Below are 57,671 nucleotides of genomic sequence, written 5' to 3'. Positions count from 1 at the left end.
CGTGAATTCTACACCCGATGCGGTGGCCGTATTACCTACCAACGTTCCGCTGGAGACCGGCTTGCTGTCGGCAGTGATGGGGGCGGCGTACAAGTCGAACGCGCTGGCACTGGTGAATTTCAGCACCGCCGAGCCACCCGGAAAGCTGGCATGGTAAGCGGCCGGATCGGTAATTTTGGTGCTGGTCGCCTGGACGGTGCTCGGGTTGCCCGGTCCACGGGAAACGTTGAACGTGTCCGGCTTGGCTTCCAGTTTGAACGTACGTCCGGCCAACGCTGCGCTGGGGTCATTGACGTTCAGGGTCAGGTCGACACCGCGAAAGCTCACGCTCTGGTTCGTGCCGCTGGTGATGACGCCGCCCTGAGTGGCTTCACTCGTCACGTCGCTGCCGCCTGCGTCAGTGATCTTCAACTGAGTGCCACTGGTAAATTCCACCAGGTACGGCTCGCCGCTGCGAAATTTGTTGTTGTACGACACGTTCGACGACACTTGCCCATCAGACAGGGTCACAAGACCGTCATTCATCGACCCGGTAACCTGGGTGCGGCTGGTGTTGATTGCTTGCTGGAACACTTCCCAACCGGTGCTGTTGGTGGCCATCAACATGCTGTCACCGATCGGCAGGTTCAGGGTCACCTGGTCGCCGTTATAGCTGTAGGTACCGTCGGAGTTGCGTGTAAACGGAGCGGTATCGCCCTTGGAGCCGGCGAAGATGTATTTGCCGTTTTCATCCTGGCTGTTCATCAGGCTCAACAGCTGCTCTTCGATCTGGCCCAGTTCCGAGGCGTTGGCCTGACGGTCGCCATCAGTGTAACCGGCGTTGTTGGCACCGATGGCCAACTCTTTGGCGCGCTGCAAAACGTTGCCGATGCTGGTCATCACCGCTTCGGTCGTACCCAAGGTCGCCTTGATCGTGCTGGTGTTGGCCTTGTACTGATCCAGCATCGAAGCCTGCTGACCCAATTGCAGTAAGCGCGAAGCACCGACCGGATCATCAGCCGCGGTGTTGACGCGAATCAGGCTGCTGGCCTCTTCGCTGCTCTTGACCACATTCGCGAAATTCTTCTGATAGTTCGCAGCCGAGGACTCGTAAAACTGGGCGGTAGAAATGCGCATGGGCTACGACTCCTTAAATACTGTTGATCAGTGTGCTGAAGATTGTCTGCGCAGCCTTGATGATCTGCGAAGAGGCGGTGTAGTACTGCTGGTACTTGACCAGGTTGCCGGTTTCCTCATCAAGGTCGACACCCGAAAGCGAGTCGCGGGCCCCTTTGGCGTTCGCCAGAATGGCTTCGGTCGCGGCGCTGTCGAGCTTGCCCTGGGCGGCCTTGGAGCCAACGCCTTCGACCAGTTTGCCGTAGGCGTCATTCAGGGAAATACCTTTGCTGGCAGAGCCGGTGTCCACGGTCTGTGCAGTCTGCAAACCAGCCAGTGTTGTACCGTTACGGTTATCCAGACTGCCCGGTTGGCTGAGCGAGACGTTGATCGCCGTGCCATTGCCCGGCGAGCCGGCCACGGTCATGTCGAAGCTGACGGTGTATTGCGTGGCGGGTGCAGGCGGGATCGGCGCCCCACTGGCGTCCTTGAGAGGAACTGTCAGGCTCAGGGTGTTGTTCTCGCCTGGCTTGATGGTGCCACTGCTGATAACCCCGCCCTTGGCATCCAGAAACTGGTAGTCCTGGCTGGTGCCGTCGGCGGACACCGCACCGAATACAACCTTGGTAGGCGTGGAGTTTTTCAGGCCGTTCTGCATCGCGGTGGCAGTAACCGCGTCGTAGATGTCGAACTTCGTCGTCAGGGTCGGCTGGCCGCTGGCTGGAATCGTCAGCGTGCCATTGCCGCCTGCAGCAATGGCCGCACCCAACGGTGCCGCGATGGCCAGACGTTTGGAGTCGGTCATCTCGGTCTTGATGTTGGTGGCCGCGTTACGGGTCGGGGTGATCTTGAAGGTATCGCCGGCAGCCGCGGTGCCACCGCTCAGCTTCAAGGAAAAACCGTCGATCACCAGCGCGGGGGTGGTCGTAGTGCTGTAGCTGCCGCCCACAAACGTATTGTCTGGCAAACGCTGCACGGTGTAGTCGGTGGCGCTGGTGAACGTGACCTTGTAATCGTTGATGGTCAGCTTGCCGGTGTCTTCGATGCTGACATCGAAGTTGCCCGAACCCACGCTGTTATTGCCGGAGGCGATGCTGCGCTGAGCCATCTGTGCGGCACTGTTGATGCTGTTGAACAGGTTCGAACCGAAGTCACCGTTCTTGTCGATGCCCTGGGCTTGAATGCTGTTCATCTGATCGGCGACGACCAGGGCGACGCGACCCAACTCGTTCATGGCCGGGTCGAGCACAGTGCTGCGATAACGCAGCAAACCGCCGATTTCGCCACCGGTCATGATCGACGTGATTTCGATGGTGCTCGAACCACGATTGAGTTGCAGCGCCAAGCGGTTCGGGTCGTCATTGCCCGGCACGACTTCCAGTTTGTTGACGGTGTTGCCCATCACCAGCGGCTGGCCACTGCCCAAATAGATATCGATGTTACCTTCGCGTTCGACGATCTGCGCGCCGGTAAAGGTCGAGAGCTGGCGCACGGTTTCGTTGCGGGCGTCGAGCAGCTCGTTCGGCATGCCGCCGGAGCTGGAAATCTCTGAGATTCTCTGGTTCAACTGCGCCACGGTAGCGGCCAGCTTATTGACCTGATCGGCCATGTTCGTCAGGTTGCCGTTGATGTTCGCGTTCTGCACGTTCAACTGGCTGGACACCGAATTGAAACGGTTGCTCAAGGCCTGGGCATCGCTGATCAGCAACTGGCGTGAAGCATCGTCACCCGGCTTGGCGTTGACGTTCTGGACCGAGGCGAAGAACTTGGTCAGTGCGCCGTTCAGACCGGTGCCGCTGTCGGACAACAGTTTGTCCAGCGGCGTGACCTGCCCCAGGTACGCGGCCGAATCACTATTGAGCGACGTGGTGGTCTGCAGTTGCGCATCAAGGTAGCTGTTGTACACCCGACGAACATCGGCCAGGGTCGTGCCGGTACCGATGTAGACATTGCCGAACTGCTGCGAGGCTTTGGTGCCCTGCACGGTCTGCTGACGCGAGTAACCCGCGGTATCGACGTTGGCGATGTTGTTACCCGTCGTCATCAACGACGATTGGCTGGCTGACAGCCCCGACATCCCGATGTTGAGCAAACTCATGGTTCAGACCTTATAGCTTATGCCTATAGAGGCGTGGTGGTAGCGCCCGCCGCAGCGTAGTTCTGGTAACTCGTCATCTGCTTGGCTATCTGCGAAATCTTGCTCGCGTAGTTCGGGTCGGTTGCGTAACCGGCCTTTTGCAACTCGCGTACAAACTGTTCTGGGTTATCGGCCGACTTCACAACATCTTGATAGCGATTGTTGGTTTGCAGCAGCGTCACAAGGTCATGGAAGCTGTCCTTGTAAGACTCATAGGAACGGAACTGAGCCGTCTCCTTGATCATCTCGCCATTCCTGAATTCGCTGGTGATTGCCCGCGCCGATTGGCCTTTCCAACTGCTGCCGGTCTTGATGCCGAACAGGTTGTGGCTGCTGCTGCCATCCTGGGCACGCATGACCGATTTACCCCAACCGGTTTCCAGCGCGGCCTGCGCCACCAGGTAACGCGGGTCGACACCAATGCGTTCGGCGGCCTCTTTGGCCATCGGCAGCATGGTGTTGACGAATTCGTCGGCGGAGCTGAAGGCTTTCTTCGCTGGCGCCAAGGGAATTTGTGCGACGGCACGCCCATGAATCTGCAAACCCGGATTCGAAGCCGCTTGCGCATTCGCCAGCCAATCACCATTGAACAACGGCCCCGAACCGGTGGACGCCAAGCGCTCCGGCAATGCAGTCGTGTTGACCGTCGCGGCTATCGTCGTGGTGGCGCTCGTCGTGGCGGAAGGCACGAGACCGGCCAACAAACGATCAGCCAGTTTTGGCGGCAGTGCCAGACGCCGCTGATTGATCAGCGCCATGTCATTGCGATGGGCGCCCTCGCCCGCGTTGGCAGGCGACCTCACCGAGCGCGAAGCCCACAACGGACGCTCGCCATTGAGGCGCGACAGCGGCCCGTGGGTGGCGACCGTACCGGCGGCAATCGGTGTTTGCACGGCGGCTTTGGCGGCCGCTTGCTTGGCGGCTGACGCGGCAGCGGCCTCACCCGGAGCCAGCGGTTTGTTCTTCGACATTTGACGCATCAGCACGTCAGCCAGACCAATACCCCCCCCCTCGCGGGACATGGAAACGGCCAACTGCTGGTCGTACATTTCCTGGTACTGCTTGGCTGCCGGCGTGTTGAGCGGATTGTCCTGGCCCAGCGCGTCGGTGGCCGAGCGCATGGACTTGAGCATTTCACCGAGGAACAGCGACTCGAATTCCTGCGCAACCTTGCGCATGTTCGCGTCACTGTCCTTGTCGCCGACCTTGAGTTGGTTCAGTCGATTGAGGTCCGAATAGGAACCCGAATCGTTGCTGCTGACCCCCAATCCGCCTTTGCGCATATCCATGGTCGCCGTCCTCAGATCACGATCAGATCGGCTTGCAACGCGCCGGCCTGTTTCAGTGCTTCGAGGATCGCCATCAAGTCACCCGGCGCCGCGCCGACCTGGTTCACCGCTCGCACGATTTCGTCGAGGGTGGTGCCCGGGCCGAACTTGAACATCGGCTTGGCTTCCTGCTGGGCGTTGACCCGCGAGCGCGGCACGACCGCCGTCTGCCCATTGGACAGAGGGCCGGGCTGACTGACGATCGGGTCTTCGGTGATGGTCACGGTCAAGCTGCCGTGAGTCACGGCGGCCGGGGAAACCTTGACGTTCTGGCCGATCACGATGGTGCCAGTACGGGAGTTGATGATGACTTTCGCCACCGCCTGACCCGGGTCGACTTCAAGATTCTCGATGATCGACAAATAGTCGACACGCTGACTCGGATCGAGCGGCGCACTGACACGAATCGAACCGCCGTCGAGGGCCTGGGCAACGCCAGGGCCGAGCATGTCGTTGATCTTGTCGACGATGCGCTTGGCGGTGGTGAAGTCCGAACGATTGAGGTTCAGGGTCAGGCTGTTGCCCTGGTTGAAACCGCTCGGCACCGAACGCTCAACCGACGCACCGCCCGGGATGCGACCGGCCGACGGAACGTTAACAGTGATCTTGGAGCCGTCACGGCCCTCGGCATCAAAACCGCCGACCACCAGGTTGCCCTGGGCGATCGCATAGACATTGCCGTCGATGCCCTTGAGCGGCGCCATCAGCAAGGTGCCGCCGCGCAGGCTCTTGGAGTTACCGATGGACGATACGGTGATGTCGACCTGTTGACCTGGCTTGGCGAACGCCGGCAAATCAGCACTGATCGACACCGCCGCGACGTTTTTCAACTGCACGTTGCCCGAACCTGGCGGCACCTTGATGCCGAACTGCGAGAGCATGTTGTTGAACGTCTGCAGGGTGAACGGGGTTTGCGTCGTCTGGTCGCCGGTACCGTTAAGTCCGACCACCAGGCCGTAGCCGATCAATTGGTTGGAACGCACACCGGAAATACTGGCGATGTCCTTCAGCCGCTCGGCTTGAGCGTTGAAGGCTGCGGACAGCAACAGGGCGGCCACCATCAGGTGTTTGAAGTTCAACGTAGCCACCTAGAAAGGGAACAGCGGGCTGAGGAAGAAACGGTCGAACCAGCCTGGCTGACTCGCATCGGCAAACGCACCGGTGCCCGAATAGGTGATGCGCGCATCGGCGACACGGGTCGACGACACGGTGTTGTCGGTGGCGATGTCATCGGCACGAACGAGCCCGGCAATCCGCACCAGTTCATCACCGGTGTTGAGGGTCAGCCACTTCTCGCCACGCACGGCGATGATGCCGTTGGGCAACACATCAGCGACGGTCACGGTGATTGAGCCGGTCAGGCTGTTGCTTTGGCCGGACTTGCTGTCACCCTTGGTTGCGCGGTCACCTTCGTAACCGACGTCCAGACTCAGGCTACCGCTGCCCACTGGATCACTGGTGCTCAGGCCACCACCGAAAAACGAGCTCAGGCCGATGCCGGTTTTGCTGTTCTTGGCCATCTGCGAATTGGCGTTCTTGCTGGCCTGGGTGCGCTCGTTCAGGGTGATGGTGATGATGTCACCGACCCGGAACGCCTTACGGTCGCCGTACAGGTTCTGTTCGAAACCGGCCTGGTAGATCGAGCCGTTATTGGCCGCAGCCGGCAGCGGCGTGCGCGGCAACACCGGGGCGTAGTAAGGGTCATTGGGCTTGGGCGCCGGACCGACGCAGCCCGAAAGCACGGCGATCCCACTCAGTGCCAGAACAGATACGAAGCGATTCATGACCCTACCTCACGGTGTTGCAGGCGACCTGATGGCCGCCTCATAGACTTGATTACAGATTCTGCGTTACGAACGAGAGCATCTGGTCGGCGGTGGAGATCACCTTGGAGTTCATCTCGTAAGCGCGCTGAGTGGTGATCATGTTGACCATCTCTTCAACGGTGCTGACGTTCGAGGTTTCCAGGGTGTTCTGCAGCGTGGTGCCGAAACCGGCCAGGCCCGGGGTGCCGACTTGCGGCGCGCCGCTGGCAGCGGTTTCCAGGAACAGGTTGTTGCCCACAGCCTGCAGACCGGCCGGGTTGATGAAGTCGGCGGTTTGCAGGTTGCCGATCACCTGGGAGGCCGGGTTGCCGGCAACGGTGATGGACACGGTGCCGTCGCGACCGACCGTGAAGGTCTGGGCATCGTTCGGGATGACGATCGCGGGTTCCAGGGCGAAGCCGCTGGCGTTCACGATTTGACCGTTGGAGTCCAGGTGGAACGTACCGTCACGGGTGTAGGAAGTCGTGCCGTCCGGCTGCAGAATCTGGAAAAAACCGCGACCGTCGATGGCCATGTCCAACGGTTGTTCGGTTGTTTGCAGGCTACCGGCGGTGAAGTTTTTCTGGGTGCCGACAATGCGCACACCGGTACCCAATTGCAGACCCGACGGCAATTCACTGTCCTGGGTCGACTGGGCGCCTGGCTGGCGTTTGATCTGGTAGAGCAAGTCCTGGAACTCAGCGCGATCACGTTTGAAACCCGTGGTCGACACGTTGGCCAGGTTGTTGGAAATGGTCGTCAGGTTGGTGTCCTGGGCGGACAGACCTGTTTTGGCAACCCATAGAGCCGGAAGCATTCGATTCTCCTCGTGCGCCTGTTTTACGGCGCGACGTTCTGATAATTAGCTGATCTGCAAGACCCGAGCCATGGCCTGGTCGTCTTCTTTGGCGGTGTTCATCATCTTGATGTGCAGTTCGAACTGCTTGGCCAGGGCCAGTACCGACGTCATCTCTTCCACGGCATTGACGTTGCTCGATTCAAGGAAACCAGAAACCAGTTTGACGCCAGCATCGGCTTGCGCCGGCTTGCCGTCCTTGGTGTGAATCGAACCGTCCAGGCCTTTGGTCATGTTCTTGAAGTCCGGGTTGACCAGTTTGATGCGGTCGACTTCCGCCATCACGCGAGGACCTTCGCCCATCGCACGAATGCTGATGGTGCCGTCCTCGCCCACTTCGATCTGCTGCTCGGGCGGCACGGCAATCGGCCCGCCATTGCCCATCACCGGCATACCGTTGCCGGCCCGCAGCACGCCCAGGGCGTCGACGTTCAGGCTGCCGGTGCGCACGTAGCTTTCGCCACCGTCAGGGTTCTGCACGGCGATCCAGCCGTTGCCTTGCACCGCGACATCGAGGTCGCGACCGGTTTCCACCAATGCGCCAGGGGAGAAATCGGTGGCCGGACGTTCGGACAGGGCAAACGCACGCGCCGGAAAGCTGTCACCGAACACCGGCATCGAACGCGCCTGTTCCAGGTCTTTCTGGAAGCCGTTGGTGGAGATGTTCGCCAGGTTGTTGGCATGAGCCTTCTGCGCCAGTGCATTCTGGCTGGCGCCGGTCATTGCCACATAAAGGTACTTATCCACACTCTTTCCTCTGCATGCCGGACGTTTGCCGTCCACTGCTGTACTGATGAGCCTTAAGCAATTTGCAGACCAACTTTTTTCTGGCGGCGCAGGGCCCGGCAAACAAAGGACTTGAGGAATTCTGGCGGGATTGGAGGATTGTGTCGAAGACGAAAAACCGGCGGNATTTGCAGACCAACTTTTTTCTGGCGGCGCAGGGCCCGGCAAACAAAGGACTTGAGGAATTCTGGCGGGATTGGAGGATTGTGTCGAAGACGAAAAACCGGCGGTGTTATGCCGGTAAGTGGCAAGGAGCGGCCTTTGATCGCTCCCACGCTCTGCATCACCAGCGCCAGGTAAGAACCGAGAGAGAGGGGGGGGGGGGGGCGCTTGTTCACACCTCAATCACCTCGCGCGGCCGGAATGTCGATGACTGGACGACTGTGACTACAACTGGTGGTACCCGTTGCAGACCAAGGATGCTTTCTTCGTCACGCGCGTTTCGACTACCCAGCCACTAACGCGCAAACATTGTTCGCCAAGGAGTACCGCACACAAATACAACACCAACTTATCGGCACGGAGGGAGTTGGCCGATTTTTTGCTGGAGTACCCACACATCAAGAGCCAGCTGTCGGTTTCATGGCGCTGCAGCCGCCGATATTGACCGCGATGCAACGCCACGTCACAGGTACTCCCGAGCCGTGTGCCATTTTTCAGTCACCCCGAGCAGCGTACCCATGGCTAATCCCATTACCGTTACCAGCCCGCTACTACCTCCTCTGGAAGAGTTTACGCCTTACCTACAGCGGATCTGGGACAGTAAGCGCCTGACCAATGGGGGCCCCTTCCACGAACAACTGGAACAGGAGCTGGCTGAATACCTCGGCGTCCAGCATATTTCGCTGTTTTCCAACGGCACCCTGGCATTGGTGACAGCCCTCCAGGCGCTGCGCATTACTGGCGAAGTCATCACTACACCCTACTCATTCGTGGCCACCTCTCACTCGCTGCTGTGGAACAATCTCAAGCCTGTGTTCGTGGACATCGATCCGGTCACCAAGAACCTCGATCCACGACGTATCGCCGAAGCCATCACCCCGGCTACTACGGCGATCCTTCCAGTTCATTGCTACGGCATTCCCTGTAATGTCGAGGGCATCCAGGCCGTCGCCGACACCTATGGACTTAAAGTTATCTATGACGCAGCACATGCCTTCGGTGTCCGACACAACGGCGAGAGCATTCTCAACAACGGCGACCTATCGATTCTCAGCTTCCACGCCACCAAGGTATTCAATACCTTCGAAGGCGGCGCCATCATCTGCCCTGATGAAAAGATCAAACGGCGCATCGATTACTTGAAGAATTTCGGTTTTGCCGATGAAGTCACGGTCATGGCTCCCGGTATCAACGGGAAGATGAACGAGCTGCAGGCAGCATTCGGCGTACTGCAGTTGCGCCACATTGACGAGGCCCTCAGACGTCGACAAAAGGTGTTTGAGTATTATCGGAGCGCTCTGGAAGGCATAGAGGGTATCAGCCTCCTGGAGCAACCGCAGGGGCTGGACTGGAACTATGCCTATTGTCCGATCCTGGTCGATGGTGAGCGCTTTGGGGTGAGCCGGGACGAGCTGTACGACCGCTACCGTGCAGAAAACATACACGTGCGCCGGTACTTCTACCCGCTGATATGCGAATTTCCGATGTACCGCGGCCTTCCCAGTTCGGATCTCTCTCAGCTGGGTAATGCCTACGAAGTGTCCCGCCAGATACTGTGCCTGCCGATCTATCCGGATCTAGATGCGAAGACCCAGGCGCAGATCATCGAGGTGCTGCTCAAGGCCCGGGCGGCATGAGCCTGGCCCGCACCTCGAATGTCAGCTCCCCGGCAGCTGACCAGCAATACCGGATTGCACTCATGCAACCTTACTTCCTGCCCTATCTGGGTTATTTCCAGTTGATCGCCGCAGTCGACTTTTTTGTCATTTATGACAATGTGCAGTTCATCAAGGGCGGCTGGATCGAACGCAACCGCTATCTGCTGGGACAGGAGCCGAAGTGGTTTCGGGTGCCGCTGACCAAAGGCAGTCACACTCAGCAGATCATGGAAAAGCGTATTGCCGAGACATTCGCCCCTGGCGATATCCTCAACAAGCTGAGCTTCGCCTATCGCCACGCGCCCCACGCTCCGCGCATGCTGGCATGGCTGGAAGCGCTGCTGGTCGAGCCTGCTAAGAGCATTGCCGAACTCAACGAGCGGATACTACGGGCATGCTGCTGCCTGATCGGGCTGCAAACGCCGATCATCCGTTCCAGCGATCTGCCGATTTCCGCTGACAGCAAAGCCCAGGACCGGGTACTCGAAGTGGTTCAGGCCATCGCTGGCACCCACTACCTCAACCCCTTCAATGGCGGTCATCTCTACCAGTCCGAAGCATTCCAACAGGCCGGTTTCACCCTTGAGTTGCTCAAGGCCAACTTACCCGACTACCGACAGGGATCGAGTGAACAACCCTTCGTGCCCGGCCTGTCGATTCTCGACGCTTTGATGTACAACGACGCGCAGACCGTGGGGGCTTGGGCAAAACATGGAGAGATTGTCCGTGCCTGAAGCCATCGGCGGTTATTTCGAACTGGAGCTGCGCAAAGGGCAACATCCTTACCCGCAGGCCGTTGCCTTCAACTCGGCCCGCTCAGCCTTCAAGGCTCTGGTGTTGGCGCGCAACCTGCGCCGGGTTCATCTGCCTGTCTACATCTGCGATGTCATGCATGACGTGCTTCAAGGATCCGGCATCAAGGTGTTGCGATATGGACTGTCCGAACAGCTCGAACTGCCGGACTTCCCAGCCCTGGAAGCCGATGAGGCTCTGCTGTTCGTCAATTACTTCGGACTCAAGGCCGACTACATCAGCGAAGTGCTCGCTGCCCGCTACGGCAAGCAACTGATCGTCGACAATTCCCAAGCGCTGTTTTCTCAGCCGCAGTCGGGGATTGCAACACTTTATTCACCACGCAAGTTCGTCGGCGTTGCCGATGGTGGCTGGCTGGCCAATGCTCCTGCTGATCTGCCGCAAGCTGGGAGCAGCCGCTCCCAGGCGCGTTTCGGCGCGCTGCTGGGGCGCCTTGAAGACCCCCCCCAGCATCACTATGCGGCGTTCCAGGCATTGGAGCAGGCGCTGAAGAACGACGGCATCAAGGCCATGGCCGCCAGTACCGCCCGCCTGCTCGACAGCATCGATTACCACGAAATAGCCAGGCGGAGGATGGACAACCTGGCGCAACTGCGCCAACGCCTGGACCACCGCAACCGCTTCGCTGCCTGGCCCGCACAACCTGTTGCCGCATTGTGTTACCCGCTGCTGGTCAAGTCCGCCGAGACAGCGACCCGGTTACGCACTCAACTGCTGGACCAACACATCTATGTGCCCAGCTACTGGCGCGAAGTGCTAAGTAGCCCAACATCGCCGCCCATCGAAAGGGACTGGGCACAGTGCTTGCTGCCGCTGCCGATCGACCAGCGATACAACGTCGATGACATGAATCGTCTTGCCGACGCCATCCTTCAGAACACGGGGAAATCATGAGCATTCTAGGTCAACGCGTCTTGCTCAGGGCACTGGAGCTTGAGGACATGCCGCTGCTGCATCAATGGTCCAACGACGAAGCTCTCTGGAGCCTGCTGGGCGGCTGGCATTTCCCTACCTCACGGGAAGCGCAACGGGAATGGCTACTGGGCCTCAAGAACGACCCGTTCAACCAGCGCTTCGGTATCGAGGTCCAGGGCCATGGCCTGATCGGCACGGCGAACCTGATCGGCATCGACTGGAAAAACCGCACCGCCGAACACGGCATGATGATCGGCGACCCCACCCTGCGCGGCCAAGGCCATGGCACCGACGTGATTGCCACGGTGATGGGCTATGCCTTCGACGAACTGGGCCTGAGCCGTCTCTCGACCACCATCATTGAGTACAACGCAGTGTCCTTGGCGACATACACCCGCAAGACCCCTTGGGTCATCGAGGGCGTTCAGCGCCAGTGGTACTACCGCAAGGGCCAGCGCTGGGACCGCATCATGCTTGGCGTAAGCGCCGAAGAGTACCGCACCTGGCAAGCCGCGCGGGGAGACAACCTATGAATCAGGTCTTGCATGAGCTGCAAGCGAACGGCTACGTCTGTCTGCCCTCCCTGATTACGGATCCGCTGCTCGGTCAACTGCTTGAAGACCTGGGTTGTGCCATAGATCGTTGCCGTCGGGTACAAGTGGAGAACGGTATTACTCAGAGAACCGAACAGACCGCGCACCATATACTTACGCAGGACTCCAGTTTCGTTGAATTGCTCGATCGATTCGCCGGATGGGGGATCGTCGACATCCTGCAGCACATGCTCGACGGTGTAGCAGTCCTCAATTCGTTTGGCGGTCTGAACAACCTGAACAGCACCGACGCCTACGTGCGTAATGTGCACCGGGACGTGCGTTCCTGGTCAGCCGAGTCCATGCAGATGGCCCAGGCGCTGGTGCTGCTCGACGACTTCACCGTCGACAACGGCGCGACCCTGTTTCTGTCGGGCTCACACACCGCACCTCAAAAACCCGACCGTCAAGTATTCGAGTCTCAGGCCCGCAAGGCCCTGGGCAGCGCCGGTTCGATCTACTTGTTCGACTCACGCATCTGGCATGCCGCCGGCGTCAATCGTACCGACCAGCCACGACGCTGCCTGACGTTGACCTTCACGCGCAGCCATTTCAAACCGCAGTTCGATTATTGCCGAGCTCTCGGTGAAGACTTCTGCCGCTCGCAAACACCGACCATGCAACAACTGCTGGGGTGGTATGCCCGTACTCCCTCGACCCTTCATGAGTGGTACCAGCCTGAAGAACATCGTTTCTACAGGAAAAGCCAGGAATAACACCATGTCCGTACGCGATTACAACAAAGAGTTTCAGGATAACGCTCACCGCAGCTACTTCTACGATTTCGATGCGCGCCTGCGACGCTACATGCTGGACAGCTTCGGCCCTTGGCTGGCGGAGGGTCCCACCCTGGAAATGGGCTGCTTCGAAGGTGCTTTTACGACGCTGTTCGCCGAACGCTTTGCCGACCTGACAGTAATCGAAGCGGCCAGCGACCTGATCGACGTCACCCGGAAAAAGGTCGGTTCAGGCATCAGGTTCGTCTGCAGTACCTTTGAAGAAGCCGAGCTGGTACCGCGCTTCGATAACATCTTCCTGATCCACACCCTGGAGCACCTCGACGACCGCCAGGCGGTGCTCAAGCGCGTGCACAACTGGCTCGCCCCCGGCGGTCGTTTGTTCATCGCCGTACCGAATGCCAATGCACCCTCGCGCCAGATCGCAGTCAAAATGGGCTTGATCGAATACAACAGTGCCGTGACCGAAGGCGAGCGCCTGCATGGCCACCGGGCAACCTACACCCTCGACACCCTCGACCACGAAGTACGCAGCGCCGGTTGGCAAGTTAGCCACCGTGGCGGGGTGTTCTTCAAACCACTGGCCAACTTCCAGCTGGACAAGGCCCTGGAAACCCAACTGATCGATGACCGTTTCATGGATGCCTGCCATGCGCTGGGCATGGTCTATCCAGACCTGTGCGCCAGTGTCTTCGTCATTTGTGAGCAGCCCTCCAGTCCCAAGGCAACCGTATGACCACCCCATCCCTGCATGGCAAACCACGCCACCCTTATTACATCTTTGCTCCCGACTATCGGGAGACCTCTTCGGGCGTGTGCGTACTGCACTACCTGTGCCACGTCCTGAACCTGTCCGGCTACGAGGCCTATCTCACCCCATGCCAGGTCAACCAGAAACTGCGCACGCCGATCCTGACCGAGGAACTGCGACGGCACCATCGGTCGATCGGCTTGGCGCCGATTGCAGTCTATCCCGAGGTGATGGACGGCAACCCGATTGGCGCACCGATCGTGGCTCGTTACCTTCTGAACCGCGAAGGCTTCCTCACCGGCCACGCGATCACCGTGCAGAAATCAGACCTGTTCTTCTATTACACCCAGGATTTTGGCGGCGACAGCAATAGCAGCAACCTGCTCCTGTTGCCAGTCATCGACTCGGAGTTGTTCTCGCCGCCAACCGAGCCAGTGCAGCGTAGTGGCAACTACCTGTATTTGCACCGTTTCGAAAAGTCTAAAGTCGACTACTCGATACTGCCGGACGATATCGAAGTCCTGAGCATGGCCAACCCGAAAACCCTTGCCGAGCTGGCGCAGATTTTTCGAACGGCTTCAACACTTTACACTTACGAAATCTCAGCGACCTGCACCGAAGCCATGCTCTGTGGCTGCCCGGTTATCTATATGCCCGGCGGTCACGTCAAGACCCTGCCGTTCATCGAGCAGTTCGGTGAAGCGGGCTCGGCACTCTATGAAGAACCAGGCGGACTGGAGCGCGCCCGCTCAACAGTGATGCAGGCTCGCAGGCGCTGGCTGGAACTTGAAAAGGCCTTCTGGCCCCAGCTGGAGCGTTTCATTGATATCACTCAGCAGGCCGCCACCGAACATGCTCTTGACATCCATGTACCCTCCATCAAGGACTGGCTGCGCAACCGCGTGCTGACGCCGATCCAGCAGCAGCTGGTCGATCAGCGTCGCCATCAGCTCAGCGGAGAAACCAGCCTGACGTTGCTGGTACTCGATCCCTTGGGCGATTCCATCGCCTTGAGCGATACCCTGGAAAGTCTTGCACTGTGGCAATCCCACTCCTCGATCAGGTTGCGCATGATAGTCCTGAGCACCGCGCCAGGGCCTGCCAACCTGCCCGGCAGCCTGCGCTGGCTGACCTGCGCTAAACCAGGCGCTATCGAGCTGAACGAAATTCTGCAGGCAGACGACAGCGACTGGATCATGCTGCTGACGGCTGGCGACGAGGTCCTGCCCGCCGGCACTTTGATGCTCGATCTGGAACTGCCTGGTGCCAACGGCTGCCGGATGATCTATTGCGATGGCATGTATCGCTCAGAGAATGGCCCTCAAGCTGTGTTCCGGCCTTGCATTAACCTCGACTACCTCTTGAGCCTGCCATTGGCCATGGCCAACCATTGGCTGATCCGTCGCGAGCTGGCGCTGCAGATCGGCGGTTACGACCCACAGGTGCCCGCGGCGCTTGAACTGGACCTGATCCTGCGACTGATCGAAGCCGGTAGCATGAACGGAATTGCCCACCTGAGCGAGCCGCTGGTAGCAAGCAACACACCCAACCTTGCCGATAACCCGGACGAGCTCCATGCCCTGCAACGGCACCTGAGCAATCGCGGCTACACGAACGCCAGGGTCCTGCAGGAACCGACCAGGCATTACCACATCAAGTACGGCCATGATCAACAGCCCTTGGTGTCGATTCTGATTCCTACCCGGGACCAGTTACCGCTGCTACAGCGCTGCGTGGAAAGTCTGTTGTCGATGACACGCTATCCACACTTTGAGATTATCCTGATCGACAATTGCAGCGAGACTGAAGAGGCACTCACCTGGCTGAGCGAGATGGATTCGATTGGTGGTGACAGGGTCCGAGTCATCCGCTTCCCCCATCCGTTCAACTACAGCGCCATGAACAATATGGCGGCCAGCCAGGCGCGCGGCGAGTACCTGGTGTTGTTGAACAACGATACGGCAATCATCCGCGAAGATTGGTTGGACGAACTGCTCAACCACGCCTTGCGCCCCGAAGTGGGTATCGTCGGCGCCAAGCTGATTACTCCGGCAGGCACCATCCAGCATGCAGGCCTGATCACCGGCCTGCGCGGCCCTGCCGGCAGCCCATTCACCGGTCAGGCTGCCAACGGCGGCGGCTACATGCAGCGCCTGCTGGTCGACCAAAACACCAGCGCGGTCAGTGCCACCTGTCTGATGATCCGCACGAAGATCTACCTGGAAGCCAGCGGTATGGATGACGCGCTGTTCCAAGTCACCTGCAACGATCTGGACCTGTGCCTGAGGGTGGTGAACCTTGGCTATCTGAATGTCTGGACACCTCATGCTGTGCTCTTGCATGAGGGTGAAGCGACCTGGTCAAGCGTCGGCAAGAGCCAACTCAACCAGCAACGCTTCGCCATAGAAGAAGAGCAAGCCTTGAGCAAATGGCTGAGCGTCTTGGCCAATGATCCCGCCTACAACAGCAACCTGTCGTTGCGCGGCGCCGGCTTCGAGCTGGAAGCCATCAACGAGCTGACCTGGCGACCGCTGTCCTGGCGACCACTTCCGGTGGTGCTGGTACATCCTGCGAAGTCGGCAAAAGCTGCCAATCTGCGTATTATCGAGCCGCTCACTGCTTTGCGTGACAGCGGAAAAATCGAAGGCTGCATCAGCAACAGCCTGTTACCGGCAACGACGCTTGCGCGCTACAACCCTGACGTCATTGTGTTCCAGCATCAGGCCGACCCGCTACGTCTGGAGCAGATGCAGCGCATCAGCACCCTCTCCAAAGCGTTCAAGGTTCTTGAGCTGGATGCGCTGACGCCAGCGATCCCGGGATGGATGACTTCACTGCAACAAGCGGCAAGTCTGGTCGACCGCATCATTGTAGCGACGCCTGCGATGGCCGAGGCCTGTGCCGGGTTGCACCCGGATATTCGCGTCCTCGAAACACGTCTGGATAGCAGATGGGGCAACCTCGACAATGTGCGCCAGACGTTTGACATCCCTCGCATAGGCTGCGCCATCGACCCGGCGCAGCCCTTCGTTCAGCCTTTGATCATCGAGCTGATGCAAGCGCTGGCCGGTCAAGTGGAGTGGGTACTCTGGGGCGATGTGCCAACGTATCTGCGGCCGCTCGCCAGCGAGGTTCATGACTACGTTCACGACAATCCCGATGTCATGACCAGCCTCAACCTGGATATTGCCCTCGCACCACAGGGCTTCGGCCAGACCGACGAAAGCGCAAGCCCGCTTCATCATCTGCAGTATGGCGCTTGCGGCTACAGTGTGATCGGCAGCGATACCGCCGATTACCCGGGCGATCTTGCCATCACGCGTGTAGCTAACAGCCGAGAACAGTGGCTGGAGGCGATCAGTGGTCACCTGGCCGATCGGCACGCCTCACGACAGCAAGCCGCCCGACTGCGTGAGCAGGTGGTGAACAACTGGGTCTTCGACGATGCCTATGCGGCACGCTGGGTTCAGGGGTGGATGCCCGACTGACGGAGACCTGAAAGAGGCGGCCGGGGCCGTGCGCTCGGCCGCCCGGTTATCAATCGGCCAACACCTCAAGATCCGCCAGAAGATGAGGTTATCTAGCTTGCTAACGGCTGGGACGCTGAGCGTCCCAGACTGCATGCTCACGCGGAGCATGGGAACGATCAACAGATTCAGGTGTTGTCTTTACCGACCTCGTACTCGCGCAGTTTGTTGGCAATGGTGGTATGCGAAACCCCCAGCCGCTTGCCCAACTGCCGACTGCTCGGATGTTCGGAATACAAACGCTCCAGCACCGCCTTCTCGAAGCGCCCAACAATCTCGTCCAAGCCACCCTCGAGCGAGAAATCGCCCAGTGGCTGGCGCACGCCATAGTCCGGCAGGCGAATATGTTCGGCCTTGACGGTTCCGCCTTCGCACAAGGAAACCGCCTGAAACAACACATTTTCCAGTTGCCGGACATTGCCCGGCCAATGGTAGTGACTGAGCCGCTCCATCGCGGCGGGCGCCAGCTTCGGCAGCGGGCAACCAATCTGCCGACTGGCCTGATCAAGGAAGTGTTCCACCAGCGGTGCCAAACCATCGAGGCATTCGCGCAGTGGCGGGATGTGCAGGGAAAGCACGTTCAAGCGGTGATACAAATCCTGGCGAAACTCCCCCCGCGCGCACAACTCGGACAGGTCGACCTGCGTCGCGCAGATCACTCGTACATCCAGGTAAACCTCTTCATCACTGCCCACACGACGGAAGCAACCGTCCTGCAGGAAACGCAGCAATTTCACCTGCAAACGCGGACTCATTTCCCCGACGCCATCGAGAAACAGCGTACCGCCCGCCGTCAACTCCAGCAGACCGAGCTTGCCTTCGGCCCTCGCCCCTTCGAAAGCGCCGGGGCCGTAGCCGAACAGCTCCGTCTCAGCCATGGATTCCGGCAGGCCGGCGCAGTTGAGCGCCATCAACGGTGACTGCCCCCGCGGACTCGCCAGGTGGCAGGCTCGCGCCAACAACTCTTTACCTGTACCGGTTTCACCTTCTATTAATAGCGGCGCATCCAGCGGCGCCATGCGTCGAGCTTCGCGCACTACTGCCGCCATCACCCTGGAACTTTGGAAAATGCTGTCGAAACCACGCAGTTCCTGCTTGCGCACGTTATAGATGCGCTCACCGACCCGGTCGGCGCGGTGTAGCGTGAGAACCGCGCCGGCCATGGCTTCGCTGTCGTCATGCTCCGATTGCAGTGGCGCGATGTCGGCGAGAAATACGTCGCCCTTCACCTTCACCCGCAACCCGTTGATCCGCGACTTGTTGGCGCGCACCAGTTCTGGCAAGTCGAAATCCTCGGCGTAACGCGACAGCGCAATCCCCGGCACCTCATCCACCCGCACCCCGAGCAACTGCGCCGCCGCGCGATTGGCCGCGACGATCGAGCCGCCCATGTCGATCGACAGCACCGGAAATTCCAATGCACCGAGCAACGCATTGAGCTCCATGTGCCGACGTTCGCTGGGCATCAGCCCTACGCGCTTGACGCCAAAAACCCCGGCAATCGACTCGAACTTGGGACGCAACGCTTGAAACTGAATGTTGATCAGGTTCGGGCAATGCAGGTAGATCGCATTGCCCTGCTCACCGCCGACCTCGCCGCGTGCGACGTTGATCCCGTACTCCACCAGCAAATTAAGAATGTCGCGCAGGATACCGATGCGGTTCTGGCAGTGAACTTTGATACGCATATGAAGGCCCGAAACAGGAGAGATCGAAGGCCCGAGCCAGGAATTTTCTGCGCAGGCGCCAACTTTGTCGTCAAGATTATGTGACACCTGCCAGCCATTTCAACCCCGAAAATCCCAATCACTACGCCACAACGATTAAGACGTAACGAAAACTTTACGAAAACCGAAGAGTTTTCCTACGCACGGCGCAACCCACGTGCTGCAACGCCGTATTTCTTGAGGTATTTCTAGGTCCATAGCAGGACATAACAAGAACGAAATCCCCTAGCAGGAGAGCAGCATGAAGCAGACGCAATACGTGGCTCGCGAGCCCGATGCGCAAGGTTTTATCGACTACCCCGCCGAAGAACACGCGGTGTGGAACACGCTGATTACTCGCCAACTGAAAGTGATCGAGGGTCGTGCGTGCCAGGAATACCTGGACGGTATCGAAAAACTCGGCCTGCCCCACGACCGCATTCCGCAACTCGGTGAGATCAACAAGGTCCTCGGTGAAACCACCGGGTGGCAGGTCGCCCGGGTACCCGCACTGATCCCCTTCCAGACCTTTTTCGAATTGCTCGCCAACAAGCAGTTCCCGGTGGCGACGTTTATTCGTACCCGCGAAGAGCTGGATTACCTGCAAGAGCCGGACATTTTCCACGAGATCTTTGGCCACTGTCCGCTGCTGACCAACCCTTGGTTCGCCGAATTCACCCACACCTACGGCAAACTTGGCCTGCAGGCGTCCAAGGAAGAACGCGTGTACCTGGCGCGGTTGTACTGGATGACCATCGAATTTGGCCTGGTCGATACGCCAGAAGGCCAGCGCATCTACGGCGGCGGCATTCTCTCCTCGCCTAAAGAGACCGTTTACTGCTTGTCGGACGAACCGGAACATCAGGCCTTCGATCCACTGGAATGCATGCGCACGCCGTACCGCATCGACATCCTGCAACCGCTGTACTTTGTTTTGCCGAACCTCAAGCGCCTGTTCGACTTGGCCCACGAAGACATCATGGGCATGGTCAAGCGAGGCATGCAGCTAGGCTTGCACACCCCAAAATTTCCGCCGAAAGCCGCGTGATCCACGGCTTTTAGAATCAAGTGAGTCTGTCAGGAACCACCGCTTTGCTTTAGCGTGGTGACACTGACGGCCGATTTCCAATAATTCGATTTCAGGAACCCATCATGTCCACATTGAACCAAGCCCACTGCGAAGCCTGCCAAGCCGGCGCGCCTCAAGTCAGCGATGAAGAACTGCCGGTACTGATCAAACAGATCCCGGACTGGAACATTGAAGTGCGCGACAGCGTGATGCAGCTGGAAAAAATTTTCCTGTTCAAGAACTTCAAGCACGCGTTGGCGTTCACCAACGCCGTCGGTGAAATCTCCGAGGCTGAAGGTCACCACCCGGGCCTGCTGACCGAGTGGGGCAAAGTCACCGTGACGTGGTGGAGCCACTCCATCAAAGGTCTGCATCGCAACGATTTCATCATGGCCGCGCGCACTGACGAAGTGGCCAAGGACGCCGAGGGCCGCAAATAATGCATTTCGACGCCATAGGTCGAGTACCCGGCGACCCGATTCTCGGCCTGATGGAGGCCTATGCGCAGGACCCCAACCCGCGCAAATTCGACCTCGGCGTGGGCGTCTATAAAGATGCCCAGGGCCTGACACCGATTCCCCAGTCCGTGAAGCTCGCCGAGCAACGTCTGGTGGATCGCCAGACCACCAAGACCTACATCGGTGGCCACGGTGAACCGGCGTTCGGCAAGGCCATCGTCGAATTGGTGCTGGGTGCCGATTCCCCGCTGATTGCCGAACAACGGACCGGCGCGACGCAAACGCCGGGCGGCACCGGCGCGCTGCGTTTAAGTGCCGATTTTATCGCCCAGTGCCTGCCAGGGCGGGGCGTGTGGCTGAGCAACCCGACCTGGCCGATTCACGAAACCATCTTCGCGGCAGCCGGAGTCAAGGTCAGTCATTACCCCTATGTTGGCAGCGATAACCGCCTCGACGTCGAAGCGATGCTCGCAGTACTCAACGAAGCGCCGAAGGGCGATGTGGTGCTGCTGCACGCCTGCTGCCATAACCCGACCGGTTTCGATCTGTCCCACGACGATTGGCGCCGGGTGCTGGACGTGGTGCGCAGTCGCGATTTGGTGCCACTGATCGACTTCGCCTACCAAGGCTTCGGCGATGGTCTGGAACAGGACGCCTGGTCAACTCGGCTATTCGCTGCCGCGTTGCCGGAAGTGCTGATCACCAGTTCCTGCTCAAAGAACTTCGGCCTGTACCGCGACCGCACCGGTGCGCTGATTGTCTGCGCGAAAACCGCTGACAAGTTAGTGGATATCCGCAGCCAACTGGCCAACATCGCCCGCAACCTGTGGTCGACACCGCCGGATCACGGCGCGGCCGTGGTAGCGACCATCCTCGGTGATCCCGAGCTCAAAAGCCTCTGGGCCGACGAAGTGCAAGCCATGCGCTTGCGTATCGCCCAACTGCGTAGCGGTTTGGTTGAAGCGCTTGAACCTCATGGTTTGCGCGAGCGCTTTGCGCACATCGGCGTGCAGCGCGGAATGTTTTCCTACACCGGTTTGACGCCGGACCAGGTCAAACAACTGCGCGATCATCACAGCGTGTACATGGTCAACTCAGGCCGGGCCAACGTGGCCGGGATTGATGCAACGCGTCTGGACCTGCTGGCGCAAGCCATCGCTGAAGTCTGCAAATAACCATCAAGCACCGCCAGCCCCCTCTGGGAGCGAGCACGCTCGCTCCCAGATTATTTGAGGGTGCCTCTCCGGCGGACCTGTCTAGACAACCCCTTCCGTCGCAACAGTTGGATATAAAAGTCTATTTGTCATTTTTTCTGCTGTATCCTCCCCAAGCTTTATAAAAGCGCGGATCTACCAGATCTATCAACAGACTTTGCGAGGAGCGCGATATGCACGAGATCCCTAATCTCCCCTTCCCAAGCCTGCACGAAACTGAGCAGACGCCCACGCAACAAGCCGGTACCCAACAGCCCGAACCGAAAGAAGCCACTGAAAGCCGCAAGGCCGACAGCGAAGACTGAGTCACCCTGCAATGCCAGACCGTGTGGAAAGCGCTAACATGCGCTTTCCACACCGCCTGAACCCTTGAGCCCCACCATGACCGACGACTTCAGCCCTACTTTTGACGAAGCTCAGCAAGCCAGCGTTCTGATCGGCACCACCGAGAAGATGATCGATATCTGGAATCGCCTGCCCCCCGAGAAACAAGCCGCGCTGCTCGCCCGTTTCGGTACCGAAGAAAACGCCCTGGCCGCCCTGGTCACGACGCACCTGGTCGCTCCCGCCAAACCCTGATTCATCCCCGCCCGGCAAATAGTTTTACTTTTTCCACGACCCGTCGCCGCTCGCGCCGCTATCATAAGCAGCCTATCTATCCTGCTTCCCCGTGGATCTTTACCCATGCCTGAAAACCAGCGCCCCCTGGCGGTCACGCTGCAAGTCGTTTCCATCGTCCTGTTCACTTTCATCGGCTATCTGAATATCGGCATTCCCCTGGCCGTGTTGCCGGGCTACGTCCACAGCGATCTGGGCTTCGGCGCCGTAATCGCCGGGCTGGTGATCAGCGTGCAATACCTGGCCACCCTGCTCAGCCGTCCGTATGCCGGGAGAATCATCGACAACAAGGGCAGCAAACTCGCTGTGATGTACGGCCTCGCCGGCTGCGGTTTGAGCGGCGTGTTCATGCTGATTTCGGCCTGGACCCAGAGCCTGCCGACCTTGAGCTTGATCAGCCTGTTGATCGGCCGTCTGGTACTCGGCAGCGCGGAAAGTCTGGTGGGCTCTGGTTCGATCGGCTGGGGCATCGGCCGGGTCGGCGCGGCGAATACCGCCAAGGTCATCTCCTGGAACGGCATCGCCAGTTATGGCGCACTGGCCGTCGGCGCACCGCTGGGCGTGTTACTGGTCAATCAGCTTGGCTTGTGGAGCATGGGCGTGAGCATCGTGCTGCTGGCCGTCCTCGGCCTGGTGCTGGCCTGGCCGAAAACCGCCGCGCCGATTGTGGTCGGTGAGCGTTTACCGTTCATGCATGTGCTCGGTCGGGTGCTGCCACATGGTTGCGGTCTGGCCCTGGGCTCCATCGGCTTTGGCACTATCGCGACGTTCATCACGTTGTATTACGCCACGCAGCATTGGGACAACGCGGTGCTGTGCTTGAGTGTGTTCGGTGCCAGTTTCATCGGTGCGCGGCTGCTGTTCGGCAATCTGATCAACCGCCTCGGCGGCTTTCGCGTGGCGATTGCCTGCCTGTCGGTGGAAACACTGGGGCTGTTGCTGCTATGGCTGGCGCCGGACGCTCATTGGGCATTGGCCGGTGCGGCGCTAAGCGGATTCGGTTTCTCGCTGGTGTTCCCCGCGCTGGGGGTGGAAGCGGTCAACCTGGTGCCGGCCTCAAGTCGTGGCGCGGCAGTCGGGGCTTATTCGCTGTTCATCGATTTGTCGCTGGGGATTACCGGGCCCCTGGCCGGTGCGATTGCGGCAGGTTTTGGCTTTGCCTCGATTTTCCTGTTCGCTGCACTCGCCGCCCTGAGCGGTCTGGCACTGAGTGTTTACTTGTACCGGCAGGCGCCGAAGCATCTCAATGAAAAGTACCGGGAAGAACGCCAAGCCCGCTAAAAATCGACCTTGCCACGCCCGGCCTTGATGCTGCCGCGTTTGGTCTTGGATTCGAGCCGACGCTTCTTTGAACCGAGGGTCGGTTTGGTCGGACGACGTTTCTTTTCGACCTTGGTGGCACTGAGGATCAACTCGGTCAGCCGCTCCAGCGCATCCGCGCGATTGGCTTCCTGTGTGCGGTATTGCTGGGCCTTGAGGATCAACACGCCTTCGCTGGTGATACGACTGTCTCGCAGCGCCAGCAGCCGTTCCTTGTAGAACTGGGGCAAGGACGAGGCCGGAATGTCGAAACGCAGGTGCACCGCGCTGGAGACCTTGTTGACGTTCTGCCCACCGGCGCCCTGGGCACGGATGGCGGTCAATTCGATCTCGGCATCCGGCAGATGCACGTTGTTGGATATCACCAGCATGGAAAAGCGTCCCGGTTCAGAGCCGCTAGAATACCGCGAATGAGATTTACGACGCGCAGAAGATCAACTGTGGGAGGCTATAGATGACAAACCCGGCACATGGCCGGGTTTGTTGTTTCTGCGTGCTTCGCTTACTTCGCGTTTGCCGCCTGCAACGCGTGCCGATCACGACGCTTGTTCTTGATGCCATAGCACATCCACATGAACGCGACCCACACCGGAATCGCGTACACCGAGATCTGAATCCCCGGAATCAGCAGCATGACGCCCAGAATGAACACCACGAACGCCAGGCAGACGTAGTTCCCGTACGGGTACCACAGGGCCTTGAACAGCGGCGTCTGCTTGGTCTTGTTCATGTGCTGGCGGAACTTGAAGTGCGAGAAGCTGATCATCGCCCAGTTGATCACCAGGGTGGCAACCACCAGCGACATCAACAGTTCCAGCGCATTTTGCGGGATCAGGTAATTCAGCAATACGGCAATCAATGTTACCGCCGCCGAAGCAAGGATCGAACGCACTGGCACGCCGCGCTTGTCGATCTTCGACAAGGCTTTCGGCGCATCGCCCTGTTCGGCCATGCCCAGCAGCATGCGGCTGTTGCAGTAGGTGCCGCTGTTGTACACCGACAGCGCCGCAGTCAGGACCACGAAGTTGAGGATGTGCGCAGCGGTGTCACTGCCGAGCATCGAGAACACTTGAACGAACGGGCTGCCGCTGTAGGAATCACCCGACGCGTTCAGGGTCGCCAACAGGCTGTCCCATGGCGTCAGCGAAAGCAGGATAACCAGCGCACCGATGTAAAAAATCAGAATCCGGTAGATCACCTGGTTGATGGCTTTCGGGATGACGGTTCTCGGTTTGTCGGCTTCAGCTGCGGTGAAACCGAGCATTTCCAGGCCGCCGAAGGAGAACATGATGATCGCCATGGCCATCACCAGACCGCTGACGCCGTTCGGGAAGAAGCCGCCGTGGGCCCACAGGTTGGTCACCGACGCTTGCGGGCCGCCGTCGCCGCTGACCAGCAGGTAGCTGCCCAACGCAATCATGCCGACGATGGCCACGACCTTGATGATCGCAAACCAGAACTCGGCCTCACCAAAGACTTTGACGTTGGCCAGGTTGATCAAGTTGATCAAGACGAAGAAGCCGGCTGCCGAGACCCAGGTCGGGATGTGTGGCGCCCAGTAGTGGATGTATTTGCCGACCGCGGTCAGCTCCGACATGCCCACCAGAATGTACAGAATCCAGCAGTTCCAGCCCGACAGAAAGCCGGCGAAACCGCCCCAGTACTTATGGGCGAAGTGGCTGAAGGAACCGGCCACCGGCTCTTCGACAATCATTTCGCCAAGCTGGCGCATGATCATGAAAGCAATGAAGCCGCAGACGGCGTAGCCGAGGATCATCGACGGGCCGGCGGATTTCAGGACGCCGGCCGAGCCGAGGAACAGCCCCGTACCGATCGCGCCACCGAGGGCGATCAGTTGAATATGGCGATTTTTCAGGCCGCGTTTCAGCTCGCCTGAATGCGAGTTTTGTCCACTCATGAAAAGGGTCTCACGCAAGGTTTGATGATGTTCGTTAGACGTTGCTGCTCGGTTGCGATGTCAAGCAGCGCCGATCAAACCCCAGCGAAGGCAAAAGGCGTTCAGCTTTTTTACAACGGTCATGCGTCACCTGTTTGTTTTTATCTGTGACGAAATCGAACCCGACACGCTTGTGGCGCAGCGGAGTGAACAAGGCGGATAGCCTTGAGGTTTGCGCCGATGCGCAGGAGGTCACAGTTAAAACGCGGCGCATTGTACACCTGTAACCCCCTGCTGCCAGACACCGCTGGATCAGCGTGTCATTTGCCGGGATTGCCTGTGTCCGCCTCGAGGGTCTCGGGCGACTGCAAAAATAGAGTCAAACCTTTGCGGGTCATCGACGGAAGCGACGGGGAAATCGCTCCATGGGGAGAGATGGAGATGAGTCACGGCGTACATTGCGCCTCCTTCTTGTTTTGCACCTGCACGACAGGCTTGGGGCGCATCTCACTCTTCAACCGCGCCTGAAACAAGCGGGCCAGAGCCCTGCGCAAGGATCAATTGGCTGTCAGTCGGAAGGTTTTCCTTACACCCCTTGCGCAAGCGTCTTACCAAGGGCTTTGAGGCTTGATTTCGTCAGTATTTCTTTACATGCCGTAACGTAAATTTGCCAAATCAGATCTGACTGTAGGCTGACTGCAAATTGACGGTTGAACGTTTCCTTAGAAGAAGGTCGAGTTAGTTTTTTGTTTTTTATTAAAAAATCACCCATCAAAAAACAGAATAAAAAGTTCAAATAAATATTATTTGATTATTTTTTTGCAGTTTGAAAACCTCTGAACTAGGTTCTCAGCAACTTGCCAGGACGCATCAATCAGCAAGTGGGCGGGTTATTCAATGACTGAAAACGCGCCGCAGCACTTACCGAAAAAGTCATCTAGGAGATTCACAATGCAAGCACTTGAAAAAGACTTGGAAACTGAACTGCAACTGGACGATTGGTTTGAAGCGCCGACCCACGAAGCCGCCGTTGAAATGATGCAAGCCGACGCGGTTGTTCCGTTCGGCACGGCAATGTGGCCTCTGTAAGTCATCCCGGCAGGCACGATCCGGCCGGTTGTGCCTGCCACTTTTTCTCGGTTTGTCAGGGAGGACTACATGGATAAGCAACGCGCCATTTCGCATTTCCTTTACTACCTCGAACATCACCCGGCCCTCGCCGCCATCAATCCGGCGAAGGTCTTGCTCGGCCACACGGCTGATTACCAGGCACTGACGGGCGCCATCGCCGAACAGGTCGGTGACAGCCCACGATTCAGTTTCAGCGCGATGAGACTGGATCTGGAACCTACGGATGTGCTGGCCCAAGCGATTGCCGACAGCGATCTGTACATTTTCTTCTACGACTCTTCTACCCTGCCCAACCCACGCCCCGACGGCCCGGAATTTGTCCGCGCGCTGCAAGGCGTCATGGCCGAGAATTGGAAGAAGTCGCTGCTCTTCAAGGATTACGGCGATTACTTCTACGACACGTTCAGTGTCACCCCGCAGCGCATTGCCGGGTTGAACAGCCACTTGATCCAGCGCATGTCCCATGCCACCACGTTAAGTTTCAAAGATGATCACGGCTCGTGGTTCGAGACACCGTTGAGCAGTATCAAAAAGTGGACCGACATCAACGGCGTCGGCAACTTCGATTTGGCGCCAGGTGAAATTGCCACGCACAGCGACGCCATTAACGGCCGGGTCAAGTTTATCGGGACGTTTCTCAGCACGATTCCATTTGCCCGCAAATACGGGGTGCTGGAGTCACCGCTAGAGTTGTGGATCGAGAACTCGACCATCAGCAAGATCGCCACCGATGTGCCGGGGCTGGAGCATGACTTCAACAAGTACTTGGAAGCCAATCCATCCAATCGGCGCATCGAGGAGCTGGGAATCGGCACCAACGAAGGCGTTAAAGCGTTGTATGCGCGCAATGCCGGGTTTGAGGAGCGCCATTGCGGGCTGCATCTGGGATTGGGTGGTGGCGCGAAGGGTAGCCATCATCTGGACCTGATCTTCTGCGGCGGCGTGTTGGCGCTGGATGATGAGCCTGTGTTTGATGGGCGGTTTGTCTTCTGATCAGCCAGACGAAAAAAAACGCCAACCCGAAGGTTGGCGTTTTTCATGTGGCGCTTACCGATTACTCAGGCTTGCGACGACCGAAGCCTGGACGCTGGCCCGAACCGGCGGGCGCACCACGACGCTTGCCCGAAGGCGCATCCTTGTCGACCAGAACGATGCCTGGACGCTTTTTCGCCGGTGCCTTGGCCGGACGCTTAGTATCGGCCGGACGGTCTGCCACTGGCGTACCGCGACCGGCTGGAGCACCGCGATCACTGCGTCCACCGCTTGGTGCACCACGGCCTTCGCCGCGCTCGGTGCGGCCATTGGCCGGACGCGGCGTGCGTGGGCCGCGCTCGCCGTCTGCACGGGGTGCAGCTGGTTTGCGGGACGGACGTTCGCCTTCGATCTGCGGCTCACGGGAGTCACGCGGTGTAGCAGCAGTCTGGTTACCGATGGCTGGACGCAACGAACGCACGCGGTCGGTCTTGCCCATTGGACGCGACGATTTACGCTGCATGCGATCGAGCTTGTCTTTGCTCTTGGCGTTCATCTGCGGCATGGCCACAGGCGTCAGGCCCACTTCAGCACTCAGAATGTCGACTTCGTACTGGCTCATTTCGCGCCAGCGACCCATCGGCAGGTCGGAGTTGAGGAACACCGGGCCAAAGCGCACACGCTTCAGACGGCTGACCACCAGGCCCTGGGATTCCCACAGACGACGAACTTCGCGGTTGCGACCTTCCATCACCACGCAGTGGTACCAGTGGTTGAAACCTTCGCCACCTGGCGCCTGCTTGATGTCGGTGAACTTGGCCGGGCCGTCTTCGAGGACGACGCCTGCTTTCAGGCGCTCGATCATCTCGTCATCGACTTCGCCACGCACACGTACCGCGTATTCACGGTCCATTTCGTAGGATGGGTGCATCAGGCGGTTGGCCAGCTCACCATCGGTGGTGAACATCAGCAGGCCGGTGGTGTTGATGTCCAGACGACCGATGTTGATCCAGCGACCTTCTTTCGGGCGCGGCATCTTGTCGAAAACGGTCGGACGGCCTTCCGGATCAAGGCGGGTGCAGATTTCGCCGTCAGGCTTGTTGTACATGATCACGCGGCGTACCGACTCGGCGGCTTCTTCGCGCTTGATCACCTTGCCATCAATGGTGATGGCGTCGTGCATGTCGACGCGCAGCCCAAGGGTGGCGTCTTTGCCATTGACCTTGATGCGGCCGTGGCTGATCCAGGCTTCTACGTCACGGCGCGAGCCGACGCCGATACGGGCGAGGACTTTCTGCAGTTTCTCGCCTGCTGGGCCGATTTCCTGGTCGTCTTTCTGGTCGTTGATACTCATCTGGGCACCTCCCGGTGTGGTCTGTAAAACGGGGTACTTGGCGAAGGGATCGCCGAAGGGTCGCGAATCATACGCTCATGGGAGCGTTCGCGCATCAGAGACTAGCTGATCAATGGCAACTTACCTGGATTTCCGCCGACCGGTGGCGCCGAGATCGTTACCACGCTCTGCGTGGGAACGATCATCAGTCGTCTTCAAATTCGCGGCGTTCGGCCTCGATTGCTTCGGCGAGGGCCCGGGCTTCGGCTTCTTCGTCGGTCAACTCGGGCTCGGGCCTGTGTTGTTCAAGGGCGGCAACGGCGGCCAGGAGTTTCTCTCGAGCTTCACCAATGCCAAGCACATCATCTTCCTGATCTTCTTCGACTGTGGCTTCGGGCTCGGGCTGATCCAGAATCTCTTTGGTCTCCGTCGCCGCTGCATCGCGTAACAGATCGTCGAAGTCGGTCTTGAGCCCCTCCTCCATGGTGTCCAGTTCCAGCAACAGCGTGTGGAAACTGGTTTCCTCCTTCGGCTCTTCCGGCTCGGCGCTGGCATCGGCCAACGCCTGCAGTCCGGCAGGCACCGGCGCGTCGTCGAAATCGAGCACCGGATCAGGCTCAAGCTCGCGCAATTCGGCCAGCGGTGGCAAATCGTCGAGGTTTTTCAGGTTGAAGTGATCGAGAAACGCCTTGGTGGTCGCAAACATCGCCGGTTTACCCGGTACGTCGCGGTAACCGACGATGCGGATCCACTCGCGCTCCAGCAACGTTTTGACGATGTGACTGTTGACTGCCACGCCCCGCACGTCTTCGATTTCGCCCCGGGTGATCGGCTGGCGATAGGCAATCAGCGCAATGGTTTCGAGCATGGCGCGGGAATAGCGCTGCGGCCGCTCTTCCCATAAACGCCCGACCCACGGCGAAAACTTTTCGCGGATCTGCAAGCGATACCCAGAGGCCACTTCCTTTAGCTCAAAGGCTCGGCCGTCGCAGGATTTGGCGAGAATGGTCAGGGCTTTCTTGAAGACTGGCGGCTCCGGACGCTCGCCCTCCTCGAAGAGTTCGAACAGGCGTTCAAGCGATTGCGGCTTCCCCGAGGCCAACAGAAAGGCTTCAAGCAATGGCGCCAGCTCGCGGGGTTCAGTCAGGTTCATGATTTAACTCGTTATTCGGCTCGGGCCCGCACGTGGATCGCTGCGAACGGCTCATTTTGCACCAGCTCGACCAAGGATTCCTTGACCAGTTCGAGAATCGCCATAAAGGTTACCACCACCCCCAGACGTCCCTCTTCAGCGGTGAACAGCTCGGCAAAGGGCACAAAGCCGCCGCCCTTGAGGCGCTCCAGCACATCGCTCATGCGTTCGCGGGTGGACAGCGCCTCGCGGCTGACCTGGTGACTTTCGAACATGTCGCCACGGCGCAGGACCTCGGCCATGGACAACAGCAGCTCTGAAAGACGCACGTCTGGCAACAGCTTGCGTGCCCGGGCTTGCGGGGCGTCGAGCTTAGGGACTACCACGTCACGCCCCACACGGCTCAGGCCATCGATACCTTCGGCTGCAGCCTTGAAGCGTTCGTACTCTTGCAAGCGGCGGATCAGTTCAGCGCGGGGGTCATCTTCTTCGGCTTCGATCGTTTCGGCACGCGGCAGCAACATCCGCGATTTGATCTCGGCCAGCATCGCGGCCATGACCAGGTACTCGGCGGCCAGTTCCAGACGCACCGATTGCATCAACTCGACATAGCCCATGTACTGACGGGTGATTTCCGCCACCGGGATGTCGAGGATGTTGATGTTTTGCTTGCGGATCAGGTACAGCAGCAGGTCGAGGGGACCTTCGAAGGCTTCGAGAAAGACCTCAAGCGCATCCGGCGGAATGTACAGGTCCTGCGGCATTTCCATGACCGCCTGGCCATAGACCATCGCGAAGGGCAACTCTTGCTGGGCTCCGGCCTGACTGTCGACAACGGGTTCTACTGCCGACATCTACGCCTCGGCCATGAACGGCGTCGGGTCGCCACAACCAACACGGATCACTTGCGGCTCGCCGTCGGCGAGGTTGATCACGGTGGACGCCTTGATCCCCCCAAAACCGCCGTCGATGATCAGCTCGACCTGATGCTCAAGCAACTGACGCATTTCGTAAGGATCGGTCATCGGGTCGGTGTCGCCGGGCATGATCAGCGTCACGCTCATCAGCGGTTCGCCGAGTTCCTCCAGAAGTGCCAGGGCAATCGGATGGCTCGGTACGCGCAGGCCGATGGTACGTTTTTTGGGATGCAACAACAGCCGCGGGACTTCGCGGGTGGCGTTGAGAATGAAGGTGTAAGGTCCCGGAAGGTGAGCTTTAAGCAGGCGGAAGGTGCCGGTATCGATCTTGGCAAACAGCCCCAATTGCGACAGGTCGCTGCAAATCAGCGCGAAGTTATGCTTTTCGTCCAGCTGTCTCAACCGGCGCACGCGCTCCACGGCATTCTTGTCGCCGATTTGGCAACCAATGGCGTAGGACGAGTCTGTGGGGTAAATCACCACCCCGCCGCTGCGGATGATCTCAACAGCCTGTTTGATCAGGCGCGCTTGCGGGTTTTCCGGATGAATCTGGAAAAATTGACTCACATTCTCTACCTGTTCAGACGGCGGCAATAATTGGGTCATGTTTGAATCGACACCACAGTGGTGGCAGATCCTCCGGGAGCGGGCGGTACTCACCGATCTCGGACCAGCCTCCAGGGCCATGAAAATCACTGCCGGCGCTGACCAGCAGACCGAATTCACGGGCGAGAATCGCCAGGCTGCCCACTTGCTCGGCGGGCTGATGGCCATTGACCACTTCGATCGCGTGGCCCCCTGCTTGAATATAGTCGGCAATCAGCCGGCGACGTTTGCTGCGAGTGAAATCGTAGTGCCATGGATGCGCCAGACTGACCCAAGCCTTGGCCGCGCGCAGGGTTTCGACCGTGTCTTCCAGGGTCGGCCAGTGTTGCTTGACGTCCCCCAGCTTGCCGGCGCCCAGCCATTTGCGGAACGCTTCGGCGCGATCCTTGACGAAACCTTCACGCACCATCCAGTCAGCGAAATGTGGGCGGGCCGGCGCATTGCCGCTGTCGCCCAGTTCCTGCTGGATGGCCCGAGCCCCTTCGAGCGCGCCCGGCATGCCTTTCAATGCCAGTTTTCGGCTTATTTCTTCGGACCGTAACCAGCGGCCATCGTGCAATTTTGCGATGGCCTCGACCAACGGCGTGGCATTGACATCAAATCCGTAGCCCAAAACGTGAATGGTCGCGCCGCCCCAGGTGCAGGACAATTCGACGCCATTGACCAATTGCATCCCCAGCGCGGTGGCCGCAGTGCGAGCTTCGTCGAGGCCCTCGAGGGTGTCGTGATCGGTCAAGGCCAGGACTCGCACGCCTTTCTCGAACGCACGCGCAACCAGTACTGCAGGCGCGAGAGCGCCGTCGGAGGCCGTGCTATGGCAGTGCAAATCAACATTCACAGGACTTTTTTACCTCAATTCAGCTGACGCTATCGCGCGCCCATATGTTTGTTATTATGCCGCCACATCCTGCTTCTGGCTGCCACTGTGAAACAATTCATCGATTTCATCCCGCTCCTGCTGTTCTTCATCGTCTTTAAACTCGATCCCCGGGTCGTCGACATCGCCGGTCATGAGTTGACTGTAGGCGGTATTTACAGCGCCACCGCCATGCTGATCATCAGCTCCCTGGTGGTTTACGGCACGCTGTTCATCAAGCAACGCAAGCTGGAGAAGAGCCAGTGGCTGACCCTCATCGCCTGCCTGGTCTTCGGCAGCCTGACCCTGGCGTTCCACAGCGAAACCTTCCTGAAATGGAAAGCCCCGGTGGTGAACTGGCTGTTCGCCCTGGCGTTCATTGGCAGCCACTTTGTCGGTGAGCAACTGCTGATCAAACGCATCATGGGCCACGCGCTGACTCTGCCGGAGCCGGTCTGGACCCGCCTGAACATCGCCTGGATCGGTTTTTTCCTGTTTTGCGGTGCCACCAACCTGTTCGTCGCGTTCACCTTTCAGGACTACTGGGTTGACTTCAAAGTCTTCGGCAGCCTGGGCATGACGCTGCTGTTCCTGGTCGGCCAGGGCATTTACCTGTCCCGCCACCTGCACGACGCCGATACCACAACGCCAAAAACCGAGGACTGACATGCTTTACGCAATCATTGCCACAGACGTCGCCAACTCCCTGGAAGCCCGCCTGGCCGCACGGCCTGCACACCTTCAGCGCCTGCAAGTGCTCAAAGGTGAAGGTCGCATCGTGTTGGCCGGTCCACACCCGGCGGTCGACAGCAATGATCCGGGCGCTGCGGGTTTCACCGGCAGCCTGATCGTCGCCGAATTCGATTCCCTGGGCGCCGCCCAGGCGTGGGCCGACGCTGATCCGTATATCGCCGCAGGCGTCTACGACAACGTTTCGGTCAAACCGTTCAAGCAAGTCCTGCCGTAGTATCCCTCCAGCGCGATGAACCTTATCGGTTCATCGCGCGCTCAACGCTCATTATTCTCGTTTACCGGCCGACAACCTGCCCAATACTCGTATTGAAATCAGGAGTGGCGATGCGCAAAGGTCCGTTGTGTCTGATGTTGGTGACGTTGTCGATCGTGGCCCCGGCTCACGGTGAAGAAAGCGCCGAGGGCGGTAATTCCACACCGCTGTCCCTGAGCGCCGGCAGCCAGATCACCGAGTTGCAACAGCGCTTGAAGGTAAGCGAACAGCAACGAGAAGTACTGAGCAAACAACTGCAAAATACCGATGCCGAACGCGAAAGCGCCCAGCTGAGCCGGTTGAGCCAAGAGAATCAGCGCCTCAAGCTGCTGCTCAAGGAAGCCCAGGCCAGCAGCCCGCTGCAGCGTCTATTGACCGATCAGCAGCAGTGGTTCGTCATTGGCGCCGCCGTAGCGCTATTGGCGCTGCTCTGCGGTATCTTCGCCAGTGGTGCCACCAGAAAACGTAGGCAATGGCTAAATTGAGTGAGTCATGAGCGAGCTGTTATTAATTGATGATGACCAGGAGCTGTGTGAGCTCCTGAGCAGTTGGTTGAGCCAGGAAGGCTTCCAGGTCCGCGCCTGCCACGATGGTCAGAGCGCCCGCCGCGCATTGGCCGAAACGTCGCCGGCAGCCGTGGTACTGGACGTGATGCTGCCTGACGGCAGCGGCCTGGAACTGCTCAAGCAATTGCGCGGCGATCACCCGGACTTGCCGGTGCTGATGCTCTCTGCCCGCGGCGAGCCGCTGGATCGCATCCTCGGCCTGGAACTCGGCGCCGACGACTACCTGGCAAAACCGTGCGATCCGAGGGAGCTGACAGCGCGCCTGCGCGCCGTGTTGCGCCGCAGTCATCCGACAGCGGTCTCCAGTCAGCTCGAACTCGGCGACTTGTGTTTCAGTCCGGTGCGCGGCGTGGTCAGCATCGATGAACAGGAATTCACTCTCACCGTCTCCGAAAGCCGTTTGCTCGAAGCCCTGCTCAAGCAACCCGGCGAGCCGCTGGACAAGCAGGAACTGGCGCAAATCGCCCTCGGCCGCAAACTGACGTTGTACGACCGCAGCCTGGACATGCACGTCAGCAACCTGCGCAAAAAGATTGGCCCGCACCCCGACGGTCGCCCACGGATCGTGGCCCTGCGCAGCCGCGGTTATTACTACAGCCTGTAAGTTTTGTCAGGCCGACGAGAAATCGTCTTTACCCAAGCCTTACGCTCCGCTGACCGCCGCTGACCTTGATCTGCGTAATCTGTACTCATCCGGAACGTACCGGGAACGAGACAAGGAGATTCACCATGCGCAAGACTCTTATCGCTCTGATGTTCGCTGCCGCCCTGCCGACCGTTGCCATGGCCATGCCTGAAGGTGCCGGCCCGATGGGTGGCTCGATGGACGGCTCACGCCATGGCGGTCAGATGCACGGCATGCACGGCAAAGGCCCGTACAGCCAGCTCGACCTGAGCCGCGAACAACGCGGGCAGATCCGCAAAATCATGGGCGAGCAGATGCACGAGCGTAAGCAAGTGGTCGACAAGTACCTGGAAAAACTCTCGCCCGCCGACCAGAAAGCCATGAAAGATGAAATGGCGACCAACCACAAGAAAGCAGACGCTGACGTGCGTGCCTTGCTAAAACCGGATCAACAGAAGCAATTCGACGAGATCCAGAAAAAACAGACTGAGCGTCGCGCCGAATGGGCCGAGTTCAAGGCCTGGAAAGCGCAACAGCCGAAAAAGGCGCAATAATGTTCTAGCGTCATATCACAGCCCAACGGTTAATCGCCGTTGGGCTTTCTTTGCTTGAGGATTTTTTGTGCGCTCATTGTTCTGGCGTATTCTGGCCAGCTTCTGGTTGGCCATCGCTTTGGTTGCAGGGCTTTCCATTCTGCTGGGGCACATGCTCAATCAGGACGCCTGGATTCTCAGCCGCCACCCGGGCCTCAATACCTTGGCCGAGCAGTGGACGCAAACCTACGAGTCACAGGGTGAAGACGCGGCCCAGGACATTCTGGAACAGCGCAAGCGCCAGTATCACATCGACGTTCAAGTGTTCAACGAGAGCGGTGATCCAGTGGTGCGCGGCACCTTCCCACATAGGGCGGCCGCCTTCGAAGCGCGGCGACACAACGACGACCGTCGTCTGCCATGGCGCCGACTGACCGATGAGTACACCAGTGCAAAAACTGGCGACACCTACCTGCTGATCTACCGCATTGCGCACCCGGAGCTCGACGCGTGGCACCGCGAAAGCTTGCTCTGGCCATTGAGTGCGCTGGGTATCTCGCTGGTGGTGCTGACCTTGTTCAGTCTGTTTGTGACGTTATCCATTACTCGCCCACTCAATCGCTTGCGCGGCGCGGTGCATGATCTGGGGCAAACCACCTACCAACAAAACAGCCTGGTGAAACTGGCCAACCGCCGCGATGAGTTCGGCGTGCTGGCCAACGACTTCAACCGCATGGGTGCGCGCCTGCAAAGTTTGATCGGCAGTCAGCGGCAGTTGCTGCGGGATGTATCCCATGAACTGCGTTCACCGCTTGCCCGGCTGCGCATTGCGCTGGCACTCGCCGAGCGCGCCAACCCCGAAGAACGGCAAAAACTCTGGCCGCGCCTCACTCGGGAGTGTGATCGACTGGAAGCGCTGATCAGCGAAATTCTAGTTCTGGCGCGAGTCGATGCCGACAACGCCGGCGCTGAAGAGGTTGATCTCAATGCGCTGCTCAATGCTTTGCAAAAGGATGCTCAATTAGGCTCGCCGGAGCAGAACGTACACCTTGAGACCGAACCGCAGCTGAACCTGAAAGGCTGGCCAACGATGATCGAACGCGCCGTCGACAACCTGCTGCGCAATGCTCAGCGGTTCAACCCGCAGGGGCAATCGATTGAAATGCAGGCCGTGCGTCAGGGTGAGCGGATTGTGGTCAGTGTGCGTGATCATGGACCGGGCGTAGAGGCCGCGCATTTGAGGCTGTTGGGCGAGCCGTTCTATCGGGCGCCGGGGCAGACGGCGGCTGGCCATGGTTTAGGGTTGGCGATTGCGCGCCGTGCGGCGGAACGGCACGGCGGGAGTCTGGTGCTGGCCAATCATCCCGATGGCGGGTTTATCGCCAGCCTGGAGTTGCCGTTGGTACCCGGAGTCGCCTCTTAGGGGATTATTCCCACGCAGAGCGTGGGAATGATACTTACACGGCTGGCCAGGCGCTGACGAATTCAGCCAGGTCGGCTTTCTCCGCCACACGCGGTTCCTTCTGCGGCGTGCCAAGGTAAAGAAACGCAATCACCTCTTCCCCGTCAGCCAGACCCAAGCCCTTGGCCACATGCGCTGAATACGCCAGCTCACCCGTGCGCCACACTGCGCCAATCCCTTGCGCATAAGCCGCCAGCAAAATCCCGTGAGCCGCACAGCCTGCCGCCAGCAGTTGTTCAGACTGCGGATATTTAACGTGATCCTGCAACCGCGCGATCACCACAACCACCAGCGGCGCACGCAACGGACCGTTACGCGCCTTGTCCAGCGCCGCTTCGGTCACCTCACTGTCCTGCAGCTTCGCCGCTTCGGCCAGCAACTCGCCCATCTGCTCGCGCGCCGCGCCTTCGACTGTCAGGAATCGCCAAGGCTGCAAGTGGCCATGGTCTGGCGCTCGCATCGCGGCACCAAACAACACTTCGCGTTGTTCTGCGGTCGGTGCCGGTTCGAGCAGTCGTGGAACGGAAACACGGTTGAGCAAAGCGTCGAGAGCCTGCATCGGCCACCTCCTGAAAAAAATGTGAAGCCATTCTAGCTGCAACCACCTGGGGAGTGCCGGTTTACATAGCAGGCCCCGCAGGTAGAATGGCGCCCTTCCCTATTTCAGCCCGAGCGGACTTCATGGCGTTGCCGACCTTACGGACTATTGGTTTCATCATCGGCATCTTCCTGATCACGCTGGCCATCGCCATGGTCGTGCCCATGGCCACGCTGGTGATTTTCGACCGCACCAGCGACCTGCCGTCATTCCTCTGGGCGAGCATGATTACCTTTGTCGCCGGCCTCGCGCTGGTCATCCCCGGTCGCCCGGAACATGTACACCTTCGTCCGAGAGACATGTACCTGCTGACCGTCAGCAGCTGGCTGGTGGTGTGCATCTTCGCCGCGCTGCCGTTCCTGCTGACCCAGCACATCAGCTACACCGACTCGTTCTTCGAAAGCATGTCCGGCATCACCGCCACCGGGGCGACGGTGCTCACGGGGCTGGACACCATGTCCCCTGGCATTCTGATGTGGCGCTCGCTGCTGCACTGGATTGGCGGCATCGGCTTTATCGGCATGGCGGTAGCCATTTTGCCACTGCTGCGCATCGGCGGCATGCGGCTGTTTCAGACCGAGTCGTCAGACCGTTCCGAAAAAGTCATGCCCCGTTCGCACATGGTGGCGCGTTTGATCGTTGCAGCCTACGTCGGCATCACCATTTTCGGCAGCCTGGCGTTCTGGTGGGCCGGGATGAGCCCGTTCGATGCGATCAACCACGCGATGTCGGCGATTTCCACCGGTGGGTTCTCAACGTCCGACCAATCTCTGGCCAAGTGGACGCAACCGGCGGTGCACTGGGTGGCGATCGTCATCATGATCCTCGGCAGCCTGCCGTTCACCTTGTATGTAGCGACCTTGCGCGGTAACCGCAAAGCACTTATCAAGGATCAGCAGGTTCAAGGCTTGCTCGGCATGTTGCTGTTGACCTGGCTGGTGCTCAGCACCTGGTATTGGTGGACCACCCAGTTGCATTGGCTGGAGGCGTTGCGGCATGTGGCGCTGAACGTGACCTCTGTGGTAACGACCACCGGATTTGCGCTGGGGGACTACAGCATTTGGGGCAATTTCTCGCTGATGCTGTTCTTCTATCTGGGTTTTATCGGCGGTTGCTCGGGCTCGACCGCTGGAGGGATCAAGATTTTCCGCTTCCAGGTCGCGTACATCCTGCTCAAGGCCAACCTTAACCAGTTGATTCACCCGCGCGCAGTGATCAAGCAAAAATACAACGGTCACCGTCTCGACGAAGAGATCGTGCGTTCGATTCTGACCTTTTCGTTCTTCTTTGCCATCACCATCTGCGTCATCGCGCTGCTGCTGTCGCTGCTCGGCGTGGACTGGATGACCGCCCTCACTGGCGCGGCCAGCACGGTGTCCGGCGTCGGTCCGGGACTGGGCGAGACCATTGGCCCGGCGGGCAACTTCGCCACCCTGCCGGACGCCGCGAAGTGGATTCTCTCGTTCGGCATGCTGTTGGGCCGACTCGAGATCATTACGGTGTTTGTTCTGTGTATTCCGGCGTTCTGGCGTCACTGACAGGCGCAGGCGTCGCCATCAACCGCATTCGGTATTCACCGGGTGTGGTGTCGAACCAGCGTCGGAAGGCGCGGAAGAAATTGCTCGGATCAGCGAACCCCAGCAGGTAGGCAATTTCCAGCAGGGTCATGGTCGGCTGCGCCAGGTATTGCTCAGCCAGTTCACGTCGCGTGTCATCCAGCAATGCCTGGAAACTCGTGCCCTCTTCCTGCAAGCGTCGCTGCAAGGTGCGTTGCGACAGGTGCAACGTCTGCGCCACGGTATCGCGCTTGGGTTCGCCCTGGGGCAACAAACGGCATAGCACCTGCCGCGCCTTGTGGGTCACGCGACTCTCGGAAAACCTCGCCAGGTATTCACCGGCAAACCGGTCGTGCAACAGCGCCATCGCCTCATTGGCGGTAGGCAGCGGTGCCTCCATGTCAGCGCGCTCGAAGATCAAGGCGTCATAGGGCGCGTTGAACACCAAAGGTGCATGGAAGGCTTGTTTATAGGGTTCGAGATTGACGGGCTGATCGCCCTGCACCAATACCTTGCGCGGCTGCAAGGTGCGTCCGGTCAACCAGCCGCACAGCGCCAGAGCACAGGCCAGTGACGCTTCGGCACTCTGCCGGGTCGGTGGCAGATGGTCGCCGTGGACCGTCAGAATCAGCGCGTAGCCTTCTTCCAGCAATCGGAAACTCAGGTCGGCACTTTCCGCAATGATCCGCTGATAGCGCACCAGCCGTTGAAAGCCTTCCGCCAGGGTCTGGCTGGACATCAAGGCGTAGCCCGCCACATGGAAGGAGGCCGGTCGCACCACCTTGCCCATGTTCAGGCCAATCGCCGGGTTGCCGGACAGCTCAACCGCGCGCTGCCACAGGCGTGTCATGGAATCTTGCGGGAAACGCGCATCCGGATCATCCAGTGCCGCGTAGTCTAGCCCTAGCTGCTTGAACAGAACCCGGCAATTCAGGCCGTCCATCTCCAGTGCTTTGACAATCCCCATCGCCCAGCTTGCAGAAGTCGTTCGTTCGCTCATGTCGTCCACTTACATGATAAGCCGCATGCTACGGCCAATTTCCGAAGGATACTAAAGTGGCGCCTATTGTCACTGGCTGATACCAATGATCACTCTAGACTCAAATAAGCTACCCGCAGAACAACTTGCAGTCAGAACAATAAGCACAGAGATCGCAGTCGTGGAAAACATCAAACGTTTCAACAGCTTCGCTGAGTTCTACCCGTATTACCTCAGCGAACACAGCAACAGCTCCTGCCGACGATTGCATTTTATCGGCACGACGCTGGTTATCTTCATTCTGGCCCTGACCATCGGCAAAGGCGCCTGGCTGCTGTTATGGGCCCTTCCGCTGGCGGGTTACAGCTTCGCCTGGGCCGGGCATTTCTTCTTCGAGAGGAATCGTCCTGCGACCTTTCAACATCCGTTTTACAGCCTGCTCGGCGATTTCGTTATGTACCGAGACATGATTCTGGGTCGCGTGCCGTTCTAGGGCCAATGAACCACAGGAGGACAGCCGATGAATGCCAGCGCCCGTTTCACCCACATGCAGGACGGCACGCAAGAAGACTGGGCGATCATCGCCGCAGATTTCAGTGCCTATGCGAGACAATTACCGACACGGATTGTGGCGCACCTGAAATTACTGGAGGGTGATTTTGGCGGCTTTCCGGTGGATCGTCTGACCCATTCCCTGCAAACCGCCAGCCGTGCCTGGCGTGATGGCCGCGATGAAGAATACGTAGTCTGCGCGCTGCTTCACGACATCGGCGACACCTTGGGGTCCTACAACCACCCGGACATCGCTGCGGCAATCCTCAAGCCGTTCGTCAGCGCCGAGAACCTGTGGATGGTCGAGAAACACGGAGTTTTCCAGGGGTATTATTTCTTCCATCATCTCGGGATGGACCGGCATTTACGCGAGCAATTCAGCGGGCATCCACAGTATCAGGCGACCATTGAGTTTTGCGCCAAATACGATGCGGCGGCGTTTGATGCGGCGTATGAAACGCTGCCGCTGAGCTTCTTTGAACCGATGATGGAGCGGCTGTTTGCGCAGCCCAAGCACTCGATTTACAAGGCCGCGATGGAAGAACACGCGCCGGCCTGAAAATCAAAAGATCGTCCGAACGCGGCCGGCCTATGCCGGCTCTGCGATTTTGGTGGCCTTCAATTCAGCCTCCCGCGCCTGGGCATCCGCCAATCGATACAACTCGATCGATCCGTCCCACTGCTCGATCAGCGCCGTGCACGACTCCACCCAATCCCCGCAATTGAGGTAATCCACCCCGCCGACCTTGCGTATCTCGGCATGGTGAATGTGCCCGCACACCACGCCGTGCAACTTGCGCTTGACGCACTCGTGAGCGATGGCTTCTTCAAAATCGCTGATGAAGCTGACCGCGGTTTTGACCTTGTGCTTGAGGTACGCCGACAGCGACCAGTAACCGTAGCCATAACGGGCGCGCCAATGGTTGAGCCAGCGGTTGAGGGTCAGGGTGAATTCGTAGGCCGAGTCGCCGAGAAAGGCCAGCCAGCGGTGATACCGGGTGATCACGTCAAACTGGTCGCCATGAATGACCAGCAGATGGCGGCCATCGGCGGTCACGTGCACCGCCTCGTCCACTAGCTGGATATTGCCCAGAATCAGCGTCGAATAGCGGCGCAGGAATTCGTCGTGGTTGCCGGTGACGTAGATCACCTCGGTGCCGCGCTTGCTCATGGTCAGCAGGCGGCGAATCACATTCGTGTGCGCCTGGGGCCAGTACATGCCGCCGCGCAGCTTCCAGCCATCGATGATGTCGCCGACCAGGTAGATCTTGTCCGCGTGGTAACCCTTGAGAAACTGCGACAGGTGCTCGGCCTGGCAATCCCGGGTGCCCAAGTGCACGTCGGAAATCCACAAGGTTCGCACACGTTGCTTGCGACTGGGTTTGGCGAGTTCGGCGCTGGTCATGGGCAGCCCTCTGGAAACGTTTTTGCAAGCGTGCGCCAGTCGGGTTAATTGCCCATGACAATGGCGAGTCAGTCCGATGACAGCGCCCCACGATTGCCCTCGGTGTAGACTGGCCGCCTTGCCCGGGAGACCTGCGATGAGACCGATCCTCACGCTACGCCAATACACTCATGACCTGATCGTCCATAGCCACAAACACGCGCAGCTGGTGTTCGGACTGTCGGGTGCGTTGGATTTCGAGGTCGACGGGCGAGGCAGCCAGGTGGTCCAGCAGAGTTTCGTGGTAGTGCCATCCAATTTCCATCACGCCTGCGGTAGCGCCAATGGCAGCCGTTGCCTTGTACTGGATGTGCCCAGCGATCAATGGGTTTCTCAGTCCCTGGGGGATCACGCCGAAGCCAGTCGTCGCTTACTCGACAACGCCGGTCGCCAGTCGCTGGGTGCAGGGCAAAGCCAATTGGTCAGTTGGTTGGCGGGCAGTCACGTCAGCGATCCACTGATCGCGCAACAAGGCGCGGTGTTGTTGCTGGCCAGTCTCAACAACGCCAAACCCGAGATCGTCAGCGGTCGTCGCCTGCCTTATGCGGCGCTGAATGCGCACATCGATCAGTACGCAGCCTATCCACTTCAAGTCGCCGATCTGGCACGCGTCGCCGGTCTGTCCAGCGCTCGGCTGCATGCACGGTTCGTTGCTGAATGCGGGCAGACGCCGATGGATTACATCCGCAGTCGACGTTTGCACAGGGCCGTGGGCTTGTTGCGGGATTCGGCGCTGCCGATTGGCGAGATTGCCAGTCGGGTCGGTTACAGTTCGCAGAGCGCCTTTGCGGCGGCGGTGTTGCGGGAGTTCGGTGCTTCACCCAGCAAATTGCGGCGCGAGGTTGGCGACAAAAGGTAATAGTTTGCCGACAGACGCAACTGGTGGTTTCACGGTTCAATGCAGGCGCTGCCGAAGGCTGCTCCTACATCTTTGTTCGCTTGTTGTTAAGGATTGCAATGACTCCCCGTACCGCCCTTGGCGCCCTGCATATCGGCGCACTGATGTTCGGCTTGACCGGTGTGTTCGGCAAACTTGCTGCGGCGTCCCCGGCCATTATCGTTTTTGGTCGTGCCGCATTCGCCGTGCTGGCGTTAGCCGTTTTTGCGCGGTTCGCCAGCACTACTCGCTGGCAGAAACTCGAAGCGGTGGACTGGCGCCAACTGTTGCTCAGCGGCTTACTGCTGGCCGCACACTGGGTGAGTTTTTTCATTGCAGTGAAGGTCGCCGGCGTGGCAATCGCGACCCTGGGTTTCGCCAGCTTCCCGGCGTTTACCGTGATCCTTGAAGGGTTGATCTTCCGCGAGCGAATTCGCGCCAACGAAATCCTGCTGGTAGTGCTGGTCAGTGTCGGGCTGGTGCTGGTCACCCCTGATTTCGATCTGGCCAGCGGCGCCACAGTGGGTCTGCTGTGGGCGGTGGGCTCAGGTTTGCTGTTCTCTCTGCTATCGCTGACCAACCGCGCCAGCTCCGGACGAATTCCGGCGGTGCAGGCTGCGCTGTGTCAGAACGTGGTGGTCGCGTTGTGCCTGTTACCGGTGGCGGCACCGCAGTTGAGCGAAGTGCGCGCCATCGACTGGTTGTGGATAGGATTGCTCGGGGTGTTCTGTACTGGCGTCGCTCACAGTCTTTTTGTCGCCAGCCTGGCAGTGATCAAGGCGCGGACCGCGGCCGTGGTTTTCGCCATGGAGCCGATTTACGGCATCACAATGGCCTGGCTGCTGTTTGATGAAAATCCGACGTTGCGCATGCTGATCGGTGGTGCGCTGATCATCGTGGCGATCGTGGTCTCCAGCCGACTCTCTGGAGGTTCAAGCAAGAAGACCGTTGCGGCAGACGCCGCCTCTCACTGAGTGCGGTCGTTGTGCCCCAGGTCGCGGTCCGGATCTATTTGATCGCGGACCCGTTGTTTCAACACTTTGGCTTCCGGGAAACCGCCATCAGTCTTGCGCTCCCAGACCTGAACGTCGTCACAGAAAATGTGAAACACCCCACCGGTTCCGGGTACCAGCGACACTTTACCCAAGTCATCACCAAAGGTGCTGAGCAGTTCCTGGGCCAGCCAGGCAGCACGCAACAGCCACTGGCATTGCGTGCAATAGGTGATGATGATTTCCGGTTTGCATGCAGTCATGATCGACGTGCTCCTGAGCCAGAGGGCGCCGCTATGACAGCCCTGAACTCGTTAAGGAAGGTGTCATCCAGAGAAGGCGAGTGTTCAAAAGGGCTGATAAGGTCCCAACTCGAATCCATCGACAGGTCATCCAGGTTCAACTGAAACTCATCGCTGGGCGCTGCTTCGGGTATCGCAGCCTTGGGGGGAGTAATTGACCCTGCAACGGCCAACGGTGCGGCACTGCTCAATTTTGAGTGTCGGGCGCGAATAGTCTGAAGTTTTCCCAGGTCGTATCCGGCGTCACGCAGGTTGTTTTCCTGTGCTTCGTAGGCGGGGACATCACCCTGTTTACCCAAGACTTCCAACAACTGCTCGGCCAGATCCGTGCGTTGTGGCTCTTTGATCAGCGCTTCCCGCAACAAACCGGCGGCTTCGGAAAAACGGCCATAGGCCAGATAGATATCGACCTCTTCGAGCACATCGCCTGTCGGCGACGCTTCACCCGATTCAGTTGCCGGTTGCGACTCTGACGATTGGGCTACCGGTTCTGCAGTGCGATTGAGCGCCGGTTCATGCCGTGACGGCAAAACAGGTAAAACATCGGGTAATACCTGAACCTGCTGTCGTTGACGCCAAACGAACAACCCCAGCAACACCAGAGCCATCACCGCCAGCAACCCGACAATCAGCCCCCAGTGGTTGGCCTCAGGCTCCTCAACAATAACCGGCGCGGGAGCCACAACGGAGGGCGCAACCGGCTCCACCGCTGCGATCTTGATTTCCGCCAATTGGCTTTGCAGTTCAGTCACCTGCTTTATCTGACCGCCGACCAGTTTCTCCTGGGCCTGAAGCTTCACAGTCAATTCATCGATGGTGGCTTGCAGCTGCTGGCTTTGCAGCACGCTGGCGGCCAGTTGTGCGGCAACGGGATCACTCACAGGCGCGGCGGCAGGTTGATCGACGCGAGGAACGGGGGGCTTTTTGCCTTTCGCCGCAGGTGGCTTCGCAACGACCGGCTCAACCGTCGGGAATCCGGAGGACTGAACGTCGGTCACCGGTTCGTCAGTGATGGGAACAATCCCAGGCGAACCCGGCGGATCGATCAGCACCGTGTACTCGCGCAGCACGCGCCCGTTGGGCTGATTGAGCTGCACCAGGAAATTCAGGAAAGGTTCATTGACCGGTTTGCTGGAGCTCACCCGGATCAGCCTGCGGTTGCCGCGCATGATCGGCGTGAATTTCAGACTATTGAGGAAGAACACCCGTTCGATGCCGGCACGGCTGAACTCGTCCGCTGTCGCGAGGCTGACCGAGAGCTCGGCCTTATCCAGACCTGCGGCATCTTGGAGTGCGATGTCGGCGCGCAATGGCTGATTCAGCGCTGAATGCAGGGTGATATCACCCAAGCCCAACGCGGGCGCCAATGCCGAGTAAGTGACAGCACCACCGACCAAAAACAGCGTGGCGCAACACCGTAAAACCATGTGCCAACTCTCGAGCATGAGCATCCCTTAGATAACCAGAACTATCTTGTACGCGTTCGCACATCCGGTACGAACACGATATTGCCAAGTAGTTCTTTATAGTCTGCCCTGCGGGGTATCTCAAAAGTCCCAGGTGCGTTTATGCCTCAAGATTTTTCCAGGTTGGCCAGAATGTACCCGTGGACACGCATGCAAACCTTCAAGTCTGCCTCATCGACGCCGTCGAACAATTCGTGGCGCAGTTGGGTGGCAATGGTTTCAATTTGTTCGATCAAGGGAAGGGCCGGCGCACAGAGGACGATTTTCTTCGCCCGGCGGTCTTCCAGCACCGATTGGCGTTGCACCAGTCCCTGGTTTTCGAGGCTGTCGAGCAGACGAGCCAGGGTCGGCCCTTCAACGCCGACGCTCTGCGCCAGCTCACGTTGGGTCGGGGCGTCTTCAAAACGCGCCAGGTGCAACAGCACCAGCCAGCGGGCCTGGGACAGACCCAGGCCCGCCAGACGGCGGTCCAGTTCGGCACGCCAGCCGCGCGACATCTGGGCCAGTTGCATGCCAAAGCGGTGTTGGTCGGTTAACGGCATAAAACACTCATGATTAGACTGAAATAAAGAAAAACTAATTATTAGTCAGCTAAGCATGACCCTTGGCCAGAGGCAAGGCTTGCTCTGTACTGAATCGTTACATCTATGTGGCAGATCACCTAAACCTCGAATTCGGATTGCAGCGCCGCCCGAACACAGTACAAAACGCCTTCCGGTACTCTCCCGGCAAACAGAGCGGCAATCTCCGACACTGGCGGTAATTCGCCCTCGCCGTCGAGGAACGCGTCCTGGATTTCGCCCATCAATTCTTCGGGCAGATCCAGCGCTTGCTCCAGCGACAACTGCTGCTTGCCAATCGCTTCGGCGAGCAGGGTGTAGACGTTCTTTTCCGAGCATTGCAGTTGACCGGCGATCTGCAACGGTGTCATGCCGGCTCGGGCCAGGGTGATCAGTTCGTGGCGCAGGTCGGCCACCACTTTCGGCGCCTCGACTTGCCCGCCGAGGACTTCGAGGAAGGCCTCTCCGTAACGCTCCAGCTTGCGCGCGCCAACACCGCTGACGGTGGCCATTTCCGACAGCGAGGTCGGTTGGCTGCGGAGCATTTCCAGCAGTGTCGAGTCGGGGAAGATGACGTACGGCGGCACGCCATGTTCCTCGGCGAGCTTGCGGCGCAGAGCGCGCAAGGCTTCCCACTGTTCGCGCTCTTCGCCGCGTACCAGTTGACTCGCCTGGCTCTTGCTGCTTTTGGCCGTGGTTTGCGGCTTGAGGTCGCGACGCAGCTCCAGTGTTACTTCGCCCTTGAGCAGCGGTCGACAGGTGTCGCTCAGGCGCAGGCCGCCGTAGCCTTCGAGGTCGATGTCCGCCAGACCGCGGGCAACAAGTTGTCGGAACAAGGAGCGCCATTCGCTCTCTCCCATCGCCTTGCCCACACCAAATACCGACAGATGCTGATGGCCGAAGCTGCGAACCTTTTCGTTATCCTTGCCCAGTAACACATCGACCAAATGCCCGACACCGTAACGCTGGCCGGTGCGGTAGATCGCCGAAAGCGCCTGACGGGCCGGCTCGGTGGCGTCCCAGGTCTGCACGCCATCGACGCAGTTGTCGCAATGGCCACACGGCTCGGGCATGTCTTCGTCGAAATAGGCCAGCAGCGTCTGGCGACGGCAGCGGGTTTCTTCGCAGAGCGAGAGCATGGCGTCGAGCTTGTGCTGCTCCAGACGTTTGTGACGCTCGTCGCCCTCGGAGTTCTGCAACATCTGCTTGAGCATCACCACGTCTTGCAGGCCGTAGGCCATCCAGGCGTCCGCCGGCAGCCCGTCACGGCCGCCGCGACCGGTTTCCTGGTAGTAAGCCTCAAGGGATTTCGGCAAATCGAGGTGAGCGACAAAGCGCACGTTGGGTTTGTCGATGCCCATGCCGAACGCCACGGTGGCGACCATGATCAGGCCTTCCTCATTGAGAAAGCGCTTCTGGTGGTGAGCTCGGGTGTCGTTGGGCAGACCGGCGTGATACGGCAGCGCCGGGAAGCCTTGCTCGCTGAGGAACACCGCCACTTCGTCGACTTTTTTGCGCGACAGGCAATAGACGATGCCGGCATCGCTGCGCCGTTCGGCGAGGAACGCCAGCAACTGCTTGCGCGGCTGCTCTTTGGGCACGATGCGATAGAAAATGTTGGGGCGGTCGAAACTCGACAGGAAGCGTTCGGCATCCTGGAGATGAAGGCGATCGACGATTTCTTCCCGGGTACGCTTGTCGGCGGTCGCGGTCAGGGCGATACGCGGGACGCTGGGGAACAATTCCGCCAACTGGCCCAATTGCAGGTATTCGCGGCGGAAGTCGTGGCCCCATTGGGACACACAGTGGGCTTCGTCGATGGCGAACAGGGAAATCTCAAGACTTTGCAGAAAGGCCAGCATTCGTGGCTGAACCAGACGCTCGGGCGCGAGATAAAGCATTTTCACTTCACCGCGCTTGATCCGTGCCGCCAGATCGCGCTGCTGCTCGGCGCTGAGCGTGGAGTTCAATGCCGCCGCCGCGACGCCCAGTTCTTCGAGGGTGGCGACCTGGTCGTCCATCAGGGCGATCAGCGGCGACACCACCACCGCCAGGCCTTCGCGCAACAGCGCCGGCACCTGGAAGCATAAGGACTTGCCGCCACCGGTAGGCATCAGCACCAGGGCGTCGCCGCCACTGGCCACGCGCTCAATGATTGCACCCTGACGGCCACGGAAACTGTCGTAGCCGAAGATGTCCTTGAGGACGCGTTGAGCCTGTTCGAGCATAGAAACTCCAAAAATCACAAAAACATCCCTGCAAGGCTGGTTCAGAACCACGAAGGCTGCACCGACAAATCGTAAGTGCCCATTGCACGACGCTTTACATTTCAGCCGTGACGCCAGCAGGGCATCACAAAACGCGGGAGTATACCCGAGCCCCGTCCGGCAAAGGGTACCGCTGGCGATTCGACGAAAGCGGTGTACCCGGCCACATAGAATCTCCCACAGGGCGCAAAAATGCCGCGCGACTGGCCCAAGCGCTCAAGAAGGCCTAGAATTCGCGCATCGAATATTCCCCAAGGTAGCCCTTTAATGTCCTTCGCTGAGCAACTAACCCGCCTGCAAGTCTTCCTCGACGCTGACGAACTGCATGACGAGGCGCTGGACTACGTGGCCGCCCACGGCTACCTCACTGCGCTGTCGATCTGTTCCGAAACCGTTCCCGAGCGTGAATGGATCGACGCCCTCTTCGCCGAAGAGCCGCATTACGCCGACGACACCGAGCGTGAAGCGATTGAGTCCACCCTGTTGGCCCTCAAGGCTCACATTGCTCGCCAACTGGCATCCGATGAAGAGTTCGAGTTGCCTTGCGACCTGGACCTGGGCGAAGAGCCGGATGACTCTGACCTTCGCGGTTGGTGCATCGGTTTCATGGAAGGCGTGTTCCTGCGTGAAGCAGCCTGGTTCGAAACCGCCGAAGACGAAGTCAGCGAAATGCTGCTGCCGATCATGGTCGGTTCGGGTCTGTTCGACGAACAGCCTGAGTTCGAAGACATCGCCAAAGACGCCAACCTGATGGACGACATGATCGTGCAGATCCCGGAAGCCCTGACCGCGCTGTACCTGCTCTGCCAGGCTCCAGACGAAAAACCGGCGATCCTCAAGCCTCGTCACCACTAAGGTTTTGCCTATGGACAACCCCATAGGCAACCGCTCCCTGATATTGCGTTACGTGCTGCTGGCCATCGGCTGGCTGAGCGTAGCGCTGGGGGTGATCGGGATTTTCCTGCCGGTATTGCCCACCACGCCCTTTCTGCTGCTGGCGGCCGCCTGCTTCGCCCGCAGTTCGCCGCGCTTTTATCATTGGCTGGTTGAACATCCGCGGCTTGGGCCGTGGATTCGCGATTACCTGAGCGGCAACGGCATCCCGCTCAAAGGCAAGGTCTACGCCATCGGCCTGATGTGGGCGAGCATCCTGTTCTCCTGCTATCTGGTGCCCCTGCCGTGGGCACGGGGGTTCATGCTGACCAGCGCCGTCCTGGTGAGCATCTACATCCTCAAACAGAAAACCCTGCAAAAGCCCTGATCGCTGATCATTCCCACGCTCTTCGTGGGAATGATCAACCCCCTTCCTCCGACGACCAACCCTCCCTTTCAAGAAACACCGCCTAGACTTCAGGCATCTGCACCCGAGCGGCCAGACATGTCCCGCAGTCCGCGTAGTCCAGGATGGTCAACGCTCCGACTTCGGCTCGGCGGATGGCTGTTGCTAATCATTTTTCTGTTGGCCGAGGTGGGCAGTGTCGGGGCCAACTGGCGTTTTACGCAGATTCTGCAAACAGCCGAAGATCGCTACGGCCCCCTCGGCCAGGGACGGGGAAGGATCGAGGCCTGGAGTCAAATGCTCAGTAGCGCAGTCAACGCGCCCGAGCGCGAGCAACTGAACGCGGTCAATCGCTTCTTCAATCAGCAACTGAGCTTTCTGGACGACACGCGCATCTGGCATCAGACCGATTACTGGGCCACGCCCGTCGAATCCCTGATCAAGGGTGCCGCTGATTGCGAAGACTACGCACTGGCAAAATATTTCAGCCTGCGCTACCTGGGAATTCCCAGCGAAAAACTACGCATCACCTACGTGAAAGCCCTGACCCAGAACCAGGCGCACATGGTGCTGACTTTCTACAACAGCCCCACGGCCGATCCGCTGGTGCTGGACAACCTGATCGGCGAGGTTCGCCCCGCCTCCCAACGCAAAGACCTGTTGCCGGTTTACGCCTTCAATGCCGAAGGTCTGTACTTGCCCGGCGCCAATGGCGGCAAACGCAGCAGCGACTCGAAAAAACTGTCGCGCTGGCAGGACGTGCTAAAAAAGATGCAGGCCGAAGGGTTCGCCGTGGGCGACGGCTAGCCACCTGAGCAAGGAGCGATTTATGTCACTGCGTAAACAGTTGTTTCTCGCCATCTGCCTGTTCTTGCTGGTGGCATTCAGCGGCAGTTTTTTTGTCAGCCTGGAAAGCTCTCGCGACCAGATGCTCGGCCAGTTGCGCTCCCACGCCCAGGACGCCGCCACCGCACTGGGTTTGTCGTTGACGGCACAAATCGATGACCCGGCCATGATCGAATTAATGGTCAGCTCGATATTCGACAGCGGTTACTTCAGCAGTATTCGAATCATTAACATCGAGGATGCGCAGGTGCTGGTGGAGCGCAGTGCGTCGGGGCAAATCGAGGGCGTTCCCGCCTGGTTTGTGAACCTGGTCAACCTGCACCCACCCGGTGGCGAAGCGCTGATCATGCGCGGCTGGGTCCAGGCGGCACGGGTCGAAGTGTTGAGCAATCCGCAGTTCGCCCTGGCCAAACTCTGGGACAGCACCCTCGCCAGCCTGATCTGGTTGCTGGTGTGCGGCCTGCTCAGTGCCGTGTTGGGTGGCTGGTTGCTGCGCCGGCAATTTCGTCCACTCGACACCCTGGTCAAACAGGCCGAAGCCATCAGCAAACGCGAGTTCCTCAGCCTGCCGAAATTGCCGCGCACACCGGAGTTGAAACGCGTGGTATTGGCCATGAACCAGATGGTTGAGAAGCTCAAGGCGCTGTTCGCCGAAGAGGTCGCGCGCAGTGAAAAACTGCGGATCGAGTCCTATCAGGACAGCCTTACAGGCCTGGCCAATCGACGCTTGCTGGATGAAGAGTTGGCCGACGAGTTGCTGGTCTCCGAGCAGAGCAGCGACGGCCATTTGCTGATACTGCGCATCAACGATCTGGCCGGTCTCAACCAACGCTTGGGCGGCCAGCGCACCGATGCGCTAATCAGCGCCGTCGGTGAGTTACTCAAGCGCCTGACCCAGCCAGCGGAACGTCGCACCTGGCTAGCCGCGCGCAATCGTGGCGGTGAATTCAGCCTGCTGACGCCAGGGCTGGACAGCACCGACGCCGCACACCTGGCCTGTGAAGTCAGCGCCACCCTGGAAAACCTGCGCCTGAGCGGCGCCAGCGACTCCATGCCGGTGGCGCATCTGGGGATTGCCCCTTACCACCCCGGAGAGCCGGCCAGTGACGTGCTGACGCGACTGGATCGGGCGTTGACCGAAGCCCTGCAACATCCCGAGCGCCCGTGGGTTCACTTGGCCGATTCCATCACCGCGCCGAACCCGTCCCGAAACGACTGGCAAACCTGGATCGACGACGCCCTGAACCAAGGCAAGATGCAACTCTACTTCCAGCCGGTGGTGCAATGCACCGACACCAGCCAGGTGCTGCATCACAAAGTCCTCGCGCGCCTGCTCGACTCGCAGGGCGAGGCCATTGCCGCCGGGCACTTCCTGCCGTGGATCGAGCGACTCGGCTGGTCGGCGCGGTTCGACCTGGCCATGCTCGAAGCCACCCTCGACTACCTCATCGTCAATCGTTGGCCCCTGGCGTTAAGCCTGTCCGGCAGCACTCTGCGCGATCCAGCGCAGCTGCAACACATCCTCGACATGCTCCAATCGCTGCCCGAGCTCGCGCCGTTGCTGATTCTGGAAATCGACGAACGCCAACTGCCCCCTCAGGAAGAACTGCAACGTCTGACTCACAGCCTGCTCAACACCGGTTACCGCATCGGTCTGCAGCATTTCGGCGGCAGCTTCGGTCAAATCGGCAACCTGACTCAACTGGGGCTGGCTTACTTGAAAATCGACGGTGCGTACATCCGTCACATTGATGAACAGCCCGATAAAAAGCTGTTCATCGAGGCTATTTTTCGGGCGACCAACAGCATTGATTTGCCGTTGATTGCGGAGATGGTCGAGACCAAAGGAGAGCTGGAGGTGATCCGGGAGTTGGGATTGTTTGGAGTGATGGGGCGATTGATTGGGCCGCCGGAGCCGATGTGAGGGGTTCGACCGTTCGTCTTAAACGCGGATTTTCCTGTCATATATGACAGTAGGCAGAGGCTGGAGCGCGTTATCTAATCCGACCGTATCGGTGCCGCCCATTCGGGAAGCCGGGCGCCTCTTATGGAAGGTACACATTCATGAACAGCCCAATGACAAACGCTGACCCTGCCTCCAATCAACAAATCGTGGTATTCCCACCCGAACGCGGCATCGGTGTGCTGGCCGTCGTCCCGCCCTACCCGGTTGGTTTCAAACCGCAAAGCGACGGTGCCTTGGGGATCAACATCAACATGGTGAAAAGCGACCGTGACGGATTGCGGGTTTACATCATGGCCTATCTGAACATGGCCATTGGCGACGACATCAGGGTTTACATCGAAACAAAAAGCGTTCCTGTCGCTGAATTTTCAGTCACCGAAGCGCATTTCGATGCTGAAGGTACGGCGAAAAACATTCCCTTCCATATTTCCGCCAAAAACATGGAAGCCAGGTTTCTGAAATCCGAGAATAAGCCCTTCTGGTTCGAGGTTGAGCGCATGAGCGGAAACGGCACCGAAGGATCGCCGCCTATTCCGATGTTTTACAAGCACCCAGCGCCGGGAGAAGCGGACACCGACGGCGGTAAGCCATTCAACCAGGGCCTCAAATTGCCCGTTGCCTCGGAAAGCGTCGTCGATCAGACAGTGATCGATGACGGCATGTTCGTGACCGTGCCGGAGTATTTCAACCAGTCCATCGGTGACGTGGTGGTGCTCACCTTCGGGGCTTTACTCCTGAAGACCACTGTCACCGCATCTGGGGATGTAGTTTTTGAACTGACATCGGAAATGCTCGCCACCCTGGCGCCCACCAACAGTCTGGTGGTGCGCTGGGAAGTGTTCGACGTGGTGGAAAATTCCAGCGGCTGGTCGGATGCGCTCATCCTCACGTTCAAACCCGGCATGGTGTTGCTGACCGCACCGATTTTTGAACCGGCCGATTCCGACAATGTGGTGAATCACGATGGGCTTGAGGGCGGTGCCATGGTGATCCTGGTCACCGGGGTATTTGCAAAAAATGATCTGATCGAGCTGACCCTGGAAGGGCTCACCAAAGGAGGCGACCCCGTCACCCACACCTTCAGTGTGACGCTGCCTAGCGCGAGCAGAACAGTGGACTTTCCGGTGTTGAACGAGTGGGTACGCAACCTGATTGGGGGGTCGGCGCGGGCCTCCTATACGGTGACCAAAGCAGGCAAGACCCAGCGCTCGAAACCCGCCGATGCCACCTTCACTGGTACGTCCTTGCCACTGGGCCTGCCGATTGTCGATCCGCTGGTAGACAACAAACTGCCGGTCGACACCCCCGTGGCCACCGTGAAGGTCGCAGAATACGGGCCCTTGAAAAAAGGCGCGAACGTCAAACTTAAATGGCAAACCACCGATCAGGAAGGGATTGTGACGCTGTTCATTTTCCAACTGATCGTCACCGATCCAACACAACCCGCCATCTTCCAGGTACCCGCCAAATACATCGCCCCCTACACCAGTACCCCTTTGACCGTGCAATGCACGGTGACTAATCCGGGTGAGGTAGAAGTGTTTTCGCAATTGCTGCAATTGATGTTTGGCGATGCGACGCAAGTTGTACTGGAGCCACCGTTGCTGGTGAAACCCGCCGCCAATCCGATCGACTCGTTGGGTGATCTTCCGACGGTGCGGGTCGAACTCCTGGCGGCGATTGCGGAAGATAGAGCCAGACTGGTGGAAATGAAGGCGCCTGCCGGCTCCGAACCTTTTCCGCTTATTCCTCTGAACCAGAACAAGCGCGCCAACTTTGTGCTGAGCCGGACGTTTCTTGTCGCCCACCAAGATCAGTCGTTTGCAGTGTTCTGGAACTTGAATCGTGGTGGAAAGAGAGTCGCGTCATCGGAATCATTGACGTTGACGGTCAAACCAATTGCCGCCGAGGACCCACGGTTTCCGACGCCCGAGATCGAGGGTGCCTCCACGGTTCTGGACGTAACCACCTTGTTGCCCACCGCACTGCTTGTCGTGACCGAATGGTTGGGTCAGGTCAGTGAGCAGCCGGTGTGGTTACGCTATGAGGGGGTCACCAATGCCGGGCCGGCTACCCCCTATAACGACCGCGCAGGTGAACCACATAATCAGGGGCCAGGTCTGAAGCGTCCGGTGCCGTTGGAATGGTTGAAAGCACTCAAGGATGGTAGTGATCTGAAAATCAGCTTCTGGGTGAACCTGGATAGGAAGGCGAATTTTGCGACTGCGGTGGCGTTTCCGGTACGCCGCTACCAAATCAAGGCTGTACCCGCCCTAAACCCCGGTGCAGATCGATCACTTAACCTTCCTAATTTCATCGTCGCCGAAGGACGGCCACCGGCCTACTTGCCACCGGAAGCGACGTTCACCCAAACGGCGACAGGTGGCACGCCGCCTTATACCTACATTTCAGAAAACCCGAATATTGCAAGCGTGACAAGTCAAAATGGGACCGTGACATGTAGAGTCAATGGAACGACGAAAATTTTCATCAGGGACGGTAATGACACTCAGGCGTCCTATACGCTCAGGGTCAGCGGCATCAAAACGATGCTTAGGAACGATGCTACCCCCCGAGCTTGGTCTGATGCTCACGCATATTGCGTCAGTCGCGGGGGACGCTTGGCGACGCTGAATGAAATGCTGGCGTTTTATAATCTGTACGCCAGAGAAAATCGAAACGTTGCCGCGCTATTGGGATGGCCTCTCATAGCGGGCCAGTACATTCTTTGGGGTGCATGGACTTCAGATGGAGGAAATGGTCAGCGCTATTATTTTAACCTTGACTCAAGCAATATTAACGGCGGCTCAACGATGTATGGCCTGCATATGGAAAGCAATAGACGCCCCGCTCCTTGCCTGTACGGTTAACACTTACAGGATGAACGATGATGGCGAAGAGAAAAATGAGAAGAGCGGACGCATTTATTTATCCGTCCGATCTTTCGATGCATTGGGCTGGCACAGTGCCCCCTCGCTCTCTAGGTGGGGGCATACAACATTAAACCCGCCATCCCTTCCCACAGGGATGGCGGGTTTTGTCGTTTCAGCTCACACCGTATCCACCTTCAACGAATGATCATTCAACATCCCGTTGATAATCGTCGCCGTATCGTGCCCCCCCGCAATCATCCCACCCGCCCCCGGCGTTACGCCGTAATGGCTGGCCAGATTCACACCCGCCAGGTCGATGGTTTGATTCGGCGCGGCGCCAGCCATTGCGCTGACGTCGATGCGGGTGACCAGTGAATCGCCGCTGCCGGTGACTTTGAAGTGCAGGTAGTCATCCAGCGACGCCGCGGTGCTGTTTTCCCCTTGCAGCAGTTGCGACAGGTCGAGTTTATCGGTGCCCGGCGTGAAGTCGGTGACCACGTCGTGGCCGCTGTTGCCTTTGAGCCACTGGAAGGTGTCGGTACCACTGCCGCCGGTGAGGGTGTTGTTGCCCAGGCCGCCAATGAGGAAGTCGTCGCCGCCCCCACCGTTGAGCATGTCGTTACCCAGGCCGCCGTTGATGATGTTGCTGTTGTTGTCGCCGGTAAGGACGTCGTTGAAGTTTGAGCCGGTGAGGTTTTCGATCGCGGTCAGGGTGTCGGTGCCGGCGCCTATGGTGTTTTGCGGGGTGAGCAGGCCGAGATCGACAGTGACCCCAGCCGTGGCATGGGCATAGCTCGCGGTGTCGACGCCGGGGCCACCGTCGAGCAGGTCGTTGCCCACGCCGCTGAACAGCAAGTCATTGCCAGCGCCGCCGTGCAACTCGTTATTGCCTGTGCCAGCGACCAATACATCGTCGTTTGCAGTGCCAGTAAGGGTGTGATCGTCCTGATAGCTAATGGTCGCGGCGCTGCTATCGCTGCCGCCATGGCTGTCGTTGGCAGCGTAGGTGCTGTGGGTACCTGGCGTGATGTCGTGGGCACCGGCGTAGTTGAGGGTCATGGTCAGTTGATAGTCTTCCGCCCCCTTCCCGCTGCTGCCCGGGCCATCGTTCTCGATGTTGGTGATGTGAATCTGGTACGTCCCATCCGACTTAGCGGTGAGGGTTTGCCCGTCCGCGAGGGCGATCCATGCGCCGCCGTTAAGCGAATACTCCATGGTGATGTGACCGGCCGCCAGGTTGTGGTCCAGGTTGAGGGTTTCACCCTGTTTGAGGTTGACCGTGATGCGGTCTTCATCGCTGGTATTGGCGTTCGCATTGGCGTGGGTGACTGTGCCCAGATAACCGCAGACCACCAGCAGCGCAGTCATGGTCGCAGCGTTGCCGGCAAAGGCACTCCGCACATCTGCCAATGCCTGGTTCGCCGCGCTGTTGTTGCTGGTGCCAGTGAAGTTGATCGTTCCGGTACCGGTGAAGTCCGCTCCTCTGCCAGTGTTGCCGGGTTCACTGCCGATGACGGTCCTGGCCGCGAGATCCTGACCCTCCTTGCCCAGATCCAGCGCCCGTTCGTAGACCGTCACGTCACTGTCGCTGACATTGATAGTAATAGTGGTGGTTCTTTCGTCACCGTCGCCATCGCGCAAGGTGTAGGTGAACACGTCGGTCGCACCGGGACCGTTCACGGCGTTCGGGTTGCTGTGGTAGACCGCGTTGCCCGCCGCATCCAGCGTCAGGTAACCGTAGGTGCCATTGATCTGGCTGTTGAGGCCGCCGATGGCCGAGGTCGAGGTGTCTGAACCGGCGCGCACGCCGACCACCCCAATCCCATCGGCATCGTTGAAGTCGTTCGCCAGCACGTTGCCACTGACGATACCGCCCTCCACTACCGAGGCCGTGTCGGGGTTGGCGGTTGGCAAGTCATCGACAATGTTCACCACGATGGTGCTGGTGGTGGAATGGCCCAGGGCGTCGGTGGCTTTGTAGGTGAAGCTTTCGCTGAGGGTGTTCGCGCCATCGTCGGCATGTGGCGTGGTGCTTGGCGCCGAGGTCAGCGTGTAGGTGTAGGAGCCATCGGGGTTGAGCAGGATCTGGCCGTAGGTGCCAGTGGCGCTGCCGACCAGTGTGTAAGTGATCGCGCCGGTGGCACCCGTGACGGAGCCGACCAGGGTGCCACTGCCGGTTTCAAGCGTGTAGCCCGGCTGACTCCCGGTGACGGTGCCGGGCGCCAGATCCTGGCCATCCTTGTTCAGGTCGAGGGCTTTTTCGTAGACGGTCACGTCGTTGTCGCTGACCGCGCTGATGCAGCTGTTGTTCACGTCGATGGTGATGGTGGTGGTGCTTTCGTCACCGTCGGCATCGCGGATGGTGTAGGTGAACACGTCGCTCGCCCCGGGACCGTTCACGGCGTTCGGGGTGCTGTGGTACACGGCGTTACCGTTGGCATCCAGCGTCAGGTAACCGTAGGTGCCGTTGATCTGGCTGTTGAGGCCGCCAATGGCCGAGGTGGTGGTATCTGAACCGGCACGCACGCCG

The 57,671-nt window shown here is 59.2% G+C and carries 53 protein-coding genes and 1 pseudogene (1 of these 54 running past the window's edge); 31 read left to right on the top strand and 23 right to left on the bottom strand.

Annotation, left to right across the window (positions count from 1 at the left end; translation table 11 throughout):
• The 7 genes in view from ACXPVS_RS24420 to ACXPVS_RS24390 are tightly spaced (at most 52 nt apart) and all read right to left on the bottom strand, a layout consistent with a single transcriptional unit that may run on beyond the window.
• Nucleotides 1-1,116: the 5' portion of a flagellar hook-associated protein 3 gene (locus tag ACXPVS_RS24420; protein ID WP_458512189.1), read on the bottom strand. It extends 432 nt beyond the left edge of the window; the window shows 1,116 of its 1,548 coding nt (coding positions 1-1,116); it begins with the start codon at nt 1,114-1,116; its stop codon lies off the left edge, out of view.
• 13 nt (nt 1,117-1,129) lie between these two features.
• Nucleotides 1,130-3,193: a flagellar hook-associated protein FlgK gene (gene flgK / locus ACXPVS_RS24415; RefSeq protein WP_458512188.1), complete on the bottom strand. Its 2,064-nt coding sequence runs from the start codon at nt 3,191-3,193 to the stop codon at nt 1,130-1,132.
• Nucleotides 3,194-3,216: 23 nt separating this feature from the next.
• Nucleotides 3,217-4,521 (bottom strand): flagellar assembly peptidoglycan hydrolase FlgJ, encoded by a 1,305-nt coding sequence (gene flgJ / locus ACXPVS_RS24410; RefSeq protein ID WP_458512187.1) that lies wholly within the window; start codon nt 4,519-4,521, stop codon nt 3,217-3,219.
• Between the two features lie 11 nt (nt 4,522-4,532).
• Nucleotides 4,533-5,621: a flagellar basal body P-ring protein FlgI gene (locus ACXPVS_RS24405; protein ID WP_458512192.1), complete on the bottom strand. Its 1,089-nt coding sequence runs from the start codon at nt 5,619-5,621 to the stop codon at nt 4,533-4,535.
• Between the two features lie 27 nt (nt 5,622-5,648).
• Complete coding sequence (gene flgH / locus ACXPVS_RS24400) at nt 5,649-6,344, bottom strand: flagellar basal body L-ring protein FlgH (RefSeq protein ID WP_458512186.1); 696 nt, start codon at nt 6,342-6,344, stop codon at nt 5,649-5,651.
• 52 nt (nt 6,345-6,396) lie between these two features.
• Entirely contained in the window at nt 6,397-7,182 is a 786-nt protein-coding gene (flgG, locus tag ACXPVS_RS24395; RefSeq protein WP_056742138.1) for a flagellar basal-body rod protein FlgG, read from the bottom strand.
• 45 nt (nt 7,183-7,227) lie between these two features.
• Nucleotides 7,228-7,968, bottom strand: coding sequence for a flagellar basal body rod protein FlgF (locus ACXPVS_RS24390; RefSeq protein WP_129442146.1), 741 nt, complete (start codon nt 7,966-7,968; stop codon nt 7,228-7,230).
• Between the two features lie 719 nt (nt 7,969-8,687).
• Here ACXPVS_RS24390 and ACXPVS_RS24385 point away from each other — a divergent pair.
• Genes ACXPVS_RS24385 through ACXPVS_RS24355 form a run of 7 tightly spaced genes read left to right on the top strand, consistent with a single transcriptional unit; the run spans nt 8,688 to nt 17,124 of the window.
• Nucleotides 8,688-9,806, top strand: coding sequence for a DegT/DnrJ/EryC1/StrS family aminotransferase (locus tag ACXPVS_RS24385; RefSeq protein WP_458512185.1), 1,119 nt, complete (start codon nt 8,688-8,690; stop codon nt 9,804-9,806).
• Complete coding sequence (locus ACXPVS_RS24380; RefSeq protein WP_458512184.1) at nt 9,803-10,561, top strand: WbqC family protein; 759 nt, start codon at nt 9,803-9,805, stop codon at nt 10,559-10,561. Before ACXPVS_RS24385 ends, ACXPVS_RS24380 begins: the two co-directional genes overlap by 4 nt.
• Nucleotides 10,554-11,534 (top strand): hypothetical protein, encoded by a 981-nt coding sequence (locus ACXPVS_RS24375; RefSeq protein ID WP_458512183.1) that lies wholly within the window; start codon nt 10,554-10,556, stop codon nt 11,532-11,534. The genes ACXPVS_RS24380 and ACXPVS_RS24375 overlap by 8 nt, the downstream gene beginning before the upstream one ends.
• Entirely contained in the window at nt 11,531-12,088 is a 558-nt protein-coding gene (locus ACXPVS_RS24370; RefSeq protein WP_458512182.1) for a GNAT family N-acetyltransferase, read from the top strand. The genes ACXPVS_RS24375 and ACXPVS_RS24370 overlap by 4 nt, the downstream gene beginning before the upstream one ends.
• Nucleotides 12,085-12,864 carry a phytanoyl-CoA dioxygenase family protein gene (locus ACXPVS_RS24365; protein ID WP_458512181.1) on the top strand — a complete coding sequence of 260 codons (780 nt, stop codon included), beginning with the start codon at nt 12,085-12,087 and terminating at the stop codon, nt 12,862-12,864. The genes ACXPVS_RS24370 and ACXPVS_RS24365 overlap by 4 nt, the downstream gene beginning before the upstream one ends.
• A gap of 4 nt (nt 12,865-12,868) precedes the next feature.
• Nucleotides 12,869-13,621 (top strand): class I SAM-dependent methyltransferase, encoded by a 753-nt coding sequence (locus ACXPVS_RS24360; protein WP_458512180.1) that lies wholly within the window; start codon nt 12,869-12,871, stop codon nt 13,619-13,621.
• Nucleotides 13,618-17,124 (top strand): glycosyltransferase family 2 protein, encoded by a 3,507-nt coding sequence (locus ACXPVS_RS24355; RefSeq protein ID WP_458512179.1) that lies wholly within the window; start codon nt 13,618-13,620, stop codon nt 17,122-17,124. Before ACXPVS_RS24360 ends, ACXPVS_RS24355 begins: the two co-directional genes overlap by 4 nt.
• A gap of 167 nt (nt 17,125-17,291) precedes the next feature.
• On the opposite strand, the gene ACXPVS_RS24350 is transcribed toward ACXPVS_RS24355, so the two are convergent.
• Nucleotides 17,292-18,851: a sigma-54-dependent transcriptional regulator gene (locus tag ACXPVS_RS24350; protein WP_458512178.1), complete on the bottom strand. Its 1,560-nt coding sequence runs from the start codon at nt 18,849-18,851 to the stop codon at nt 17,292-17,294.
• 280 nt (nt 18,852-19,131) lie between these two features.
• Here ACXPVS_RS24350 and phhA point away from each other — a divergent pair, with 280 nt between their 5' ends.
• From phhA to ACXPVS_RS24320, 6 genes are all read left to right on the top strand, one after another.
• Nucleotides 19,132-19,917 (top strand): phenylalanine 4-monooxygenase, encoded by a 786-nt coding sequence (gene phhA / locus ACXPVS_RS24345; protein WP_458512177.1) that lies wholly within the window; start codon nt 19,132-19,134, stop codon nt 19,915-19,917.
• 104 nt (nt 19,918-20,021) lie between these two features.
• Nucleotides 20,022-20,378: a 4a-hydroxytetrahydrobiopterin dehydratase gene (locus tag ACXPVS_RS24340; protein WP_458512176.1), complete on the top strand. Its 357-nt coding sequence runs from the start codon at nt 20,022-20,024 to the stop codon at nt 20,376-20,378.
• Complete coding sequence (locus ACXPVS_RS24335) at nt 20,378-21,571, top strand: amino acid aminotransferase (protein WP_458512175.1); 1,194 nt, start codon at nt 20,378-20,380, stop codon at nt 21,569-21,571. Before ACXPVS_RS24340 ends, ACXPVS_RS24335 begins: the two co-directional genes overlap by 1 nt.
• A 212-nt stretch (nt 21,572-21,783) precedes the next feature.
• Complete coding sequence (locus ACXPVS_RS24330; RefSeq protein WP_458512174.1) at nt 21,784-21,915, top strand: hypothetical protein; 132 nt, start codon at nt 21,784-21,786, stop codon at nt 21,913-21,915.
• 76 nt (nt 21,916-21,991) lie between these two features.
• Entirely contained in the window at nt 21,992-22,189 is a 198-nt protein-coding gene (locus tag ACXPVS_RS24325) for a hypothetical protein (protein WP_458512173.1), read from the top strand.
• Nucleotides 22,190-22,294: 105 nt separating this feature from the next.
• The gene (locus tag ACXPVS_RS24320) at nt 22,295-23,509 is read left to right on the top strand and encodes an MFS transporter (protein WP_458512172.1); all 1,215 of its coding nucleotides are present in this window, start codon (nt 22,295-22,297) and stop codon (nt 23,507-23,509) included.
• Here ACXPVS_RS24320 and arfB read toward each other — a convergent pair.
• Nucleotides 23,506-23,919 carry an alternative ribosome rescue aminoacyl-tRNA hydrolase ArfB gene (gene arfB / locus ACXPVS_RS24315; protein WP_458512171.1) on the bottom strand — a complete coding sequence of 138 codons (414 nt, stop codon included), beginning with the start codon at nt 23,917-23,919 and terminating at the stop codon, nt 23,506-23,508. The genes ACXPVS_RS24320 and arfB overlap by 4 nt on opposite strands.
• Before the next feature lie 131 nt (nt 23,920-24,050).
• Complete coding sequence (locus ACXPVS_RS24310; RefSeq protein WP_458512170.1) at nt 24,051-25,466, bottom strand: amino acid permease; 1,416 nt, start codon at nt 25,464-25,466, stop codon at nt 24,051-24,053.
• Nucleotides 25,467-26,396: 930 nt separating this feature from the next.
• Here ACXPVS_RS24310 and ACXPVS_RS24305 point away from each other — a divergent pair.
• Together ACXPVS_RS24305 and ACXPVS_RS24300 are read left to right on the top strand one after the other, a co-directional pair.
• On the top strand, nt 26,397-26,534 hold the full coding sequence (locus ACXPVS_RS24305; protein ID WP_010461921.1) for a hypothetical protein: 138 nt from the start codon (nt 26,397-26,399) through the stop codon (nt 26,532-26,534).
• A gap of 69 nt (nt 26,535-26,603) precedes the next feature.
• Complete coding sequence (locus tag ACXPVS_RS24300; protein WP_458512169.1) at nt 26,604-27,569, top strand: leucyl aminopeptidase; 966 nt, start codon at nt 26,604-26,606, stop codon at nt 27,567-27,569.
• 61 nt (nt 27,570-27,630) lie between these two features.
• Here the strand turns inward: ACXPVS_RS24300 and rluB are convergent, their stop codons facing one another.
• The 5 genes from rluB to ACXPVS_RS24275 all read right to left on the bottom strand — a co-directional run bounded on the left by rluB (nt 27,631) and on the right by ACXPVS_RS24275 (nt 32,374).
• Nucleotides 27,631-28,902 carry a 23S rRNA pseudouridine(2605) synthase RluB gene (rluB, locus tag ACXPVS_RS24295; protein ID WP_458512168.1) on the bottom strand — a complete coding sequence of 424 codons (1,272 nt, stop codon included), beginning with the start codon at nt 28,900-28,902 and terminating at the stop codon, nt 27,631-27,633.
• A gap of 184 nt (nt 28,903-29,086) precedes the next feature.
• Nucleotides 29,087-30,034, bottom strand: a complete 948-nt coding sequence (scpB, locus tag ACXPVS_RS24290; protein ID WP_458512167.1) for an SMC-Scp complex subunit ScpB — start codon at nt 30,032-30,034, stop codon at nt 29,087-29,089.
• Nucleotides 30,035-30,045: 11 nt separating this feature from the next.
• A complete protein-coding gene (locus ACXPVS_RS24285) occupies nt 30,046-30,867 on the bottom strand; it encodes a segregation and condensation protein A (protein WP_458512166.1) in 822 nt (273 codons plus the stop codon).
• Nucleotides 30,868-31,497, bottom strand: a complete 630-nt coding sequence (locus ACXPVS_RS24280; RefSeq protein ID WP_458512165.1) for an L-threonylcarbamoyladenylate synthase — start codon at nt 31,495-31,497, stop codon at nt 30,868-30,870. It abuts the gene before it with no gap.
• Between the two features lie 13 nt (nt 31,498-31,510).
• Nucleotides 31,511-32,374 (bottom strand): PHP domain-containing protein, encoded by an 864-nt coding sequence (locus ACXPVS_RS24275; protein ID WP_458512164.1) that lies wholly within the window; start codon nt 32,372-32,374, stop codon nt 31,511-31,513.
• An 87-nt stretch (nt 32,375-32,461) separates the two neighbouring features.
• Between ACXPVS_RS24275 and ACXPVS_RS24270 the strand changes: the two genes are divergently transcribed.
• The 6 genes from ACXPVS_RS24270 (at nt 32,462) to ACXPVS_RS24245 (ending at nt 36,545) form a co-directional block, all read left to right on the top strand.
• On the top strand, nt 32,462-33,058 hold the full coding sequence (locus ACXPVS_RS24270; RefSeq protein WP_458512163.1) for a septation protein A: 597 nt from the start codon (nt 32,462-32,464) through the stop codon (nt 33,056-33,058).
• Between the two features lies 1 nt (nt 33,059).
• Nucleotides 33,060-33,359: a YciI family protein gene (locus ACXPVS_RS24265; protein ID WP_458512162.1), complete on the top strand. Its 300-nt coding sequence runs from the start codon at nt 33,060-33,062 to the stop codon at nt 33,357-33,359.
• Between the two features lie 110 nt (nt 33,360-33,469).
• Nucleotides 33,470-33,883 (top strand): translation initiation factor 2, encoded by a 414-nt coding sequence (locus ACXPVS_RS24260; protein WP_458512161.1) that lies wholly within the window; start codon nt 33,470-33,472, stop codon nt 33,881-33,883.
• 7 nt (nt 33,884-33,890) lie between these two features.
• Entirely contained in the window at nt 33,891-34,568 is a 678-nt protein-coding gene (locus ACXPVS_RS24255) for a response regulator transcription factor (RefSeq protein WP_458512160.1), read from the top strand.
• 125 nt (nt 34,569-34,693) lie between these two features.
• Nucleotides 34,694-35,143 (top strand): LTXXQ domain protein, encoded by a 450-nt coding sequence (locus ACXPVS_RS24250; protein ID WP_458512159.1) that lies wholly within the window; start codon nt 34,694-34,696, stop codon nt 35,141-35,143.
• Between the two features lie 67 nt (nt 35,144-35,210).
• Nucleotides 35,211-36,545 (top strand): ATP-binding protein, encoded by a 1,335-nt coding sequence (locus ACXPVS_RS24245; RefSeq protein ID WP_458512158.1) that lies wholly within the window; start codon nt 35,211-35,213, stop codon nt 36,543-36,545.
• 34 nt (nt 36,546-36,579) lie between these two features.
• Here ACXPVS_RS24245 and ACXPVS_RS24240 read toward each other — a convergent pair whose 3' ends face one another.
• Entirely contained in the window at nt 36,580-37,143 is a 564-nt protein-coding gene (locus ACXPVS_RS24240; protein ID WP_458512157.1) for a nitroreductase family protein, read from the bottom strand.
• A 122-nt stretch (nt 37,144-37,265) separates the two neighbouring features.
• On the opposite strand from ACXPVS_RS24240, the gene ACXPVS_RS24235 reads away from it, so the two are divergent.
• The gene (locus tag ACXPVS_RS24235; protein WP_458512156.1) at nt 37,266-38,720 is read left to right on the top strand and encodes a TrkH family potassium uptake protein; all 1,455 of its coding nucleotides are present in this window, start codon (nt 37,266-37,268) and stop codon (nt 38,718-38,720) included.
• On the opposite strand, the gene ACXPVS_RS24230 is transcribed toward ACXPVS_RS24235, so the two are convergent.
• Nucleotides 38,677-39,738, bottom strand: coding sequence for an AraC family transcriptional regulator (locus ACXPVS_RS24230; RefSeq protein ID WP_458512155.1), 1,062 nt, complete (start codon nt 39,736-39,738; stop codon nt 38,677-38,679). The two genes, ACXPVS_RS24235 and ACXPVS_RS24230, sit on opposite strands and share 44 nt — an antisense overlap.
• A 160-nt stretch (nt 39,739-39,898) precedes the next feature.
• Between ACXPVS_RS24230 and ACXPVS_RS24225 the strand changes: the two genes are divergently transcribed.
• A complete protein-coding gene (locus tag ACXPVS_RS24225) occupies nt 39,899-40,210 on the top strand; it encodes an Mpo1-like protein (RefSeq protein ID WP_458512154.1) in 312 nt (103 codons plus the stop codon).
• A gap of 27 nt (nt 40,211-40,237) precedes the next feature.
• Nucleotides 40,238-40,828, top strand: coding sequence for an HD domain-containing protein (locus ACXPVS_RS24220; RefSeq protein WP_458512153.1), 591 nt, complete (start codon nt 40,238-40,240; stop codon nt 40,826-40,828).
• Nucleotides 40,829-40,858: 30 nt separating this feature from the next.
• Here the strand turns inward: ACXPVS_RS24220 and ACXPVS_RS24215 are convergent, their stop codons facing one another.
• Nucleotides 40,859-41,674: a UDP-2,3-diacylglucosamine diphosphatase gene (locus tag ACXPVS_RS24215; RefSeq protein WP_458512152.1), complete on the bottom strand. Its 816-nt coding sequence runs from the start codon at nt 41,672-41,674 to the stop codon at nt 40,859-40,861.
• A 136-nt stretch (nt 41,675-41,810) separates the two neighbouring features.
• On the opposite strand from ACXPVS_RS24215, the gene ACXPVS_RS24210 reads away from it, so the two are divergent.
• Nucleotides 41,811-42,572 (top strand): AraC family transcriptional regulator, encoded by a 762-nt coding sequence (locus ACXPVS_RS24210; RefSeq protein ID WP_458512151.1) that lies wholly within the window; start codon nt 41,811-41,813, stop codon nt 42,570-42,572.
• A gap of 98 nt (nt 42,573-42,670) precedes the next feature.
• Nucleotides 42,671-43,564, top strand: a complete 894-nt coding sequence (locus ACXPVS_RS24205) for a DMT family transporter (protein ID WP_458512150.1) — start codon at nt 42,671-42,673, stop codon at nt 43,562-43,564.
• Here ACXPVS_RS24205 and ACXPVS_RS24200 read toward each other — a convergent pair.
• From ACXPVS_RS24200 to recQ, 4 genes and pseudogenes are all read right to left on the bottom strand, one after another.
• Nucleotides 43,558-43,845, bottom strand: a complete 288-nt coding sequence (locus ACXPVS_RS24200) for a SelT/SelW/SelH family protein (RefSeq protein ID WP_458512149.1) — start codon at nt 43,843-43,845, stop codon at nt 43,558-43,560. The genes ACXPVS_RS24205 and ACXPVS_RS24200 overlap by 7 nt on opposite strands.
• A 71-nt stretch (nt 43,846-43,916) precedes the next feature.
• A pseudogene (locus tag ACXPVS_RS24195) lies at nt 43,917-45,329 on the bottom strand (type IV pilus assembly protein FimV); the annotation flags it as partial.
• A gap of 128 nt (nt 45,330-45,457) precedes the next feature.
• Entirely contained in the window at nt 45,458-45,892 is a 435-nt protein-coding gene (locus ACXPVS_RS24190) for a MarR family transcriptional regulator (protein ID WP_458512148.1), read from the bottom strand.
• Nucleotides 45,893-46,011: 119 nt separating this feature from the next.
• A complete protein-coding gene (gene recQ / locus ACXPVS_RS24185) occupies nt 46,012-48,138 on the bottom strand; it encodes a DNA helicase RecQ (protein ID WP_458512147.1) in 2,127 nt (708 codons plus the stop codon).
• A gap of 306 nt (nt 48,139-48,444) precedes the next feature.
• On the opposite strand from recQ, the gene ACXPVS_RS24180 reads away from it, so the two are divergent.
• The 5 genes from ACXPVS_RS24180 to ACXPVS_RS24160 all read left to right on the top strand — a co-directional run bounded on the left by ACXPVS_RS24180 (nt 48,445) and on the right by ACXPVS_RS24160 (nt 55,138).
• Entirely contained in the window at nt 48,445-49,032 is a 588-nt protein-coding gene (locus tag ACXPVS_RS24180; RefSeq protein WP_458512146.1) for a UPF0149 family protein, read from the top strand.
• A 10-nt stretch (nt 49,033-49,042) separates the two neighbouring features.
• Nucleotides 49,043-49,438, top strand: a complete 396-nt coding sequence (locus ACXPVS_RS24175) for a YbaN family protein (protein WP_458512145.1) — start codon at nt 49,043-49,045, stop codon at nt 49,436-49,438.
• A 117-nt stretch (nt 49,439-49,555) separates the two neighbouring features.
• Nucleotides 49,556-50,263, top strand: coding sequence for a cysteine protease LapG (lapG, locus tag ACXPVS_RS24170; protein WP_458512144.1), 708 nt, complete (start codon nt 49,556-49,558; stop codon nt 50,261-50,263).
• Between the two features lie 22 nt (nt 50,264-50,285).
• Nucleotides 50,286-52,226, top strand: coding sequence for a cyclic di-GMP receptor LapD (gene lapD / locus ACXPVS_RS24165; protein ID WP_458512143.1), 1,941 nt, complete (start codon nt 50,286-50,288; stop codon nt 52,224-52,226).
• Between the two features lie 140 nt (nt 52,227-52,366).
• Nucleotides 52,367-55,138, top strand: coding sequence for a hypothetical protein (locus tag ACXPVS_RS24160; RefSeq protein WP_458512142.1), 2,772 nt, complete (start codon nt 52,367-52,369; stop codon nt 55,136-55,138).
• Between the two features lie 180 nt (nt 55,139-55,318).
• Here the strand turns inward: ACXPVS_RS24160 and ACXPVS_RS24155 are convergent.
• The coding region (locus tag ACXPVS_RS24155) for a beta strand repeat-containing protein (protein WP_458512141.1) at nt 55,319-57,671 on the bottom strand (2,353 nt) is incomplete at its 5' end.

It is taken from the genome of Pseudomonas sp. Ma2-10, assembly GCF_054330215.1.
Note: the sequence above shows the minus strand (reverse complement) of the source record. Positions and strands in the feature narration are given on the sequence as shown.

Bases quoted from the DNA above. Each gene is read 5' to 3' on its own strand.
- flgK (WP_458512188.1), bottom strand. From the start codon at position 3,193: ATGAGTTTGCTCAACATCGGGATGTCGGGGCTGTCAGCCAGCCAATCG.
- flgJ (WP_458512187.1), bottom strand. From the start codon at position 4,521: ATGGATATGCGCAAAGGCGGATTGGGGGTCAGCAGCAACGATTCGGGT.
- ACXPVS_RS24405 (WP_458512192.1), bottom strand. From the start codon at position 5,621: ATGGTGGCCGCCCTGTTGCTGTCCGCAGCCTTCAACGCTCAAGCCGAG.
- flgH (WP_458512186.1), bottom strand. From the start codon at position 6,344: ATGAATCGCTTCGTATCTGTTCTGGCACTGAGTGGGATCGCCGTGCTT.
- flgG (WP_056742138.1), bottom strand. From the start codon at position 7,182: ATGCTTCCGGCTCTATGGGTTGCCAAAACAGGTCTGTCCGCCCAGGAC.
- ACXPVS_RS24385 (WP_458512185.1), top strand. From the start codon at position 8,688: ATGGCTAATCCCATTACCGTTACCAGCCCGCTACTACCTCCTCTGGAA.
- ACXPVS_RS24380 (WP_458512184.1), top strand. From the start codon at position 9,803: ATGAGCCTGGCCCGCACCTCGAATGTCAGCTCCCCGGCAGCTGACCAG.
- ACXPVS_RS24370 (WP_458512182.1), top strand. From the start codon at position 11,531: ATGAGCATTCTAGGTCAACGCGTCTTGCTCAGGGCACTGGAGCTTGAG.
- ACXPVS_RS24365 (WP_458512181.1), top strand. From the start codon at position 12,085: ATGAATCAGGTCTTGCATGAGCTGCAAGCGAACGGCTACGTCTGTCTG.
- ACXPVS_RS24360 (WP_458512180.1), top strand. From the start codon at position 12,869: ATGTCCGTACGCGATTACAACAAAGAGTTTCAGGATAACGCTCACCGC.
- ACXPVS_RS24355 (WP_458512179.1), top strand. From the start codon at position 13,618: ATGACCACCCCATCCCTGCATGGCAAACCACGCCACCCTTATTACATC.
- ACXPVS_RS24350 (WP_458512178.1), bottom strand. From the start codon at position 18,851: ATGCGTATCAAAGTTCACTGCCAGAACCGCATCGGTATCCTGCGCGAC.
- phhA (WP_458512177.1), top strand. From the start codon at position 19,132: ATGAAGCAGACGCAATACGTGGCTCGCGAGCCCGATGCGCAAGGTTTT.
- ACXPVS_RS24340 (WP_458512176.1), top strand. From the start codon at position 20,022: ATGTCCACATTGAACCAAGCCCACTGCGAAGCCTGCCAAGCCGGCGCG.
- ACXPVS_RS24335 (WP_458512175.1), top strand. From the start codon at position 20,378: ATGCATTTCGACGCCATAGGTCGAGTACCCGGCGACCCGATTCTCGGC.
- ACXPVS_RS24330 (WP_458512174.1), top strand. From the start codon at position 21,784: ATGCACGAGATCCCTAATCTCCCCTTCCCAAGCCTGCACGAAACTGAG.
- ACXPVS_RS24325 (WP_458512173.1), top strand. From the start codon at position 21,992: ATGACCGACGACTTCAGCCCTACTTTTGACGAAGCTCAGCAAGCCAGC.
- ACXPVS_RS24320 (WP_458512172.1), top strand. From the start codon at position 22,295: ATGCCTGAAAACCAGCGCCCCCTGGCGGTCACGCTGCAAGTCGTTTCC.
- arfB (WP_458512171.1), bottom strand. From the start codon at position 23,919: ATGCTGGTGATATCCAACAACGTGCATCTGCCGGATGCCGAGATCGAA.
- ACXPVS_RS24310 (WP_458512170.1), bottom strand. From the start codon at position 25,466: ATGAGTGGACAAAACTCGCATTCAGGCGAGCTGAAACGCGGCCTGAAA.
- ACXPVS_RS24305 (WP_010461921.1), top strand. From the start codon at position 26,397: ATGCAAGCACTTGAAAAAGACTTGGAAACTGAACTGCAACTGGACGAT.
- ACXPVS_RS24300 (WP_458512169.1), top strand. From the start codon at position 26,604: ATGGATAAGCAACGCGCCATTTCGCATTTCCTTTACTACCTCGAACAT.
- rluB (WP_458512168.1), bottom strand. From the start codon at position 28,902: ATGAGTATCAACGACCAGAAAGACGACCAGGAAATCGGCCCAGCAGGC.
- scpB (WP_458512167.1), bottom strand. From the start codon at position 30,034: ATGAACCTGACTGAACCCCGCGAGCTGGCGCCATTGCTTGAAGCCTTT.
- ACXPVS_RS24285 (WP_458512166.1), bottom strand. From the start codon at position 30,867: ATGTCGGCAGTAGAACCCGTTGTCGACAGTCAGGCCGGAGCCCAGCAA.
- ACXPVS_RS24265 (WP_458512162.1), top strand. From the start codon at position 33,060: ATGCTTTACGCAATCATTGCCACAGACGTCGCCAACTCCCTGGAAGCC.
- ACXPVS_RS24260 (WP_458512161.1), top strand. From the start codon at position 33,470: ATGCGCAAAGGTCCGTTGTGTCTGATGTTGGTGACGTTGTCGATCGTG.
- ACXPVS_RS24255 (WP_458512160.1), top strand. From the start codon at position 33,891: ATGAGCGAGCTGTTATTAATTGATGATGACCAGGAGCTGTGTGAGCTC.
- ACXPVS_RS24250 (WP_458512159.1), top strand. From the start codon at position 34,694: ATGCGCAAGACTCTTATCGCTCTGATGTTCGCTGCCGCCCTGCCGACC.
- ACXPVS_RS24240 (WP_458512157.1), bottom strand. From the start codon at position 37,143: ATGCAGGCTCTCGACGCTTTGCTCAACCGTGTTTCCGTTCCACGACTG.
- ACXPVS_RS24235 (WP_458512156.1), top strand. From the start codon at position 37,266: ATGGCGTTGCCGACCTTACGGACTATTGGTTTCATCATCGGCATCTTC.
- ACXPVS_RS24230 (WP_458512155.1), bottom strand. From the start codon at position 39,738: ATGAGCGAACGAACGACTTCTGCAAGCTGGGCGATGGGGATTGTCAAA.
- ACXPVS_RS24220 (WP_458512153.1), top strand. From the start codon at position 40,238: ATGAATGCCAGCGCCCGTTTCACCCACATGCAGGACGGCACGCAAGAA.
- ACXPVS_RS24215 (WP_458512152.1), bottom strand. From the start codon at position 41,674: ATGACCAGCGCCGAACTCGCCAAACCCAGTCGCAAGCAACGTGTGCGA.
- ACXPVS_RS24210 (WP_458512151.1), top strand. From the start codon at position 41,811: ATGAGACCGATCCTCACGCTACGCCAATACACTCATGACCTGATCGTC.
- ACXPVS_RS24205 (WP_458512150.1), top strand. From the start codon at position 42,671: ATGACTCCCCGTACCGCCCTTGGCGCCCTGCATATCGGCGCACTGATG.
- ACXPVS_RS24200 (WP_458512149.1), bottom strand. From the start codon at position 43,845: ATGACTGCATGCAAACCGGAAATCATCATCACCTATTGCACGCAATGC.
- ACXPVS_RS24190 (WP_458512148.1), bottom strand. From the start codon at position 45,892: ATGCCGTTAACCGACCAACACCGCTTTGGCATGCAACTGGCCCAGATG.
- recQ (WP_458512147.1), bottom strand. From the start codon at position 48,138: ATGCTCGAACAGGCTCAACGCGTCCTCAAGGACATCTTCGGCTACGAC.
- ACXPVS_RS24180 (WP_458512146.1), top strand. From the start codon at position 48,445: ATGTCCTTCGCTGAGCAACTAACCCGCCTGCAAGTCTTCCTCGACGCT.
- ACXPVS_RS24175 (WP_458512145.1), top strand. From the start codon at position 49,043: ATGGACAACCCCATAGGCAACCGCTCCCTGATATTGCGTTACGTGCTG.
- lapG (WP_458512144.1), top strand. From the start codon at position 49,556: ATGTCCCGCAGTCCGCGTAGTCCAGGATGGTCAACGCTCCGACTTCGG.
- lapD (WP_458512143.1), top strand. From the start codon at position 50,286: ATGTCACTGCGTAAACAGTTGTTTCTCGCCATCTGCCTGTTCTTGCTG.
- ACXPVS_RS24160 (WP_458512142.1), top strand. From the start codon at position 52,367: ATGAACAGCCCAATGACAAACGCTGACCCTGCCTCCAATCAACAAATC.